Source organism: Micromonospora sp. NPDC048830 (genome assembly GCF_043198215.1).
Taxonomy (GTDB): domain Bacteria; phylum Actinomycetota; class Actinomycetes; order Mycobacteriales; family Micromonosporaceae; genus Micromonospora.
The window spans coordinates 72,010-114,698 of the sequence record NZ_JBICUP010000022.1; the positions used below are offsets into that span (position 1 = coordinate 72,010).

Below are 42,689 nucleotides of genomic sequence, written 5' to 3' on the forward strand. Positions count from 1 at the left end.
CCCCGACTGGGGGGCGCCACCCGCCCGGGGGCGGGGCCGTTCCCCACCACGACCCCCCCGGGCGCCCCGGGCGGGGCCCGCGGGGGGGGGGGGGGGGGGCCCCCCCGCGGCGCCCCCCACCGCCGTGGGTCAGTTCCCGGCGAGCGTACGGGCGTCCGCGGCGATCGTCCGGGCCGCCTCGGCCGGCACCAGGCGCCCCGCCTGCTGGTCGGCGTACCGGGCCAGCTCGGCGTACCGGCCCTGCACCAGGTGGGTGGCGAGCACGGTGAGCGCCTGCTCCTCGGCGCCGGAGGTGAGCACGAGGTGGCCCAGCCCGGCCGGGGTCACCGTGACGGTGAACGTGGCCTCCGCGGTCGCCGTGCCCTTGGGGCCGGTCGCCACCGCCTTGAGCCGGTGCGCGCCGGCGGCCAGCCCGGTCAGGTCGAGGGGCTGCCCCGCGGGGACCGGCGCCCCGTCGAGGGTGACCTCGACGGTGTCGGCGTCGGCGGCCGGCACGGCGAGCACGGGGCGCTGCGCCCGGTCGAGCTCGGCGCCGTCGGCGGGAGCGGCGATCGAGACGGTGGGGGCGGCGGCGCCGAGCTGGCCGGCCGCGTTCCAGCCGGCCAGCTCCGCCGGACGGTTGGTGATGATCCCGTCGGTGCCGATCCGCTCCAGCTGCTGCCACTGGGCCGGCGAGTCGACGGTCCAGGCGAACACGGCGACGCCGGCGGCGTGCAGGTCCGCCACGACGGCCGGCCGGGCGAGCAGCGCCGTCCCGGTCGGGTTGTACGCGGTCAGGCCCAGGTCGCGGGCGACGGCCACGGGGTCGGCGTCCAGGCCGCTGCGGAGCAGCCCGAGGGGCAGCTCGGGGGCGAGCTCCCGGGTGTACCGCAGGGCGTCGACCTCGAAGCTCTGCACGAAGACGCGGTTCGTCATCCGCTCGGCGCGGATCACCTCGACGATCCGGGCCACCTCGTCCCGGCTGTGCCGGCCCTTGATCTCCAGCAGCAGGTTGCCGCCCCGGGCGCGCAGGTCGGCGAGCTGCTCGGCCAGCGTCGGCAGCCGTACGCCCGCGTAGTGCGGGGCGAACCAGGAGCCGGCGTCGAGCGCCCCGAGCTGGGCGGCGGTCAGGTCCCGTACGGCGCCCGTGCCGTCGGTGGTCCGGTTCACGGTGGCGTCGTGCAGCACGAACGGCACCCCGTCCCGGCTCGGCTGGACGTCGTTCTCGACGAAGTCGGCCCCGGCCCGGCGGGCGATCTCCTGCGCGACGAGCGTGTTCTCCGGGGCGGCGGCGGACGCGCCACGGTGCGCGACCACGGTCATCGGGGCGCCCTCCGGCCGCAGGTAGCCGTTCGGCGCCAGCTCGGTGACCCGGACGTCGTCGAACGAGACGCTGGCGCCGTTGACCACCAGCGCCTGCCCGCCGTCGGTGGACCGGGCGAGGCTGCTGGTGCGCAGCAGCTGGCGGCCGTCGAGGAACCACCGGGCCTGGTTGCCGTGCACCTCCACGGCGACCTTCATGTCCCGGCCGGTGCCCGCCGCGTACGGCGCGGCGGCCGTGTTGGTGACGTTCCAGGCGTTGGCGGTGGTGAGCTGGGCGAACTCCAGCCCGTTGGCGGCCGTGGTGCCGCTGCGCATGGTGGCGATCCACCACGGGGTACGCGCGTCGGCGGGCACGTCCAGGCCGAGCGCCGTCCAGCGGGTCGGCTCGTTGACGGACTCGAACCGCACCGTCGCCTCGAACCGGAAGTCGGTCAGGTGCCGGCCGAAGGTGATCTTCCTGGTGCCGCTGGTGGCCGTGCCGTACAGCCGGCCGTCGCGCACCGTCCACGCGCCGTCGATCGCCCGCCAGCCGGCGGGCAGCGTACCGGTGGAGAAGTCCTCGGCGACGACGACGGCCCCCGGCTCGGCGGCGGCGGGGGTGGGGGTCGGAACGATGGCGAACGCGCCCAGGGTGGTGGCCGTCGCCGCGAGCGCGGCGACGGCCCGGCCGGGGCGCCCGACAAGATGGGTGAGGGTCGACATGGTCACCCACGCTAGGGGCTTTGGTGTGCCGGGTGGCGACGATCAGCCCACGCTCAGGTGTACAGGAAATGATCTTGCGACGGGTTCACACCCGCGCGGGTGGGCCGTCAGCAGGCCGTGACCGTGGCCGCCACCGACCCGGGCCCAGCGCGCCGAGGCCCGCCGGCACGATGACCCGCAGCAACCGCGCCCGGACCTGGGCCATCCGCGCCCGCATGGCCGCCACCGGCCAGCCCTACACGGCCCCGCGCTTGGGTAGCTGACCCAGCTCGCCACATTATTCTTGATCTTGCTTGGTCGGATGGGACACAGAACGGCCCGGGAGGGGTGTTCTGCTCCCGGGCCGTTCACGGTGTTCGGCTGGTGGGTTTCGTGCCCGTGCAGGTGCAGAACGTCGGGGCCTTCGTCCCAGTCGAGGCCGTTCGGGCCATCCGCGGTACTCGGCGATGTTGATGGCGCTCCCGGTTCGCCCGCTGCGACGCACGCCTTCAGCGGAGCCCTGGCGCCTCTTCGTGCGAAGGCACCAGGGCGCGGCTACTCAGCAGGCGTAGCTACTGCCATTGTTGACCAGCAGGGAGTCTTTGACCCAGCCCTGCACGCCGGTGGTGTTGTCCCGCAGGTGCGTCCAGGTGCCACCCGCACCCAAGCGCCAGCAGTGATAGGTGACGCTGTGGCTGCGATAGCCCAGCCCGACCGAGGTGCACTCGGTGGTCGGGCCGATACGGATGTTGGTGCCATCGGTGGTGAACCCGCCGGCCTGCGGATGAGACGTCCAGCTGGGCTGGGTGCAGGCCAGCGGGCCGACCTCGGGCGAGTTTTGGCCACCGGCTGGAGCGGCGCTGGCGGGCGCAGCCAAGGCCGCGGTGGACAACGCCACTGCGGTCAGGCCTATGACAGTGCGTCGCATCTGTACACAACCTCCATAGACAGGCAACATGTGGAACAAGAGTCAGATTGGCACCTAGACGTCATGAAGCCGCTCTATCTGTCGGACTTCGGTCAAAGCGCGTAGCGGCCGGAGGCTGCTGCTGGGAGCCGCGGCCTGGTGTCGCGCAGCCCGGCCCGGAGCGGCACGCCACCGGGCGGCGGCGGCCCATGTCGGCGACAGGGCGGGTTCAGGGCCCTCCGGATGCCGCCATGTCGGCGACACCGAGTCGATCAGCCGACGGCAACGCCGTCCGCGAATGCTCCCGCTGCGGTCGCCAGCAGCTGCACCGCCCGCTGGCCCGACGGGCGGGTCTGCGCACCTGCCAGGACCGGGCGCTACGCACCGCGGCGACCGGCGGCCACGGGACTACCCCGCGGAGCGGGTCGCGCGCACCGGCAGCCCGACGGCGGCCGACAGCGCCGCCGCCATCTCCCCCACCGGCGCGCGGACGCCGGTGAAGTGCGCGAACTGGCCGACCGCCTGGGCCAGCAGCAGGTCCAGGCCGGAGACCACCCGGCAGCCGGCCGCGAGCGCCGCCGTGGCGAGCGGCGTGGGCCACGGGTCGTAGACCACGTCGAAGAAGACCGTCCCCGGCCGCCAGTCGAAGTTCTCCGCGAGCGGGTCGGCCACGCCCTTGGGCACGGTGGAGATCACCACGTCGGCCCGGGCGTGCGCCGGGTTCCCGTCCCAGGGCGCGCCGGCGAGCGGCACGCCGGCCGCCTCGGCCACCGGGCGCAGGTCCTCGATCGCCTCGGGCCGGCGGGCCACCACGGTCACCTCGGCCGCGCCGAGCCGGGCCGCCGCGGCGACCGCCGCCCGGGCGGTGCCGCCCGCGCCGAGCACGGTCACCGTTACGCCGGCCGCGCACCCGGCCGCGGTGAGCACGTCGACCATCCCGGTGACGTCGGTGTTGTCCGCGTACCAGGTGCCGTCGGGCCGGCGTACCAGCGTGTTGGCGGCGCCGACGGCGGCGGCGACCGGCGAGACCGCGTCGGCCACCGCGAGCGCCGCCTCCTTGCCCGGCATGGTCACCGACAGCCCGGCCCACTCGGGGCCGAGGCCGCCCACCAGGGCCGGCAGCTCGGCCTCCGCGCACTCGATCCTCGTGTACGACCAGCCGGCCAGGCCCGCGGCGGCGTAGCCGGCGTTGTGGATCACCGGGGAGAGGGAGTGGCTGATCGGCTTGCCGACCACCGCCGCCCGGTTTGCTTGCGTCATGTCGCTACCAATCCACGCTTCGTCCGAAGCCGAACCCTAACAAGCCACGACTTCGACGGAGCGGCGAAAAGAAGATCCCTCAGCCTCGCGCTGGGGAGCCTTCTCCGCGTTGCTGGTCAGTGCTGCCGGGCGAAGCCGACGAACGCCGTCCAGGAGGCGGGGTCGAAGGTGAGCACCGGCCCCTCCGTGTCCTTGCTGTCACGGACGCCGACGACGCCCGGCAGGTTGTCGGCAACCTCCACGCAGTTGCCACCGTTGCCGCTGCTCCGGGTGCTCTTGTGCCAGATCGCGCCGGTCAGGTCCATGACTCCGCTGCCTCCGAGATCAACGTGAGGGTGGCCCCGTGGGGTATCGCCTCGGCTCGCACAGACTCCCAGGTCTGCCGAAGCGAGTGTACGTCCGCCGTCCGCTCGACGATCGTGCCGTGCAACTGGTTGTCGAGGTACGCGATGTCGTCACCCTCCGGCGGGGTGGCGATCACGAAGGCACCATTCAGTCCGGGGTACGCGCCAGTCCCCTTCGGCACCACGTGCAGGTGGACCCTCGGCCGGCGGCCCACCTCCACCAGGTGCCGCAACTGCTCCTGCATGACCTTCGGGCCGCCGACCGGGCGTTCCAGCACGGTGTAGTCGAACACCGCCACGAGCTGCGGCGGCGTGGGCCGGGCGAGCACCGCCTGCCGGGCGAGTCGCGCGGCGACCTGCTGTTCCAACTCGTCGCCGACGAACTGGCTCGCGCCCTCGTTCAATGCCCGCGCGTACGCCTCGGTCTGGAGCAGGCCGGGCAGGACGAGCGGCTCGAAGTTGCGCAGCGCGGTGGCCTCCTGCTCGATCGTCACCCACTCGCGGAACCACGGCATCAGGGACTCCCTGATCAGGGCGTCCCGTATCCGGCCGAGCAGCCCGTCCGACTGGAGGACGTCGTCGCACCGCTCGGTGAACTCCTCGCGCGGCGGCCGTCGACACTGCTCGACCGCAGCCACCAGCGACGCCGAGTAGTTGATCCGCTCGCCCAACGCCTCCTGCGAGAGGCCGGCGCGCACGCGCAGGCGGCGCAGCTCTCCGGCGAACAGCTCCAGCATGGGCAGTCGATCCATCTCTGCACACCTCTGCACATCGGGGGTTGGGCGGCTGCACTCCTGCGCCGAGCAGCGCGAGTTCCTTCCGACAGTAGTGGTGTCCTCACCAGACTGTCACGCATGCGGACCTGCTCCACGCCGGATGGCTGGGGCGGACTCCGTCCCGGGCCGCCCCGCCTCCCCCCGTGCGGGGCGGCCCTTCCAGCTTCCGAGGAGGTCGATGTGCGTATCCGTTGGTTCAGGTGCCGGACCAGGGCCCTGCCGTCTCTGCCGAAGCGGGAGCGGGGGAAGCACCTGCCGGGGTGGATGACGCAGCCGACCGCCGTCTTCCCGACCAACGACCCGGGCCGCGCCGGCAGGCTGACGAGGGCTCAGGAGTGGCGGGCGAACAGGGGGCGTCAGTGAGGCCCCACCGGGTGCCGCGCCCGACGCCGTCGCGCTCCACCGGGCCGCGCCCTGCCCCGACGCCGCCGCGCGCCACCGGGCCGCGCCCCGCCCCGACGCCGTCGCACTCCACCGGGCCGCGCCCCGCCCCGACGCCGTCGCACTCCACCGGGCCGCGCCCCGCCCCGACGCCGTCGCGCCAGGTCCCCAGGCTCACCCTCGAAGACCACTGCGCGGCGGGCCCTGACTGGGTCTGCGAGGCGTGCGGCAAGCCCTGGCCCTGCCTCGCGTGGACGAGCCTGCCGGTCGACTCCAGCCTGCGCCGGACCCTCCTGCCCAGCTTCGTCGGCCTGACCAGGCAGGCGATCCGAGACCTGCGCGGCAGGCCCGAGGGCCCGGAGCCGCCCGAGATCGTGACGCGCTTCCTGTGGTTCCTGCCGCTGAACGACGACGAGGCGCGAGCGACCGCGCTGAGGCTGCGCTGATGCCCCGCGTCATCCCGCACGTCGCCATGCGCCCGCTCTGGCGGTGCCGGAACTGCGGCGCGGAGTGGCCCTGCCAGCCGGCCCGGCTGTCCCTGCTCAGCGAGTACCGGGGCAACCGCACCGCGCTCCTCATCTACCTGGCCACCCTCATGGCCGAGGCGCGCGACCAGTTCGCCCAGCTCCACGACCAGGCGGTGCCGCCGGACCTGACCGACAGGTTCATCACGTGGGCGCGAGCCCGATGAACGACCAGGCCGCATTTTCAGTGAAACTGTGGCCTCGACCCGCCCATGAGGCCACAACTTCCCTGAAGTTGCGTGGCCCCGCGCACGGCGTGCCCTGCGGGCCGTCCTGAGATCGGCGTTGCTCTCACCCGAACGAGAAGGGCCCCGGTATCGCTGGCGGCAACCAGCAGCACCGGGCCCTTCTCACCTGTGCGCCCGATATCAGATGATCCCGGCCTCCTTGGCCTTGGCCTCGTTGCGCAGGTGCTGCTCGTACGTGTCCGCGAACGCGGAGTGCCCCTTGTCGTCGATCGCCACGAAGAACAGCCACTTGCCGGGGGGCGGGTCCATCGCGCCCTCCAGCGCCTGCTTGCCCGGGTTGTCGATCGGGGTGGGCGGCAGGCCCGGCAGCTTCCGGTTGTACGGGTTCTTCGGGTTGTCCAGCTCGGCCTGAGTCATCTCCTTCGACGACTTGGTCTTCTGGCCAGTCAACTCCAGGTAGTAGTTGACCGTGACGTCCATCTCCAGACAGCCGCAGTCGAAGTTGCCGTACACCCGGTTGTAGGCCACCCGGGCGACCTTGCCGAGGTCGTCGGGGTTGCCCGCCTCGGCCTGCGCCAGCGACGCGACGATCAGCGCCTCGTAGGGCGCGATCTTGCGCTCGTTCTGCACCCGGTCGACGAACTTCATCTCGCTCGTGACGGCGAGGAAGTTCTCCACCATCATCGACAGGATGCCCTCGGCGGTGGCCTTCGGCGGAATCTCGTACGTGTCCGGGTAGAGGAAGCCCTCGACCGACTTCTTCACCGGCTTCTTGTCGGTGCGGTTGAACCAGAAGTCCGGCACCCCGAGCGCCTCCGGGTCCTTCGCGGCGGCCTCGAACTCCTTGACCGGGATCTTCGTCTTCTCCGACAGCAGCTTGTAGATGTTCTTGGCCGTACGGCCCTCGGGGATGGTGATCCGGTTGGTGACCTTGTTCTTCAGGTCCAGCAGCATGCCCAGCGCGTGCTCCGCGCTCATCTGCTTGCGCACCTTGTACGTGCCGGGCTGGATGTTCTTGCTGCGCGAGTTCTCCGCGGCGGCCTCGACGAACGCCTTGGCGCTCTTGACCACCCCGGCGTCGTACAGGGCGGTGGCCATGTCGGCGATCAGCGCGCCCTGCTTGATCTCGACCAGCACCTCGCCGGAGCCGGCGCCGTCGTAGTCGGGGGTGACGAAGTAGCTCTGGATCCGGTCGAAGCCGTAGAACGCCCCGCCGCCGATGCCGCCGAGCAGGACGAGGGCCATGAGCAGGGCGAAGACGGTCTTCCCCGCGCCGCCGGAGGACTTGCCCTGGCGTTTGCGCACCGCGCTGCGCCGGTGCCGGCCCTTGTCACCCCGATCCTGCTCGTCGAACCCGAGGTCCAGATCGTCGATCATTGCGTCCGCCTCCGCTGCGCGTCCAGCCAGCTCTGCAGAATCTCGACCGCGGCAGCCTGGTCGACCACCGCGCGTTGGCGCTTCCCCCGGACGCCACGCTCGGCCAGCCTACGAGACGCGACCACGGTCGACATCCTCTCGTCGGTGAGCGTCACCGGAACGGGGGCTATTACATCAGCCAGTCGGTCAGCGTACGCCTTCACATTCCGGGCCGCAGGGCCGTGCTGGCCAGCGAGGTTGACCGGAAGGCCCACGACCACCTCGACCGCCTCGTGCTCGGCGACCAGCCCGGCCAGCCCCGCCATGTCCGCCGGCACCGCGTCGGGCTCGGCGGTCAGGTCCCGGGCGAGGGTGACCAGCGGGGTGGCGAGCACCCCGTGCGGGTCCGAGCGGGCCACCCCGACCCGGACCTGCCCGACGTCCACGCCCAGCCGCACACCAGGAAACGATCCGGTCATCCGCGCCTCACCCCACCGTGCAAGAAGCCGCCATGCAAAGAGCCGCCATGCAAAGAGCCGCCATGCAAAGAGTCAGGGCGAACCGACCCGGTCCGCCCTGACTCGACGTACTGTGCGATCACGCCTCGGCGATCGCCTTCTCGACGGTGGCCAGCAGCTTCGGCGCCTCGGCCGCCGGCAGGCCGCCGCCCTGGGCGAGGTCGTCGCTGCCGCCGCCCCGGCCGGACAGCGCCGCCTTCACCAGGTCCTTCGCCGACACGCCCCGGCCGCGGGCCGCCGTGTTCACGGCCACCACCAGGGACGCCTTCCCGCCGGACCGGGCCGCCACGGCCACCACCGCCGGCCGGGCCGGATCGATCTTGCCGCGGATCTCCTGGGCCAGGGTCCGCACGTCGTTGCCGGCCGCGCCCTCGGGCGCCTCCGTGCCGACGTACGCGACGCCGCGCACGTCCTTCGCCTGCGCGGCGAGGGCCGCCGCGCCGCCGAGCACGAGCTGGGCGCGCAGCTTCTCCAGCTCCTTCTCCGCGTCGCGGAGCTGGGTCACGGTCTGCTCCACCCGGTCGGCGACCTGGTCGCCGGGGACCCGGAACAGCTCGGCGAGCCGGGAGACGAGCAGGTGCTCGCGCGCCAGGAAGCCGAAGGCGTCCATGCCCACGAGGGCCTCGATCCGGCGTACGCCCGAGCCCACCGACGACTCCGACAGGATCTTGACCAGGCCGAGCTGCGCGGAGCGGGCGACGTGCGTGCCGCCGCACAGCTCGCGGGCGTAGTCGCCGACCTCGACGACCCGGACCCGCTCGCCGTACTTCTCGCCGAACAGGGCCATCGCGCCGATCCGGCGGGCCTCCTCCTGGCTGGTGATGAAGGCGTGCACCTCCAGGTCGGCCAGCAGCACCTCGTTGACCTGCTGCTCCACGTCGTGCAGCACGCTCGGCGCCACCCCGGTCGGGGTGTTGAAGTCGAACCGCAGCCGGCCCGGGGCGTTCAGCGAACCGGCCTGGGTGGCCGACTCGCCGAGGAAGTTGCGCATGGTCTGGTGCACCAGGTGCGTCGCGGTGTGCGAGCGGGAGATCGCCCGCCGCCGCGTCACGTCGATCTCGGCGTACCCGGTCTCGCCCGCGCGCACCTCGCCGCGGATCACCCGGGCCCGGTGCACGACCAGGCCCGGCACCGGCTGCTGCACGTCGAAGACCTCGACCTGGCCGCCGCCGACGGTGATCATGCCCTGGTCCGGCTGCTGGCCGCCGCCCTCGGCGTAGAACGGGGTGGTGTCGAGCACCAGCTCGATCGTGTCGCCCTCGACCGCCGCGCCGACCTCGTCACCGCCGGAGAGCACCGCGCGGACCCGCGACTCGCGGTTCAGCTCGGTGTACCCGGTGAACTCCACCGGCCCGCCCGCGTCGAGCACCGACCGGTACGCCGACAGGTCGACGTGCCCGGTCTTGCGCGCCTGCGCGTCGGCCTTGGCCCGGGCCCGCTGGTCGGCCATCAGCCGGCGGAAGCCGGCGGCGTCGACCTGCAGCCCCTGCTCGGCCGCGATCTCCAGGGTCAGGTCGATCGGGAAGCCGTACGTGTCGTGCAGCTGGAACGCCTTGTCGCCCGACAGCGCCGGCTTCCCGGCCGCCTTCGTCTCGGCGATCGCCGTGTCCAGGATCGTCGTCCCGGCGCGCAGCGTCGCCAGGAAGGCGTCCTCCTCGGCGTACGCGTACTGCGCGATCCGGTCGAACTCGTCCGCGATCTCCGGGTACGACGGGGCCATGCAGTCCCGCGCCACCGGCAGCAGCTCGGGCAGCGCCCGGTCCTGCCAGCCCAGCAGCCGGACGGCCCGGATGGCGCGGCGCATGATCCGGCGCAGCACGTACCCGCGGCCCTCGTTGCTCGGGGTGACCCCGTCGCCGATCAGCATCAGTGCGGTCCGCACGTGGTCCGCGATCACCCGCAGCCGCACGTCGTCCGGGTGCGACTCGCTGGCCACGTGGCCGGAGTGCGCGCCGTACCGCTTGCCGGTCAGCTCGGCGGCCCGGGCCAGGATCGGCCGGACCTCGTCGATCTCGTAGAGGTTGTCGACGCCCTGGAGGAGGGAGGCCATCCGCTCCAGGCCCATGCCCGTGTCGATGTTCTTCTTGGGCAGGTCGCCGACGATGCGGAAGTGCTCCTTGCTGGTCACGTCCGCGATCTCGTACTGCATGAAGACGAGGTTCCAGTACTCCAGGTAGCGGTCCTCGTCGACCTCCGGGCCGCCCTCGCGCCCGTAGGCGGGGCCCCGGTCGTAGTACAGCTCCGAGCAGGGGCCGGCCGGGCCGGGAATGCCCATCGACCAGAAGTTGTCCTTCTTGCCCCGCCGCACGATCCGCTCGGCCGGCACGCCGGTCTCCCGCCAGATCTGGTACGCCTCGTCGTCGTCGAGGTAGACCGTCGCCCAGATCCGCTCCGGGTCCAGCCCGAAGCCGCCCTCGGCGACCGGCTTGGTGGACAGCTCCCAGGCCAGCGGGATCGCCCCGGCCTTGAAGTAGTCGCCGAAGGAGAAGTTGCCGTTCATCTGGAAGAACGTGCCGTGCCGGCTGGTCTTGCCGACCTCGTCGATGTCGGGGGTGCGGATGCACTTCTGCACGCTGACCGCCCGCGGGAAGGGCGGGGTCTGCTGCCCCAGGAAGTAGGGGACGAACTGCACCATGCCGGCGTTGACGAACAGCAGGTTCGGGTCGCTGATGGCGGGCAGCGGAGCGGACGGCACCACGGCATGGCCGTTCGCCTCGAAGTGGGCGAGGTACCGCCGCTTGATCTCCGCTGTCTTCATCGCTGGTGCTCCTCCGGAAAGATCTCTCGGTCGCCGATGCGCGGGTCCTCCCGCAGCTCCGCGAACTGGTCGTCGAACGCCTCGCCCCGGGCGAACGCCTCGTGGATCTCCTGCTCCCGCTCGGCCATCCCGACCCGGACGTCCTCCACGAAGCTACGCAGCGACTCCACGAGACCGCCAGCGGATTGTGCCAGGCCGCTCGCGATGCCGGCCGGGGTGTACGCCTGCGCGGTGCGGGTCGCCTTGCGGACCACCACCACGCCGACGGCCAGCCCGATACCGAGCCAGAACAGACGCCTCATGCTTTCATCCTCCCGTCCTGCGGCCGGCTCAGCGGTCGCCGCGCCTGGCGGCCCGGCGCTGCTGCTTGATGGCGTCGCGCACCTCGCGCTCGGTCTCGGCGTGCCGGCGGGCGGCGGCGGCGCGGCGCACCCCGTAGCCGAACGCGGCCACCTTCACCAGCGGGTTCGCCGCCGCGGCGGAGACGACGGTGGCCAGGTTCGCCACGTTCGCGGTGACGTTCTGGGCGTGGCTGGTCATCGTGTCGACCTTGGCCAGCTGCAGGTTCACCCCGTCCAGCGAGGTCTGCACCTGCTCCAGCGCGGTGTTGACGTTCCGCACGGTGGTGTTGACGTCGGCGAGCAGCGGGGTGGTGCGGTCGTTGAGCTCGTTGATCATCCGGGTCGTGGCGTCCACGGTGTGCCGCAGCCGCAGGATCGGCACCGCCAGCACGAGCACCAGCATCAGGAACGCGCCGGCCGCGATCAGCGCAGCGATCTGTCCACCATCCACGCATGTCCTCCTCAAGCAGAGTCCCGGGGCTCGCCGCCCCGGAACGCGCGACCGTCTTTGCCCACACCGGCGCTCGACGACCCACCACGGGTCAGCGGGAGCAGGCGGGCGTACCAGCCCCAGACCCTACCGTCAGTGACGAAAACCGGCTCACGACGGTGAGGGTGTCAACTCACCGAGCGGATCCTCGCTCAGGGTCGGGAACGGGTCCTCGCCGGTGAGCGAGGGGTCGATGCTCGGCTGCGGCCGGGTCCGCTCGTCGTCGATCGCGTTGCGGACCTTCACCGACACCAACGAGCCGGTGCACTCCTGCGCTGCGGGCGAGGCCAGGGGCGTCGGCGCCGGGGCGCCGTCGACAGGCGGCGGGACGCAGGCCGGCTCGCGTACCCAGAGGTCGAGGGTGAGTTCGTCGCGGCGCCAGCAGGTGTAGCTGCCCTTCGCCGGCTGCGCCGGGCAGAGGCTCACCTTCCACCGCTGCCAGCCGGCCGCGCCCAGGGCGCGCTCGTACGCCTGCGCGGTCTCCTCGACGGGCCGTCCCGACTCCAGCGTGCGTTCCCGCAGCCGGCACTCCTGCAGGCACCAGCGGTTGCCGCTGACGTTGTCCACGGTATTCGTCGCCGCCCAGCCCGGCACGTCCAACCCGTCGAGGGAGTCGAAGACCGGGTCACGGCTCAGCGTCCGGATGCCGAAGTAGAGCGGGACCGCGCCCAGCAGCACCAGGCTGACCAGCACGAGCACGCCCAGCCGCAGCCGCCGCCGCTGGCGCATCTGCCGGCGCAGTTCCGAACGCAGGCCACCGGGGCGGGTCGGGGCGTCCTCGTCGCCGTCCTGCCCGGCGGCGCGCCGCAGCGGCGGCTCACCGGCGACCCCGTCGGCCGGGACGTCGATGGGGGGCACCACGGCGGCGGCGCGGGCCACCGCGGGCGGATGCCCGGGGCGCTCCGGCGGCGCGACCTGCGCCGCCCCGGCGGGTCCGGGCCGACCGGCGCCGCGCTGGGGCGGCGCCCCGCGCTGCTCCGGCCCGTCGTCGGGGCGGCCGACCGGGGCCGCCGCCCGCGCCACGGCGGGCTGGCCCGGGCCGGGGGCGACGCCGGGCGGCACGGCCCGACCGGGTCGGGGGCCGGGCGGCGTCGCCCGGCCGGCGGGGGCGGCGACGGGGCCGCCCGGGTGAGCGGGACCCTCCCCGGCCTCCCCCGTCGGCCCGGGGCCGGGCCCGGTGGTCGGGGCCGCGACCGCAGCGCCGCCGCGGGCGGACCGGGGGCCGGGAGCCACGCCCGGCCGCGGCTCGGGCCCGGTCGGGGGCGCCGGCGCCCGCCGGTCCTCGGCCGCCGGCGGGCGGCCCTGGCCGTCGGCCGGGCCGGCGGCACGGGCGGCGCCGCGCGCCGGGCCGGGCTGGCGGAGCTCACCGGTGCCGGGTTCCCACGGCTGACGGATCTCGCCGGTGCCCCGCTCGTGCGGCGGCCGGACCTGGGGATCCACCGGGCGCGGGGCGGCCGCGGCGGCGCGGGCGGTCGGCACCGCGCCCGTCTCGGACTCCGGCCGAGCCCGGCGCCGGCCGCCGATCTCGCCCGTCCCGGGCTCCGGCAGGGCTCGGCGCCGCCCGCCCTCGGCGGCCGGCTCGGCCCGGTCGAGGGCGGCGTCGCCCGTCCCGGGGACGGCCGCCGCCCCGGCGGCGGACGGCCCGACGGGCACCGGCGGGGCGTTGCCGCTGGCCGGCACGATCGGGGGTTCCTCGGCCACGCGCCGCCGCCCACCGGGGCGGGCGGCGGGCGGCCCGTCCTGCCCGACCGGCCACCCGCCGGTCGGCGGCTGGCCGCCCCGCACGGGCGGGGCCGCGGCGGTGTGCGCGCCGCGCGGCCGGACCGGCTGGTCGGGGGCGCCGGGTGCGGGCGTGCCCGGCCCCTGCGGCCGGGGTTCCTCCCCCGGCGGCCCACTCACCGGCCCGGCGGGCCGGGGCTGCTCGGCCGCCGGGTGCGCCCGCCGGGGCGTCACCTCCGGCGGGTACGGCGGACGGGCCGGCTCGGTCCCCGCCGGCTGGGCCGGCGGGTACGGCGGACGGGCCGGCTCGGTCCCCGGCGGCTGCGGCGCGGCGGCCGGCTGCGACGCCGGGCGGCCGGGCGGCTGCGCCGCGGGACGGGGCGCCTGGGACTGCTCGGGCGTACCGGGGCGGCCGGGCTCGGGCGAGCCGGGCCACGGCCCGTCGACGGGGCGGGAACGCGGGGCGGGCGGCTCACCGCCGCGCACGGGCGGCGCCGCCTGCGGCCCGCCGGGGCCACGCCCCGGCTCCGGACCGGCCCCCGCCGGCCCGCCGGCTCCCGGACCCAGCTCGCCGCCCTGCTGCTTGGCCGAGCGCAGGTCGTCGATCCAGCCGAACTCCTCGCCGCTGACCTGCTCTTCCGGCTCGCTGTCGGGTCGGCCCCGGCCCCACCGGCGCCCCCTGGCGCGCGGTTCGGGCCGCTCCTCGGGCCCGTCCTCCGGTCGCTCCGAACCACGGGATCTCACTGCTGACCCTCCCCGACGGCGTCTGCGCCGTCCTCGTCCGACCCGCTGGCGTGCCCGTTGCCCGACGGGTGGCGGCCGTTCCCGGCGGGCCCCGGCACGTCCGGACGCGCCGGGGCGGGCAGCCCACGGACGATCCGGCGCAGCAGCGGCAACCGGGCGGCCACGGACCGCTCGGCACCGTGCCCGCTGGGACGGTAGTAGTCGGCCCCGACAAGATCGTCGGGAGCGTACTGCTGGGTGACCACGCCGCGCGGATCGTCGTGCGGGTACCGGTACCCGGTGCCGTGGCCGAGCCCCCGGGCGCCGGAGTAGTGCGCGTCGCGCAGGGCGCGCGGCACCGGCCCGCCCCGACCGGCCCGGACGTCGGCCATGGCCGCCCCGATCGCGGTGGTCGCCGAGTTGGACTTCGGCGCCGTGGCGAGGTGGATCACCGCCTGGGCGAGGTTGAGCTGGGCCTCGGGCAGCCCGACGTACTCCACGGCGTGCGCGGCGGCGGTCGCGACGCCCAGCGCGGCGGGGTCGGCCATGCCGACGTCCTCGCTGGCGAAGATGACCAGCCGACGGGCGATGAACCGGGCGTCCTCGCCGGCCACCAGCATCCGGGCCAGCCAGTGCAGCGCCGCGTCCACGTCCGAGCCGCGCATGCTCTTGATGAAGGCGCTGGTCACGTCGTAGTGCGCGTCCCCGGCCCGGTCGTAGCGCACCGCCGCGACGTCGACCGCCTGCTCGGCGGTCGCCAGGTCGATCCGGCCGGTGCCCAGCGCCGTGGCCGACGACGCCGCCGCCTCCAGCGCGGTCAGCGCCTTGCGGACGTCGCCGCCGGCGAGGCGTACGAGGTGGTCCTCGGCCTCGGTCTCGAGGGTGAGCGCCCCGGCGAGGCCGCGCTCGTCGGCGACCGCGCGGCGCAGCAGGCCACGCACCGCCGCGTCGTCCAGCGGCTGGAGGGTGAGCAACACGCACCGGGACAGCAGCGGCGAGATGACCGAGAAGTACGGGTTCTCCGTCGTTGCCGCCAGCAGCGTGACCGTCCGGTCCTCCACCGCGGCGAGCAGCGAATCCTGCTGGGTCTTGCTGAACCGGTGCACCTCGTCGATGAACAGGACGGTCTGCGGGCCGCCGGAGCGGCGCTGCCGGCGGGCGGTGTCGATCACCGCGCGGACGTCCTTCACCCCGGCGGAGAGCGCGGACATCGCCACGAAGCGGCGGTCGGTGGCCCGCGCCACCAGGTGGGCGATCGTGGTCTTGCCGCTGCCCGGCGGGCCCCACAGGATCACCGACATCGGGGCGGCGCCGCCGACCAACTGGCGCAGCGGGGCGCCCGGGGCGAGCAGGTGGTCCTGCCCGACGAGCTCGTCGATGGTGGCCGGACGCATCCGGACGGGCAGGGGCGAGTCGGGCGAGACGCTCGTGAAGCCGTCGACGCCGGTGGCACCCGCGGGGGCGCTGGGCGCGCCGGCGGGTTCACCGAGGGAGAAGAGGGCGTCGGACTCCATCACGAAGACATTACCGGGCCGGATCGGCGGCGCCCGAACTGCGCCGCGGACCCGGCCCGCCGTGATCGTTTGCGGTCAGCCCCGGCCGGAGCGCCGGCCCCGGTACCAGCGGCCGCCGCCCGACCCACGGCCGACCCCGGCCAGGTAGAGGGAGAGCAGCAGCAGGCCGAGCATCAGCAGGGTGTGCAGGTTGAACAGGTCCGGTGCGCCGAGGTTCGTCTCGAACAGGTCGAGCAGCAGGGCGAAGCCGAAGACGATGGCCGCGAGAATGGCGAGCATGTCGGTCCTCCGGAGGGGTTTCCAGTCGGTCGACCGTGATGTACCCGATCGGTCCACTCGCCAATCTCCACCCTGGACCGGCCGGCGCGGGGTCAGCGGTCCGTCGCCAGGGCGGCGTACCGCACCGAGTCCCACCACCGTCCCCGGACCAGCAGGTGGTCGCGGCTGAGCCCCTCCCGGCGCATGCCGGCCTTCTCCAGCACCCGCCACGAGGCGACGTGGTCGGGGCGGGTCGTCGCCTCGACCCGGTGCAGCCCCACCCGCTCGAACGCCAGGCGCAGCAGCAGCCCGGCGAGTTCCGTGCCGATGCCCGCGCCCCAGTGGTCGCACGGGGTGGCAGGATCGGATCTGTTCCACTTCGGCTCCTTCCGGGCCGACGCCGCCGGCCCCGTTGGCGTTCCGGTCAGGCCGTCGGGCGGTGGGCGCCCGGCGGCGGGTAAGGAAGGGCCCCTTCCTAACGCCTGCGCCAAAGAAGGGGTTCCCCTCTCACAGCGCCCCACCGGAAGCGCCGGCCGCAGCAGGAGCGCCGTCGGCGGAGGCGGGGGCGGGAGCAGCGGTGGCGGGGGTGGCGGCCGGGTCCGCCGGAGGCGCCGGCGTGGCGCGGGCGGCCCGCCAGGCCGGCAGGTACAGCGGCGCGGCCAGGGCCAGCACCACCCCGCCGACCAGCATCGCGGTGCTGACGCCGCTGCGGTCGGCCAGCGCGGTCAGCACCACCGCGCCGAGCGCGGAGGCCGGGGCGGCCATCATCGAGTTCAGCGAGAGCACGCTGGTCCGGTACGGGCCGTCGACCTGCCGGTGCAGCAGCCCCATGTGCAGCGGATTCGACGCGCCGTGGACGGTGTAGCAGGCCAGGTACGCGACCAGCACCCCGACCGGGCCGGCGAGCAGCCCCATCCCGACCACGGTCGCGCCCTGGAGCACCCGCATGAGCGCGGCGGCGGGGGCCGCTCCGAGCCGGCGCAGCAGCAGCGGGGTGAGCGCGGCGCCGGCGGCGTTGGCCAGCCAGGCCGCCGAGCCGGCCGGGCCCAGCAGCGCGGCGGCCCGGTCGGCGTCGCCGATCACGTCGGCGAGCCGGACGGCCACCAGCGACTCGAAGGTGACCATGCCGAAGCCCCAGAACAGCTCGACCGCGACCAGGGCGAGCAGCACCCGGGAGCGGCGCAGCAGCCCGACCGCCTGCCCGACCATCCGCGGCGCCTCGACCATCGAGGCGCGCAGCGCCCCGGCGCCCTGGGCCGGCCGGACCTCCACCATCAGGACCAGCAGCGCGACGAGGGCGGCCGCCTGCAGCGCGATGGCCACGAGAACGGGCAGGGTGAGCGCGCTGACCGGCCCGACCGGGCCGAGCGCGACCAGCCCGCCGCCGAGCAGCGCGCCGGCGCCGATGGCGAGGCCGATGACGGTGCCGGCCCAGCCGAGGCCGCGCTCGTACTCGGCGTCCGGGTCGGCCGCCAGGGTGGCGTCGACGTACCAGGACTCCAGGGGGCCGCTGTCGAGCGCCCGGTAGACGCCCTGCAACGCCCAGACCAGGAAGAACAGCCAGAACGAGTCGGCCACCGCGAAGACGGCCAGCGAGACCAGGCAGAGCGCCCAGGCGGCGACGAGCACCGGCTTGCGGCCGAGGGCGTCGGCGAGACCGCCGGTGGGCAGCTCCAGCACCAGCACCACCAGCCCCTGGGCGGTGAACGCCAGGCCCATCTGCGACAGCGACAGGCCGCGCTCCTGCATCAGCAGGATCATCACCGGGATCAGCAGGCCGGTGGGCAGCCAGCGCAGGCCGTACAGGGTGAGGTAGCGGAACCGGACCTGGCGTACGGACAGCGCGGTCATCGCATCTCCCCCAGCATCGGGTACGCGGCGAGGAAGATCGACACCCGCTCTGCGCCGGGCGCGGCCGGGTCGGCCTCGCTCCGGTAGCGTTCGAGAACCTGCCACAGCTCGGCATGGAGCGCCTTGAGCCGGTCGGGCGGGACGGTCATGAAGGTGTCGCCCATGCCGAGGGCGTCGCGCCAGGCCGGGGACCACTCGTGTTGGGCCGCGAACCACCGCTCGGCGTGCTCGACCAGGTGGCGCACCTGGTCGCCCTGGATCCACTCGATGGCGGCGCGGGCGTCCGGGTCGTCGTCGTAGTCGCTGGGCTCCCAGTTGGTGACGTCGTGCCCGGCCCGCCACCAGCGCTGCCGGCCGGTGCCCAGGTCCGGATCCTCGACAACGAGGCCGACATCGGCGAGCTGACGCAGGTGGTAACTGGTCGCCCCGGTGTTGGTGTTCAGCAGCGCGGCGAGGGTGGTCGCCGTCGCCGGCCCCTTCACGCGCAGCGCGCCGAGCAGGCGGATCCGCAGCGGGTGCGCCAGCACCCGCACCTGGCGGTGGTCGAGGCGCACGCTGCGCGGCGCCGGCTCCCCGTCGTTCCCCATGACCGCACAGTATCTGTGCACACTTCCTATGCACAAGAGTTGTGCATAGGAAGTGTGCACTACCCGACAGAGTCGAGAAGAAGGGACTCAGCCGCTCGACAAACCGATCCCGGCAGGGGCTCAGGGGGCGAGGAGCTCGCCGATTCCGCGCAGGCGGGTGCGCAGCAGCGCGGCGGCACGGGAGCTGTCGAGGCGTACCTCGGCCGGACGCACGAGGCCCGCCGCGGCGCTCGTGGTGGTCTTCATCCCGGCCGCGTCGAGGCCGTACCGGCGGGCCACCAGCAGCCCCATCTCGGCCCGGCTGACGGTCTCGGGGCCGGCCACGTTGAGCGGGCCGGCGTAGTCGGTGGCGGCCAACTCCAGGACGGCGGCGGCCAGGTCGGCCACGTCGACCGGGCAACGGATCTCGTCGGTGAACAGGCTCATCCGGCCCGCGAGCGCGTCCAGGCAGAGCTGGACCTGCTTGCTCCGCTCGTCGCCGACGATCAACGAGGTACGCACCAGCGCGGCACCCGGGTCGATCGCCCGCACGGCGGTCTCCGCCGCCGCCTTCGCCGCCCCGTACGGGAAGACGGGGCTGGGCGGGTCGTCGTCGGCGTACGGCTCGGGGCGCCCGGCGTGCAGCGCGTCGCTGGACAGGTGGACCAGCCGGGCGCCCGCCTCGGCGGCGGCGTACGCCACGTGGGCCGCCCCGTCGGCGGTGACCGTCCAGTCGGCGTACCGGTAGGGGGTGCTCACCACGACGGCGGGCCGCACCGCCGCGACCAGCGCGCGCACGGCGGCGCGGTCGGTCACGTCGAGCCGGCGCGCCGCGACGCCGGGCAGGTCCACCGGGTTGGCGTGGTACGTCCCGACGACCCGCTCCCCCGCCGCCACGGCCTGCCGGCACACCTCGCCGCCCAGATACCCGCTAGCCCCCACCACGAGCACCGTCACGCCGCCGCCTCCCGCCCCACCGACCGTCGATCATGAGGTTAGCGGGACGACACGCCGGGCGTGCCCCCGCCAACCTCATGATCGACGAGATCGGGGCCGGTCAGGTCAGGTCAGGTCGGGTCGGCGACCGGGGCGGCCGGGCCGGCGGTGCCGGTGTGTGCCGCGGCGGGCGCCTTCGGCTTGGCGTCGATGCCAGCCTCGGCGCGCTGCTGCGGCGTGATCGGCGTCGGCGCGCCCGTCAGCGGATCGAAGCCGCCCCGGGTCTTCGGGAACGCGATGACCTCGCGGATCGAGTCCGCCCCGGCCAGCAGCATGCACACCCGGTCCCAGCCGAACGCGATGCCGCCGTGCGGCGGGGCGCCGTACTTGAACGCCTCCAGCAGGAAGCCGAACTTGTCCTGCGCCTCCTCGGCGGTGATGCCGAGCAGGTCGAAGACGCGCTGCTGCACGTCGCCGCGGTGGATACGGATGGAGCCGCCGCCGATCTCGTTGCCGTTGCAGACGATGTCGTACGCGTAGGCGAGGGCCCGGTCGGGCGCCTCCTCGAACCGGTCGACCCACTCGGCGTTCGGCGAGGTGAACGGGTGGTGCACGGCCGTCCAGCCACCCGCCCGGCCGTTCTCCTGGTCGGAGGTCGGCTCGAACATCGGCGCGTCGACCACCCAGCAGAACGCCCAGGCGCTCTCGTCGACCAGCTTGGCCCGCTTGGCGATCTCGATCCGGGCCGCGCCGAGCAGCTCCTGCGCCTCACGAGTGTTGGTGCTCGCGGCGAAGAAGATCGCGTCGCCCGGCTTCGCGCCGACGGCGTCGGCCAGCCCGGCCAGGTGCGCCTCGGAGAGGTTCTTGGCCACCGGGCCGCGCGCCTCGCCGGTCTCGGCGTCGAGCACCACGTACGCCAGGCCGCGCGCGCCGCGCGCCTTCGCCCAGTCCTGCCAGCCGTCCAGCTCCTTGCGGGTCTGGCTCGCGCCGCCGGGCATGACCACCGCGCCGACGTACCCGCCCGCGTCGATCGCCGAGGCGAAGACCCGGAACTCGGTGCCGCGCAGGTACCCGGTCAGCTCGGTCAGCTCGACGCCGTAGCGCAGGTCCGGCTTGTCCGAGCCGTACCGGGCCATCGCGTCGTGCCAGGTGATGCGCGGGATCGGCCGGGGGATCTCGTAGCCGGCCAGGTCGGACCAGAGCGCCGAGACGATCGCCTCGCCGAGGTCGATCACGTCGTCCTCGGTGACGAAGGACATCTCGATGTCGAGCTGGGTGAACTCCGGCTGCCGGTCGGCGCGGAAGTCCTCGTCGCGGTAGCAGCGGGCGATCTGGTAGTACCGCTCCATGCCGCCCACCATCAGCAGCTGCTTGAACAGCTGCGGCGACTGCGGCAGGGCGTACCAGCTGCCCGGCTGGAGGCGGACCGGGACCAGGAAGTCGCGGGCACCCTCCGGGGTGGACCGGGTCAGGGTCGGGGTCTCGATCTCCAGGAAGTCCCGCTCGTGCAGCACCGTGCGGGCCAGCTGGTTGGCCCGCGAGCGCAGCCGCATCGCCTTCGCCGGGCCGCCGCGGCGCAGGTCCAGGTAGCGGTACTTGAGCCGGATGTCGTCGCCGGCCTCGACCTGGTCGTCGACCGGCAGCGGCAGCGGCGCCGCCTCGGAGAGCACCTCCAGCGCCGTCGCGGTCACCTCGATCTCGCCGGTGGGCAGCTCCGGGTTCTCGTTGCCCTCGGGGCGGCGGGTCACCTCGCCGGTCACCTTGACGCAGAACTCGTTGCGCAGCGCGTGGGCGTCCTCCTCGCGGAAGACCACCTGGACGATGCCGGAGCCGTCGCGCAGGTCGACGAAGATGACACCGCCGTGGTCGCGCCGGCGGGCCACCCACCCGGCGAGCGTCACCGTGGTGCCGGCGTCCGTCGCGCGCAGGCTGCCGGCGTCATGGGTACGGATCACGACTTGCGTCTCCCTCATCTGCGATCGGTCTGCCCCCGCATTCTGTCAGGGCGCCCGATCCCCCGCCGGCACCGGGCGCGGTTGCGGGCCTTTCCGGGTACGCGCAGAGCGGGCCGCCGGAGGCCGGCGACCCGCTCTGCGGTGTGGGTCAGGATCAGATGATGCTGACGCCGTAGACGCTCAGCGCCTCGGTGACCGGCTGGAAGTAGGTCGTGCCGCCGAAGGTGCAGTTGCCGCTGCCGCCGGAGGTGAGGCCGAGGGCGGTGCTGCCGCTGAACAGCGAGCCGCCGCTGTCGCCGGGCTCGGCGCAGACGTTGGTGCGGATCAGGCCGTAGACGCTGCCCTGGGCGTAGTTGACCGTGGCGTTGAGAGCGGTCACCGAGCCGCCGCGCAGGCCGGTGGTGCTGCCGGAGCGCTGCACGCTCTGGCCGACGAACGCGTTGGCGGCGCCGGTGACGTCCTGGTAGCTGCCGTTGTACAGGTAGACGTTGCCGGCCGCGTTGGCGGGGGAGGCCACCATGACCCCACTCCGCCGCACCCTCGCCGCCCTCTCCGCCGCCACCGCCCTCGTCGCGGTCGCCGCCGCCCCCGCCCACGCCGACCCCGGCCCGCCACCCGCCTCGATGGCCAGCATCGGCGACTCGATCACCCGCGGCTTCAACGCCTGCGGCTGGTACACCGACTGCACGTCCCGCTCGTTCAGCACCGGCGACGACTCCACGGTGAACAGTCACTACCTGCGCATCCGCGCGGTCAACCCGGCCATCGGCGGGAACAACCACAACGACGCGCGCAGCGGCGCGAAGTCCGCCGACATGTACGGCCAGGCCGGCACCGCGGTCAGCCAGGGCGTCGGGTACGTGACGATGCTGATCGGCGCCAACGACGCGTGCACCAGCTCGGAGTCGACGATGACGCCGGTGAGCACCTACCGGGCCAACGTCGACGCCGCCCTCAACCGGCTCAAGGCGGGCCTGCCCGACGCCCGGGTGCTCGTGATCAGCGTCCCGGACATCCAGCGGCTCTGGTCGGTCGGCAAGGACAGCTCCAGCGCCCGCACCGCCTGGTCGCTGTTCGGCATCTGCCAGTCCATGCTCGCCAACCCGACCTCCACGGCGCAGGTCGACGTGGACCGGCGGGCCCGGGTCCGCCAGCGGGTGGTCGACTACAACACCCAGCTCGCCCAGGCCTGCGCCGCGTACGGCCCGAACTGCGACTTCGACGACAACGCCGTGTTCGGCTACCCGTTCACCCTCGGCCAGCTCTCCACCTGGGACTACTTCCACCCGAACACCGCCGGCCAGCAGGTGCTGGCCAGCGTCTCGTACGCCGCCGGCTTCGGCTGGTGATCCCGGCGCCGGGGCCGCCCGCCGCGCCCACGCCAGGCGGGCGGTCCCGGAGGCGGTGCCAGCGGGTGCGGGTGCTGCGGCGCGCGTCAGTCGCCGCCCCCGTGCTCCGGCGTCGCCTCCCGACGGCGGGCGCCCGGACCGGGCCGGGGCACCACGTCCGCGCCGCGACGGTCGACAGCGGCACCCTGCGCTGCGAGGGCACGGTCCTGCAGCGCGGCCGCCGCACCGCCCTCGCCGAGGCCAGGCTGCTCGACGGGGCCGGCCGCCTCATGGCCCACGCCACCTCGACCTGCCTCCTCTTCGCCCTGCTTCCCCCGGGCACCCCCACAACCCCCTGACGGCCCGCCCCCACGCGGACAGAGCGGGCCCGGCCACGATCGTTGACGGCTGAGCGACTCGACACGCCGACGGAGATGCCGCTCAGCTGCCAACCTCGGCCTCCCCGGCCCGCATGGGCCCGGGCGAGGCGAAGGGTCAGCTCACCAGGGGCTTGAGGTCGGCCCGGGGCGGGGTCCACTCGCCCGGGGAGGCGGCCATTTGTTCGCCCGAGCGGATGTCCTTCACCTCGTCCGCCGCGCCCTCGGCGCCCGGGAACCAGACGTACGGGATGCCGCGCCGCTCGGCGTACCGGATCTGCTTGCCGAACTTGGCGGCGCTCGGCGACACCTCCGTCGGGACGCCCCGGGAGCGCAGCGCGTCGGCGATCCGGTTGCTCGCCGGCCGCTGCTCCTCGCTGGTGACGGCGACCAGCACGCAGGTCGGCACGCTGCGGGAGACCGACAGGGCGCCGGCGCCGAAGAGCAGGCCGAGCAGGCGGGTCACCCCGATCGAGATGCCCACCCCCGGGAAGCGGGTGGCGCCGGAGCTGGCGAGGTTGTCGTACCGGCCGCCGGAGCAGACCGAGCCGAACCGCTCGTACCCGGCCAGCTGGGTCTCGTAGACGGTGCCGGTGTAGTAGTCCAGGCCGCGGGCGATGCGCAGGTCGGCCCGGCACAGGCCCGGGGAGTGCGCGGCGGCGGTCTCCACCACCGCGACCAGCTCCTCGATCCCCTCCTCCAGCAGCGGCTCGCGCACCCCGAGGGCGCGCACCGCGTCGGCGAAGGACGCGTCCGGGGCGGAGATCTCGGCCAGCGCCAGGCACGCCTTGGCCTGCGCCTCGCTCGCCCCGGCCGTCTCGGCGAGCAGGTCGGCCACCTTCTCCGGGCCGATCTTGTCGAGCTTGTCGACGGCGCGCAGGGCGGCCTCCGGGTCGGTCAGCCCGACGCCCCGGTAGAAGCCCTCGCAGATCTTGCGGTTGTTGACCTGGATCGTCACCGGCGGGATCGGCAGCGACCGCAGCGCGTCGCCGATGACCAGCGGCATCTCCGCCTCGTAGTGCGCCGGCAGGGTGTCCCGGTCGACGATGTCGATGTCGGCCTGGAGGAACTCCCGGTACCGGCCCTCCTGCGGGCGCTCACCGCGCCACACCTTCTGGATCTGGTAGCGGCGGAACGGGAACTGCAGCTTGCCGGCGTTCTCCAGCACGTACCGGGCGAACGGCACGGTCAGGTCGAAGTGCAGGCCGAGCGCGTCGTCGCCGGCCGGGCCGTCGGCGTCGGCCTGCAGCCGGCGCAGCACGTAGACCTCCTTGGAGGTCTCCCCCTTGCGCAGCAGCTGGTCCAGCGGCTCCACCGCGCGGGTCTCCAGGGGGGCGAAGCCGTACAGCTCGAACGTGGCGCGGATCCGGTCGAGGACGAACTGCTCGATCATCCGCTGCGGCGGCGTCCACTCCGGGAAGCCGGAGATGGGCGTGGGCTTGCTCATCGCGTACTCCTTGGATCCCGCGCGGGCCGCGCGGGGAGGTCTCGGTCGCGGCGGCTACAGGCCGCGGGTGGGCGCGGCCGGGCGCGCGGTGGCCGCCCCCGCCACCTCGACGAGGTACGGGTTGGTCGCGCGCTCGCGGCCGATGGTGGTCGCGGGGCCGTGGCCGGGCAGCACCACGGTGTCGTCGGCCAGCGGGAGGACCTTGTCCCGCAGGCTGGCGAGCATCCGGGGCATGCTGCCGCCCGGCAGGTCGGTGCGGCCGATCGAGCCGGCGAAGAGGACGTCGCCCGAGAGGCAGATCTGCTCGGCCTCCCAGGGCGAGCCGGCGCCGGGCATCCGGAACAGCACCGACCCGCCGGTATGGCCGGGGGCGTGGTCGACGGTGATCTCCAGGCCGGCCAGGGTGAGGGTGGCCCCGTCGGTGAGCTCGGCCACGTCCTCCGGCTCCGCGTACGGCAGCCGGCCGCCGAAGAGCTGGGTGAGGTCCATCGAGAGCGCCTTGGCCGGGTCGGCCAGCAGCTCGCGGTCGTCGGGGTGCACGTACGCGGTGATGCCCCGGGCGCCGCAGACCGGCGCGACGGAGAAGGTGTGGTCCAGGTGACCGTGGGTGAGCAGTACGGCGGCCGGGTGCAGGCGGTGTTCGGCGAGCACGGCGTCGAGCCGGTCGATCACCCCGATACCGGGGTCGACCACCACGCACTGCTCCCCCGGCGCGGTCGCCACCACGTAGCAGTTGGTGCCGAAGGCGTCCGCGGGAAAGCCGGCCACGAGCACGTCCGCTCCCCTTCCGTCGAGCTCCGTCGTCCCTTCCTGGCAGCCTAGTCGCACGGGCGAGCCGGTTTCGCCGGCCCACCCGTCCCGTCCGTCGCGCCGGGCGCAGTGAACAACTCCGATACGACCCGGGCCGGACCTCGTACACCACTTTCCCAGTCGGTGGCCGTACACTCTGGCGGGCGTGTGGCGTGGCGCACGAGCCGCCCGACGGGGCGAGAGACCTGGCGCCGGTGACCATCAGGGTAGAGGAAGGGGAGCACGGGTGGCTTCCAGCAGGGACCGGCAGCGCAAACTGGCGCGCGCCAAGCTCGACCGGCAGCTGGCCCGACGGGCCGCCCGGGCCAGGCGGCGTCGGCGGATCCAGGCCGGCGTCGGCGCGGCCGTGGTGCTCGCGCTGGTCGTGGTCGGCTCGGCGTGGGCGCTGGGCGCGTTCGACGAGGACCCGAAGGAGAACACAGCCGCCGAGGACGTCTGCCTCTGGACCCCGCAGGACGCCACCGCGAACACCAGCCTCAAGGACGTCGGCACGCCCGCCACCAAGGGCCTGCCGACCGCCGGCACCCGGCCGATGACCATCACCACCAACCAGGGCGGCCCGGTCACGGTCGAGCTCGACCTCGCCTCGGCCCCCTGCGCCGGCGCGAGCATGGCCCACCTGGCCAGCCGCTCGTTCTTCGACAACACCAAGTGCCACGAGATCACCGCCGAGGGCGCGCTGCGCTGCGGCGACCCCGGCGGCACCGGCCTGGGCGGGCCGACCTACTCGTTCTACGACGAGAACGTCCCCGTGCAGCCCGAGGCGAGCCCCTCGGCCAGCCCCGCCCCCGACCAGCCCCCGGCGTACCCGAAGGGCACGGTCGCGATGATGGCGAACCCGCCGGGCGCCAACGGCAGCCAGTTCCTCGTCTTCTTCAAGGACTACAGCCCCGCCAAGCCGGCCTACCCGGTGATCGGCAAGGTCACCGGCGGGCTCGACGTGATCACGAAGATCGGCGCCCTGCCGACCGTGGACAATGGGAGTGGAGCCAAGGTCAAGCCGAAGACCGACGTGGTGATCCAGAGCCTCACCGTCGGTGAGCCGACGACGGCCGCGGCGACCACGCCGGCGTCCGGCCCGCCGTCGGCCAGCCCCAGCGCGGGCTGACCGGCTCCACCCGAGATCCACACCTGCGGCATCCGGCCGCGCCCGAGACAGTCCAGGAGGATTGACCGTGACGTCGACGAGAGAGCGGCAGCGCGCGGCGGCGCGCGCCCGGCTCGAGCGGGAGATGGCCGAGCGGGCGGCCAGCGCCCGCAGGCGCCGGCAGACGCAGGCCATCGTCGGGGCCGCGGCGGCCCTGCTGCTCGTGGTCGCCGGCACCGTGTGGCTGGCCACCAGCATCGGCGGCGACGACAAGAAGCAGGACACCGCCGCGGCCGGCTTCGTCCAGTGCGCCTGGACCGAGATCCCGAAGGACCAGCGCACCAAGGAGATCAAGGACGTCGGGCTGCCGCAGGCGCAGCAGGCGAACAGCGGGATCCAGACCCTGACGTTGGAGACCAACCTGGGTGCCATCACCGCCAAGGTCGACCGGTCCCTCGTGCCGTGCACCGCGGGCAGCTTCACCCACCTGGCCAGCAAGAACTTCTTCGACAGCAGCAAGTGCCACCGCCTGGTGACCGAGGGCATCAAGGTGCTCCAGTGCGGTGACCCGAGCGCGACGGGCAAGGGCTGGCGGGAGACCGACGGCACCGGCGGGCCCAGCTACAAGATGGCCGAGGAGAACCTGCCCACCGACAAGCGCCCCCCGTACCCGGAGGGGGTCATCGCGATGGCCAAATCGCAGCAGCCGGGCAGCACGGGCAGCCAGTTCTTCATCGTCTTCGGCGACTCGCCGCTGGACCCGGACTACACCGTCCTGGGGACGATCACCAGCGGGATGGACATCGTCAAGGACGTCGCCAACGCCGGCGACGACAAGGCGTACGCCCAGCAGGCCGGCGGCGGTCACCCGAAGAAGGAGATCGTCATCAACAAGCTGACGATGAGCGAGCCGCAGGGCTGACGCCCGCCCCGCGCGAAGGCGCCCGCCGGCCTGGGGCCGGCGGGCGCCTTCGCGTCCGGGCAGGTTCGGCCCCCTCCGCCGACATGGCGGTATCCGGCGGGCAGGACACCGCCATGTCGGCGATGTTGCGGTATCCGGCGTGGCGGGACACCGCCGTGTCGGCGATCTGGCGGCCGTCAGGCCCCCGACGTGACCCGGTACGCGTCGAAGACGCCGTCGACCTTACGCACCGCGGCCAGCAGGTGGCCCAGGTGCTTCGGGTCGGCCATCTCGAAGCTGAACCGGCTCACCGCCACCCGGTCCCGGGTGGTGGTGACGGTCGCGGAGAGGATGTTGACGCGCTCGTCGGAGAGCACCCGGGTCACGTCGGCCAGCAGCTTGTGCCGGTCGAGGGCCTCGACCTGGATCGCCACCAGGAACGTGGAGGCGGAGGTGAGCTTCCAACTCACCTCGACCACCCGCTCGGCCTGCGCCTTGAGGTCCTCGGCGTTGGCGCAGTCGTCGCGGTGCACGCTCACCCCGCCGGAGCGGGTGACGAAGCCGAACACGGCGTCGGGCGGGACCGGGGTGCAGCAGCGGGCCAGCTTGATCCAGACGTCGCTGACCCCGCGCACCACCACACCCGGGTCGTGGCTGCTGGCGCGGCTGCGCGGCGGCCGGGTGGCGACGGCGGTCTCGGCGATGTCCTCCGCCGCGCCCTCCTCGCCGCCGTACGAGGCCATCAGCTTCTGCACCACCGACTGGGCCGAGACCTGGCTGTCGCCGACCGCCGCGTACAGCGACGCCACGTCGGCCAGGTGCAGGTCCCGGGCGATCGCCATCAGCGCGTCCGGGGTGAGCATCCGCTGCAACGGCATGCCCTGCTTGCGCATCGCCTTGACGATCGCGTCCTTGCCGGCCTCGATCGCCTCCTCGCGCCGCTCCTTGTTGAAGTACTGACGGATCTTCGTGCGCGCCCGCGGGCTCTTGACGAAGCCCAGCCAGTCCTGCGTCGGCCCCGCCGTGTCGGACTTCGACGTGAAGATCTCGATCACGTCGCCGTTGGACAGCGTCGACTCCAGGGGCACCAGCTTGCCGTTGACCCGCGCCCCGATGCACTTGTGCCCGACCTCGGTGTGCACCGCGTACGCGAAGTCCACCGGCGTCGACCCGGTCGGCAGCGGGATGACGTCGCCCTTGGGCGTGAAGACGTACACCTCCTGGCTGGACAGGTCGAAGCGCAGCGCGTCGAGGAACTCGCTCGGGTCCGCCGCCTCCCGCTGCCAGTCCAGCAGCTGCCGCAGCCAGGTCATCTCGTCGATGTGCGCCGGCGGGCCGACGATCTGGGTGCCCTTGTGCTCCTTGTACTTCCAGTGCGCGGCGATGCCGAACTCGGCGGTGCGGTGCATCGCGTACGTGCGGATCTGCATCTCCACCGGCTTGCCGGTGGGCCCGATGACCGTCGTGTGCAACGACTGGTACATGTTGAACTTGGGCATCGCGATGTAGTCCTTGAACCGGCCCGGCACCGGCTGCCAGTTCGCGTGGATCACGCCCAGCGCCGCGTAGCAGTCCCGCACCGTGTCGACCAGGATCCGCACCCCGACCAGGTCGTAGATGTCGTTGAAGTCCCGGCCCCGCACGATCATCTTCTGGTAGATCGAGTACAGGTGCTTCGGCCGGCCGGTGACCTCCGCCTTGATCTTCGCGGCCCTGAGGTCCGTCCCCACCTTCTGGGTGACCTGACGCAGCAGCGCCTCCCGCTGCGGCTGGTGCTCCCCGATCAGGCGGTTGATCTCCTCGTACCGCTTCGGGAACAGCGTCCCGAAGGCCAGGTCCTCCAGCTCCCACTTGATCGTGTTCATGCCCAGCCGGTGCGCCAGCGGGGCGAGGATCTCCAGCGTCTCCTTCGCCTTCTGCTCCTGCTTCGGGCGGGGCAGGAAGGTCAGCGTACGCATGTTGTGCAGCCGGTCGGCCAGCTTGATCACCAGGACGCGCGGGTCCTTGGCCATCGCCACGACCATCTTGCGGATCGTCTCCGCCTTGGCCGCGTCGCCGAGCTTGACCTTGTCGAGCTTGGTCACCCCGTCGACGAGCAGCGCCACCTCGCCGCCGAAGTCCGCCCGCATCTGGTCGAGGGTGTACTCGGTGTCCTCGATCGTGTCGTGCAGCAGCGCGGCGACCAGGGTGGTCGTGTCCATCCCCAGGTTGGCCAGGATGGTGGCCACCGCGAGCGGGTGCGTGATGTACGGGTCGCCGGACTTGCGGTACTGGCCGGAGTGCCAGCGGGCCGCGGTGTCGAACGCCCGCTGGACCAGCCGCGCGTCCGCCTTGGGGTGGTTCTCCCGGTGGCTGGAGATCAGCGGCTCCAGCACCTCGCTGACCTGGGAGGTCTGCCAGGGCGCGTTGAACCGGGCCAGGCGGGCGCGCACCCGCCGCCCCGTCGGCGCGCTGGAGAGGGCGAAGCCCGCGCTCGGCATCGGCTCGTTCGCTGCGGCCTCGGACGGGAACGGCGCCACGACACCGACGCCCGGCGTGCCGCCGTCGGCGTGGGCGGGCCCCGCGCCGTTCCCCGGGGCCGCGCCCCGGGCGTCAGCGTCCCGGTCGGTCACCGAACCGTCAGCGTCGCCTGTCGGGTGCACCGTGCCCTCCACCGGAGGGACGACATCGTGGGACACCGGCCTCCTCACCGCTCGCCGGGTACGCCGGCCGTCTCGGCCGGCCTGGTCTTCCGCCACCCGGACGGTCACCCGCCCGGGTCAGCAAAGGGCAATGCTACCCGCACGCACGGTGCCCCGCCGCTCCGCCGGACGGACCGGTCGGGGTCCTTCCGACGGCCGTCCCCAGCCAATCGGTCACCAGGGCATGGACCAGACACAACCCCGCTAGGGACGCTCGCAGGATTCGTGCAACCGGACGCGTACCCCGGATTTGCCCGACGCGCGACCCCGCACATCCGGTCAGCGCCGGCGCACGACGAGGGTGGGGCCCGCCGTGACCGGCGCAGGGATGAAGCCTCCCGCCCGGAGCCGGTCACGGCGGGCCCCACCCCGACCGCGACAAGCAAGCCGGTCACGGCGGGCCCCACCCCGACCGCGACAAGCAAGCCGGTCACGGCGGGCCCCACCCCGACCGCGACAAGCAAGCCCGCCGGCGCAGCGGCCCCCAACCGACGTCCGAAGGGCGGGTGTCAGACGCTGAGCAGGGCGTGCACCGGCCGCGGGGCCAACCGCTCCCGCCCCTTGAGGAAGCCCAGTTCCAGCAGCACGGTGAAGCCGGCGACCGTGCCGCCGGCCCGCTCCACCAGGTCGAGCGTCGCCTCGGCGGTACCGCCGGTGGCCAGCACGTCGTCGACCACCAGCACGCGGTGACCGGCGGTGAAGGCGTCCTGGTGCACCTCCAGCGTCGCCTCGCCGTACTCCAGGGCGTAGGAGGCGGAGTACGCGGGGCGGGGCAGCTTGCCGGCCTTGCGCACGGGGACCACGCCGACCCCGACGGCGTACGCGACGGCCGCCGCGATCACGAAGCCCCGGGCCTCGATCCCGACGACCGCGTCGAACGAGTCCCGCCCGTGGTACGCCACGATCCCGTCGATCACCTCACGGAACACGTCACCGTCGGCGAAGAGGGGCATGAGGTCCTTGAACATGACGCCGGGCTTGGGGAAGTCCGGCACGTCCAGCACCCGGCTGGCGACCAGTTCGGCGACCTGCGGGCCGCTGTCTCCCCGTACTGCGGTGCTGTGCGTCTCCGTCACGGCGGTCCCGTCTCCCTTCCAACGACGACGGCGTCCTCCACGCCGCTCGCACAGCATGAAGGACGCCGTCGCACCGTTTGCTACCGGGTGCCCGCTCCGGTCAGCGCCGCTTGGCGCCGCCCGGACGGTTGCCGCCGCCACCGGCGGGGCGACCGCCCCGCGCGCCGCCCTGGCGCTTGCCGGCCGGCCGGGCGCCCACCTTCGGCGCGGCCCCGGCCAGGGCCGCCGCCTCCGGGTCGATCGGCGCGTCGGCGGCCTCGGCCCGCGAGCCGGCCTTCCCGGCGGCCTCGCCCGAGGCCAGGGCGGCCTTGCGGGCCAGCACCCGCCTGTTGTGCGCCTGGATCCGCGGCTCGTAGTTCTTCAGGAGCACCAGCAGCGGGGTGGCCAACAGGATGGACGTCAGGAACGCGACGGCCATACCGACGAAGAGCACCAGGCCGAGGTCCTTCAGGGTGCCGGCGCCCAGCAGGCCGGCGCCGATGAAGAGCAGGCCGCCCACCGGGAGCAGTGCGACCACCGACGTGTTCAGCGACCGCATCAGGCTCTGGTTGATCGCCAGGTTGGCCGCGTCGCCGTACGTCTGGTTGTTGTTCGCGGTGATGCCCCGGGTGTTCTCCTGGACCTTGTCGAAGACGACCACCACGTCGTAGAGCGCGAAGCCCAGGATCGTGAGGAAGCCGATGATCGTCGACGGGGTGACCTCGAAACCGACCAGCGAGTAGATGCCGGCGGTCAGGACCAGGTTCATGAACAGCGAGGAGACCGCGGCCACGGCCATCCGCCACTCGAACCGCAGGACCAGGTAGACCATCACCAGCGCGATGAAGATCACCAGACCGAGCAGCGCCCGGGAGGTGACCTGGCTGCCCCACGCCTCGCTCACCTGGTTGCCGCTGATCTGAGCCTGGTCGATCCCGAACTCGCGGGCGATCTCGGCCTTCACCGCGTTGGCCTGCTCGGCGCTGAGCTGCGAGGTGCGCAGCTCGTACGAGTCGCCACCCGGGCCGCCGACCCGCTGCGCGGTGACCACCTTGGCGCCGCCGCCGGCCTTGGCCAGCGCGTCGCCGACCTTCAGCTCGGTCTGCTCCATCGTGCCGACGCTGGCCGGCACCTGGAACGAGTTGCCGCCGGCGAACTCGATGCCCAGGCTGAACCCGCGCAGGGCGAAGCTGAGCACGGCGATCAGGATCAGCGCGCCGGCGACGCTGAACCACAGCTTGCGCCGGCCCACGACGTCGAGGCCCGCCTCGCCCCGGTAGAGGCGGCTCGCCAGCCCACTCTTAGCAGCAGCCATCTCAGGCCTCCTTGACGCGCGAGGTGCGGGTGGCCTGCTCGGTCCGCGTGGGCGGGAGGATCCGGCCGAGACCGCTGACCCGCGGAGACAGGAACGCCCGGGTCCGGGCGAACATCGTCATGATCGGGTGACGGAAGAGGAAGACCACGACCAGGTCGAGAATCGTGGCGAGGCCGAGGGCGAAGGCGAAGCCCTTCACCGCGCCGACCGAGACGACGTAGAGCACCACCGCCGACATGATCGTGATCGCGTTCGCCGAGATGATCGTGCGGCGGGCCCGGACCCAGGCGCGCGGCACCGCGCTACGCGGACTGCGGCCCTCGCGGATCTCGTCCTTGAGCCGCTCGAAGTAGATGACGAACGAGTCCGCCGCCACACCGAGTGAGACGATCATGCCGGCGATGCCGGCGAGGGTGAGGGTGAAGCCGATCTGCCGGCCGAGCACCACGAGCGCGCCGAAGACCAGCAGCGCCGACAGCACCAGGCTCAGGAAGATCACCGAGCCGAGCAGCCGGTAGTAGAAGAACGAGTAGATGATGACCAGCAGCATGCCGATGCCGGCGGCGAGCAGGCCGGCCCGCAGGTGGCTCGCCCCGAGGGTGGCGGTGACGTTCTGCTGCTCCTGCGGCTCGAACGTGACCGGCAGCGCGCCGTAGCGCAGCTGGCCCGCCAGGGTGTTGGCCGTCTTGTTGTCGAAGTTGCCGGTGATCTGCGAGTCGCCGGTCAGCACGCCCTGGATCTCCGGCGAGGAGACCACCTTGTTGTCGAGCACGACGGCGACCCGGCACTTGCCGTCCTGGCCCAGCGCGGTCTGGTCGCAGGCCTGGCCGGTGTTGTTGAACGCCTCGCGGGTCAGCTCGGTCCACTTCTTCTGGCCGTCGCCCGTGAAGTTCAGGCTGACCACCCAGGAGCTGGTCTGGTCGATCACCGCGTTGGCGTCGTCCACGTCGGTGCCGAGCACCTTGGCCACGTCGAGCAGGTACTTGCTGGCGCCGTCCTCGCAGGCGACCGCCTTCTGGTTCTCGTCCTTGATCGACGCCGCCGGCCGGTTGTCGAGCTGCTCGCAGCCGATGGTGGGGACGTTGAACTGCATCTCCGGCGACAGCACCGCGACCTCGCGCGGGGTGAGCACGCCGAACGGCTTGAGCCTCTCCGCCAGCGACGGGTCGGTGGTCAGGTCGGCCGGGCCCTGCAGCGCGCTGGCCGCCTGCCACGCGGCCGCGCCGACCTTCTGCTCGACGGCCTTGCGCTGCTCCTCGACGCCCTGCGGCACCGGCTCGGCGCTGGCACTCGGCGACGCCGCGGCGGCGCTCGGCGAGGCCGGGGCGGACGCCGGCGGGGTCGCGCTCGGGGCGGGAGCCATGCCGCCCTGGCCGCCGGCGCTCGGCGACGCGGTCGCCTTCGCCGAGGGCGCGGCGCTGCCCGACGGCTTCGGGGTGGCGCTGCCCGACGGGGCGGGGGACGCGCTGCCGGACGGGGCCGGCGTGGGCGTGGCGGCCGGGGCGGTCACCTGTCCGCTGCCGTCGGCGGCCTTGAGCACCTTGCGGAAGCGCAGCTCGGCCGCGCTGCCGACGTCCTGGATGTCCCGGTTCTCGCCCGGCAGGGAGATGACGATGTTGCGGTTGCCCTCGGTGACCACCTCGGCCTCGGCCACGCCGAAGGCGTTGACCCGGTTCTCGATGATCCGGCGGGCCTCCTCCAGGTTCTCCCTCGTCGGGGGCCGGCCGTCGATGCTGTTCGTCGCCTCCAGCGTCAGCCGGGTGCCGCCGATCAGGTCCAGGCCGAGCCGCGGCTCGAGCCGGTCCTTCCAGCCACCCTTGGCGCCGCCCGCGAAGAAGACCAAAAGATAGAGGACGACGAAGATGAGCCCGAGCACGGCGAGCTGCCGCCCGGGCCGCATCTGTCCCTGAGGTGGTGCCACGGCTGTCCTGTCTCCCTGTACGGTCGCGCCGCGGGCGCGGCGGCGACGGTTGTCGGGCCGGGGATCCCGGCCACGTGTGTGTACCGGCCGACAGCTCGATGCCGACAGGGCTGCCCCGACTGGCGCGGTGGCGCCGGCCGGGGGTCGTCGTGCGCCGGCGTCGAGTGTCGACCCAACTATCCAGTTTTAGCGGCGCCTCCGCTGCCCCGTCGGGCAACGGAGGTCACTCCTTGACGGTCTCGGCCTCTTCCGCAGCCGGCTCGGTCGACTCGACCCGCTCGGCCTGGCTGACCACCCGGGCGATGGCCGGGCGGGCGTACCGGGTCTGCACGCCGGGAGCGACCTCGAGCAGGACCGTTTCGTCGTCGACGGCGGTGACCGTGCCGTAGAGGCCGCCGATGGTGACCACCTCGTCGCCGGGGGCGAGGGCGGACTGCATCTGCGCCGCCTCGCGGCGGCGCCGCTGCTGGGGGCGAATCATCATGAAGTACATGACGCCGAAGAGCAGGGCGATCATGAGGAGCGGCATGAGGCTGCCGCCTCCCCCGCCGCCCGCTGCTGCGTAGAGCACGGTTGCTGACCTTCCCACTGGCCTTCGGTCCGGCACGAGTCGCGCCGGAGCGGAGGCGGATTCTCACGTCCTGTACAGACCGCGGCGAGTCTAGTCCCTGCACCTGGGAACGCCGAATGCGGCACAGATCACGTTCGGGTCACGGCTGATCTGCGGCAGCCTCGGGCGCGGTGGAGAACAGGTCGGGCACAGGAGGGGCGCCCGCGCCAAATGTACCATTCGGTGGCGTACGCCCAAGATGGTGCCAGGCGGCCTCGGTGGCCACCCGCCCCCGGGGCGTACGCGCGAGCAGCCCGGCCCGCACCAGGAACGGCTCGCACACCTCCTCGACCGTGTCCGGCTGCTCCCCCACCGCCACCGCCAGGGTGGACAGGCCCACCGGTCCGCCCCGGAACGAGTCCACCAGGGCCGTGAGCACCGCCCGGTCGAGCCGGTCCAGACCGAGCGCGTCCACGTCGTACACGGTCAGGGCCGCCCGGGCGGTCTCCACGGTGACCACGCCGTCGGCCCGGACCTCGGCGAAGTCGCGGACCCGGCGCAGCAGCCGGTTGGCGATCCGGGGGGTGCCCCGGGAGCGGCCGGCGATCTCCGCGGCGCCGTCGTCGGTGATCGGCACCCCGAGGATGCGCGCCGAGCGGCGCAGCAGCGTCTCCAGGTCGGCCGGGGAGTAGAAGTCCAGGTGCGCGACGAAGCCGAAGCGGTCGCGCATCGGCCCGGTCAGCAGCCCGGACCGGGTGGTCGCGCCGACCAGGGTGAACGGCTCGACGTCCAGCGGGATCGCGGTGGCGCCCGGACCCTTGCCGACGATCACGTCGACCCGGAAGTCCTCCATCGCGCTGTACAGCAGCTCCTCCGCCGGCTTGGCGATGCGGTGGATCTCGTCGATGAACAGCACGTCACCCTCGGCGAGGCTGGTCAGGATGGCGGCCAGGTCGCCGGAGCGCTCGATCGCCGGGCCGCTGGTCACCCGGATGCCCGCGCCCAGCTCGGCGGCCACGATGTTGGCCAACGTCGTCTTCCCGAGGCCGGGTGGCCCGGACAGGAGGATGTGGTCCGGCGGGGAGCCGCGCCGCATCGCGCCCTGGAGCAGCAGGTCGAGCTGGTCGCGGACCCGGTGCTGGGCGATGAACTCCTCCAGCCGCTTCGGCCGGACGCTGGCCTCCGCGTCCAGCTCGGCGTCGTTGACGTACGCCGAGACGAGATTGCCGTCCTCCCCCGTCATCGGGCCCGGCCGAGGAGGCGGATGGCCTGCTTGAGCAGGACCGGCACGGGCGGGGGCGGGCCCTCGACCGTCTCGGCGACGGCGGCCACGGCCTGGTCGGCCTGGCCGGCCGTCCAGCCGAGCCCGACGAGGGCCTGGCGGACCTGGTCGGGCCAGGCACCCGCGGTGACCCCGGCCGCGCCGTCCGGCCCGACCGGCACCGGTCCGATCCGGTCACGCAGCTCCAGGACGAGGCGCTCGGCACCCTTCTTGCCGATGCCCGGCACCCGGGTCAGCGCGGCGGTGTCGGCGTTGGCGATCGCCTTGCGCACCGCGTCCGGGGTGTGCACGGCGAGCACGGCCTGGGCCAGCCGGGGGCCCACCCCGCTGGCTGTCTGGAGCAGCTCGAACAGCTGCTTGGCGTCGTCGTCGGCGAAGCCGTACAGGGTGAGCGAGTCCTCCCGGACCACGAGGCTGGTCGCGAGCCGGGCCGGCTGGCCGACCCGCAGCTCGGCGAGGGTGGCGGGCGCGCACTGCACGGCCAGGCCGATCCCGCCGACCTCCACCACCGCGTGATCGGGACCGGTCGCGGTGACCGTGCCGCGCACACTGGCGATCATCGAATTCCTCCTCGTCGGGCCCGGTCGGCCGCCGCCGCCAGCTTCGAGCGCGTCCCGCCGCGCCAGATGTGGCAGATGGCCAGGGCGAGGGCGTCGGCGGCGTCGGCCGGCCGCGGCGGCTCGGGCAGCCGCAGCAGGCGGGTGACCATGGCCGTCATCTGCGCCTTGTCCGCCTGACCGGAGCCGGTGACGGCGGCCTTGACCTCGCTCGGGGTGTACGTCTGCACGGGCAGCCCGGCCCGGGCGCCGGCCAGCACGGCGACGCCGCTGGCCTGGGCGGTGCCCATGACGGTACGCACGTTGTGCTGGCTGAAGACCCGCTCGACGGCGACGCTGTCGGGGCGGTGCTCGGCCACCAGCCGGGTGAGCGAGGTGTCCAGGTGCAGCAGGCGCGTGGGCAGCTCGTCCTCCGGATCGGTGTGGACGACGTAGTAGGCGACCAGGGTGCAGGGCCGGCCCGGCACGCCCTCGACGACGCCGACCCCGCACCGGGTCAGCCCCGGGTCGACGCCGAGCACGCGCACGCCGCCTCCTCCCCGACCGCCAGCAGTACGTGTGTTCGACACCCTACTGGTCCCCCCGGACACCCGGCGCCGGGGACACACCGGAGGGACGCCGGTTCCTTGCCGCGCATCGACCCGGATCGCGCTCACCGCGGGATCGCCGTTCCGGGCCGGGACGCAGCCGCCACATAAGGTGGCCGTCGAGTATGTGTCGCCGACCCATGTGCGGTGGGCCACACAACTCGTAACTTCTTGCGCCATGACGGCAGAACCAGTGGCGGTCCCCCACGTCGTACAGGTCGACCTGGCCGGTCGCACCGCCCTCGTCACCGGCGGTGGCAGCGGCATCGGCCGGGCCTGCGCCCTGCGGCTGGCCGCGGCCGGCGCGTCCGTGCTGGTGGTCGACCGCAACGTCGAGGCGGCCAAGGAGGTCGCGGCCGAGGCCGGCGGGCGGGCCGAGGGGGTCGACCTGGCCGACGCGGCGGCGATCGACCGGCTCGACGCCGCCGTGGACATCGTGGTCAACAACGCCGGACTGCAACACGTCGCGCCGGTGCAGGACTTCCCGGCCGACCGCTTCGCCTACATCCACCGGGTGATGGTGGAGGCCCCGTTCCTGCTCGTCCGGCGTGCCCTGCCGCACATGTACGCCCGGGGCTGGGGCCGCATCGTCAACATCTCCTCGGTGCACGGGCTGCGTGCCTCCGCGTACAAGTCGGCGTACGTCTCGGCGAAGCACGCGCTGGAGGGGCTGTCGAAGGTGGTGGCGCTGGAGGGCGCGGCGCACGGGGTGACGGCCAACTGCATCAACCCGGCGTACGTGCGCACGGCGCTGGTGGAGAGCCAGATCGCCGACCAGGCGGCCACCCACGGCATCCCGGAGTCCGAGGTGGTGGAGAAGATCATGCTGGCCCGGGCCGCGATCAAGCGGCTGATCGAGCCCGAGGAGGTCGCGGAGTTGGTCGCCTACCTGTGCTCCCCGCCGGCCTCCTTCATCACCGGCGCCTCGATCGCCCTCGACGGGGGCTGGACGGCGAACTAGTGGCACCCCGCACAATGTCGGTCATGTCGTCGCCGGTGGAGTTCCTGGAACTGCTCGCCCGGGAGGCGGCCGCGGTCGAGTTCGAGGGGCCGCTGGTCGCCGCCCGGGCCGCCGGCCTGCCCGCCGACCGACTGGCCGAGCTGGAGCAGGCCAAGGTGGTGGCGCTGCGGGTCCGCGCGCTGCTGGAGCGCCGGCGCCGCCGGGAGATCGAGCTGTCCGGCCTGTACGACACGGCGAGCGACCTGGCCGGCCTGCGCGACCTGGACGACGTGCTGCGGGCGATCGTGCACCGGGCCCGCCACCTGCTCGGCACCGACGTGGCGTACATGACGCTGAACGACGAGGAGCACGGCGACACGTACATGCGGGTCACCGACGGGTCGATCTCGGCCCGGTTCCAGCGGCTGCGGCTGCCGATGGGCGCCGGCCTGGGCGGCCTCGTGGCGCAGTCCGGCACCCCGTACGTCACCGCGAACTATCCCGAGGACGACCGCTTCCACCACACCGGGGAGATCGACGCGGGGGTGGGCGAGGAGGGCCTCGTGGCGATCCTCGGGGTGCCGCTGCGGCTCGGCTCCACGTCGATCGGGGTGCTGTACGCGGCCAACCGCTCGGCCCGGCCGTTCGCCCGCGAGGAGGTGGCGCTGCTGGTCTCCCTGGCGGCACACGCGGCGGTGGCCATCGACACGGCCCGGCTGCTGGCCGAGACCCGGGCGGCGCTGGAGGAGCTGTCGGCGGCGAACAGCACGATCCGCGCGCACAGCAGCTCGGTGGAGCGGGCGGCGGCGGCGCACGACCGGATGACCGCGCTGGTGCTGCGCGGCGGCGGGGTGGAGGACGTGGCGGCGGCGGTCACCGAGGTGCTCGGCGGGGCGCTGCTGGCGCTCGACGCGGAGGGCCGGCGGCTGGCCCGGGTGGGCGACATCGAGGAGCCCGACCGGGCGGACCTGGTCGAGGCGGTGGCGGCGTCGCGCACCGAGGGCCGCAGCGTCCGCCGCGGCCCGCTCTGGTACGCGGCGGTCGTGGCCGGCGCGGAGAACCTGGGCGCGCTGGTGCTGCGCCCCGACGGCGAACTGGTCGACGCCGACCAGCGGATCCTGGAACGGGCGGCCCTGGTCACCGCGCTGCTGCTGCTGTTCCGCCGGACGGTCGCCGAGGCCGAGGGGCGGGTCCGGGGTGAGCTGCTCGACGACCTGATCGCCCGGCCGCTGCGGGACACCGACGCGCTGCGCAGCCGGGCCCGCCGGCTCGGGGTGGACCTGGACGCCCCGCACGCACTGGTGGCGGTCGACGACGACGCGATCGCCGCGACCGGGTCGGCCCGGCAGCGGGTGCTGTCCTGGGCCACCACGTACGCCTCGACCCGCGGCGGCCTGGCGGCGGCGCGCGACGGCCGGGTGGTGCTGATGCTGCCCGGCCGGGACGCGGGCGCCGCGGCCCGCGCGGTGTCGCGGGACCTGTCCCGGATCACGGGGCGGCCGGTGACCGCCGGGGCGAGCGGCCCGTCGACCGGCCCGGCGTCGCTGGCGGGCGTCTTCCAGGAGGCGGACCGCTGCCTGTCCGCGCTGGGTGCGCTGGGCCGGGCCGGGCAGGGGGCGAGCACGGCCGAGCTGGGCTTCGTCGGGCTGCTGCTCGGGGCGGTGGGCGACGACCGGGGCGACCGGGACGTGGCCCGGTTCCTGGCCGCCACGGTCGGGCCGGTGGTGGACTACGACGCCCGGCGGGGCACCGCCCTGGTCCGGACGCTGGAGGCGTACTTCGGGGTGGGCGGGAGCCTGGCCCGGGCGGCCGAGCTGCTGCACGTGCACGTCAACACGGTGACGCAGCGGCTGGAGCGGGTCGGCCAGCTCCTCGGCGCGGACTGGCAGAAGCCGGAACGGGCGCTGGAGGTGCAGCTGGCGCTGCGCCTGCACCGCCTGCGTACGCCCTCCGGCTGAGCCGGCCGGGCTCCGGCGCTCAGCGGGCGCGGATGCCCTCCAGCACGCCGTCGACGATCCGCTCGGGAAGCAGGACCTCGTCCAGGTCGGGCTGCCAGCGCAGCAACCGCTGGATCAGCATCGGGCCGGTGAGCATGGCCATCGCCACCTCGACGTCGAGGTCGGCGCGCAGCTCGCCGCTGCGCACCCCCCGGCGGAGCACCTCGCGCATCAGCGTCCGGCGGGGCTCGATGATGTTCTGGTACAGCTGGTAGTGGTCCGGGCTGCGGTTCGCCTCGGGCACGAGGCACGGCATGATCTTCGCGGCCCGGGGATCGATGTGGTGACCGACCGCACCGACCAGCAGCACGAGGTCGTCCCGGACGGAGTGGCCGGCCGGCTGCGGCACGATGCCCTTGAGCCGGCGCAGCGCGTCGATCAGCAGCGCGTCCTTGCCGGGCCAGCGGCGGTAGATGGTGTTCTTGCCCACCCCGGCCCGGGCCGCGATCGCCTCGATCGTCAGCGTCTCGATCGTGTTGCCGTCGGCGAGCAGGTCGAGGGTGGCCTCCACGATGGCCTCGTCCGCGCGGACGCTCCGCGGTCGCCCGGGCGACCGCGGAGCGTCGGCGGCAGATGTCATGCCCGACATTGTCACCGAACCTACGGGGTTCCAGCCAACTCCGGCTCGCCGGCCACCGGCGACGCCGACGGCCGGCGCTCGGCGCGGCCGGGCAGCCAGCGCAGCGCCACCACGACACCGAGCGCGGCGACCGCCGCGGACAGCGCCGCGGCCCAGTGCATGGCCGAGACGAAGGCGTGGTCGGCCGCCGCGACGAGGTGCGGCGCCGCCGGCCCGAGCTGGCCCGCCACCGCGTACGCCCCGGAGATCGACTCGCCGGCGGCCTCGTGGGCCTGGGCGGGCAGGCCGCGCAGGGCCGGCGCGACGTCGTCCCGGTACACCGCCGACAGGACCGAGCCGAGGACCGCGACGCCCAGCGCCCCGGCGACCTGCCGGACCGTGTTGCTGACGGCCGAGCCGACACCCGCCTTCTCCCGGGGCAGCGCCGACATGACCGACTCGGTGGCCGGCGGCATGACGTTGGCCATCCCGGCGCCCTGGAGCAGGTAGAGCACCAGGATCACCCAGATCGGGGTGCCTGCGTCGACGAACGCGAACGCCCCGAGGGTCACGGCGGTCAGGGTCAGCCCGACGACCGCGACAGCCCTGCCCCCGTACCGGCGGACCATTGCCGCGCTGCGCGGGGCGAAGACCAGTTGGGCGGCGGCGAACGGTAGGAAGAGCAGACCAGTCTCCAGCGGGCTGTAGCCGCGCACGAGTTGCAGGTAGAACGAGCTGAAGAACATCACGCCCATCGCGGCGAAGAAGACCAGCCCGACCATCGCCACGGGCGCGGCGAAGCGGGGCACCCGGAACAGCCGGACGTCCAGCGACGGGTGGTCGCTGCGCAGCTCGTGCGCGACGAACCAGGCCAGCACCGCCAGGCCGCCGAGGGTCGACGCCCAGACCAGGGGCCGGCCGAAGCCGTGCTCGCCGCCGTCGATGATGCCGTACGTGAGCGCCACCAGCCCGACCACGGACAGCAGCACGCCGGGCAGGTCGATCCGGCCGGGTTCGGGATCGCGGGACTCGGGCACCAGGAGGGCGACCAGGACCACGCCCAGCACGACCACGGGTACGTTGATCAGGAAGACCGAGCCCCACCAGTAGTGCTCGAGCAGCACGCCGCCGAGGATCGGGCCGATCGCCACGGCCAGGCCGACGGCCCCGGCCCAGATGCCGATCGCCCGGCCACGTTCGCGGGGGTCGAAGACGTTGGAGATGATCGACAGGGTCACCGGCATGATCGCCGCTCCGCCCGCGCCCATCAGCGCGCGGGCCGCGATCAGTTGGCCGGGGTTCTGGGCGTACGCCGACAGCAGCGACGACAGCCCGAAGAGCACCAGGCCGATCAGCAGGAAGCGCCGGCGGCCGGCGCGATCGCCGAGGACGCCGAAGGTGAAGAGCAGGCCGGCGAAGACCAGGGTGTACGAGTTGATGGACCACTCCAGTTCGCCCTGGCTGGCGCCGAGACCGTGCACGGGGTCGGCGAGGGTACGCAGGGCGACGTTGAGGATGGTGTTGTCGAGGACGACGACGAGGAGGCTGATCACCAGCACCCCCAGGATCGCCCACCTCCTCGGATGTCCGGTGTTCTCGTGCGGTTGCATGTGCGGCTCCCCCCGGCTCGCCCCGCCGCGGTAGATTCGATACGGGGCAGACTCGTAATGCCGGTGAGCCTATGTGAAGGCGTTTCGATACGGAACCGATCCGTATCGTTTGTGCGTCAGGTCACCCGGCGCCGCGGTCGGGCCGCAGCCTTGCCTGCCGGCTCGCCCGCGTTCGGCCTTCTGGCTACGCGGTGGATGGGGTTGCGGTGAGGGTGGGTTGCGGTGAGGGTGGGTTGCGGTGAGGGTGGGGCCGGCGTCGGGGTGGATTCGTGGCCGGGGCGGGGTCGTGGCCGGGGCGGGGTCGTGGCCGGGGCGGGGGTGGATGCCGGTTCGTGAT

General features: G+C 73.7%; 37 protein-coding genes and 2 pseudogenes. 8 read left to right on the forward strand and 31 right to left on the reverse strand.

Translation table 11 applies throughout. From position 1 onward, the window contains the following. Positions 1 to 129 precede the first annotated feature (129 nt). The 5 genes from ACGFIZ_RS19760 to ACGFIZ_RS19780 form a co-directional block, all read right to left on the reverse strand. Entirely contained in the window at positions 130 to 2,004 is a 1,875-nt protein-coding gene (locus ACGFIZ_RS19760) for a glycerophosphodiester phosphodiesterase (RefSeq protein ID WP_393421155.1), read from the reverse strand. Between the two features lie 538 nt (positions 2,005 to 2,542). Further along, on the reverse strand, positions 2,543 to 2,911 hold the full coding sequence (locus tag ACGFIZ_RS19765; RefSeq protein ID WP_393421157.1) for a hypothetical protein: 369 nt from the start codon (positions 2,909 to 2,911) through the stop codon (positions 2,543 to 2,545). Between the two features lie 387 nt (positions 2,912 to 3,298). Beyond that, positions 3,299 to 4,150, reverse strand: a complete 852-nt coding sequence (locus ACGFIZ_RS19770) for a shikimate dehydrogenase (RefSeq protein WP_393421159.1) — start codon at positions 4,148 to 4,150, stop codon at positions 3,299 to 3,301. 116 nt (positions 4,151 to 4,266) lie between these two features. After that, the gene (locus tag ACGFIZ_RS19775) at positions 4,267 to 4,455 is read right to left on the reverse strand and encodes a DUF397 domain-containing protein (protein ID WP_393421161.1); all 189 of its coding nucleotides are present in this window, start codon (positions 4,453 to 4,455) and stop codon (positions 4,267 to 4,269) included. Continuing rightward, positions 4,446 to 5,246 (reverse strand): helix-turn-helix domain-containing protein, encoded by an 801-nt coding sequence (locus ACGFIZ_RS19780; protein WP_393421163.1) that lies wholly within the window; start codon positions 5,244 to 5,246, stop codon positions 4,446 to 4,448. Before ACGFIZ_RS19780 ends, ACGFIZ_RS19775 begins: the two co-directional genes overlap by 10 nt. 383 nt (positions 5,247 to 5,629) lie before the next feature. Here ACGFIZ_RS19780 and ACGFIZ_RS19785 point away from each other — a divergent pair, with 383 nt between their 5' ends. Beyond that, a complete protein-coding gene (locus ACGFIZ_RS19785; protein ID WP_393421165.1) occupies positions 5,630 to 6,097 on the forward strand; it encodes a hypothetical protein in 468 nt (155 codons plus the stop codon). Further along, complete coding sequence (locus ACGFIZ_RS19790; RefSeq protein WP_393421167.1) at positions 6,097 to 6,342, forward strand: flavin reductase; 246 nt, start codon at positions 6,097 to 6,099, stop codon at positions 6,340 to 6,342. The genes ACGFIZ_RS19785 and ACGFIZ_RS19790 overlap by 1 nt, the downstream gene beginning before the upstream one ends. 201 nt (positions 6,343 to 6,543) lie before the next feature. Here ACGFIZ_RS19790 and mltG read toward each other — a convergent pair whose 3' ends face one another. The 14 genes and pseudogenes from mltG to ACGFIZ_RS19860 all read right to left on the reverse strand — a co-directional run. Then, complete coding sequence (gene mltG / locus ACGFIZ_RS19795; RefSeq protein ID WP_393421169.1) at positions 6,544 to 7,740, reverse strand: endolytic transglycosylase MltG; 1,197 nt, start codon at positions 7,738 to 7,740, stop codon at positions 6,544 to 6,546. Beyond that, a complete protein-coding gene (ruvX, locus tag ACGFIZ_RS19800) occupies positions 7,737 to 8,198 on the reverse strand; it encodes a Holliday junction resolvase RuvX (protein ID WP_393421171.1) in 462 nt (153 codons plus the stop codon). The genes mltG and ruvX overlap by 4 nt, the downstream gene beginning before the upstream one ends. A 118-nt stretch (positions 8,199 to 8,316) precedes the next feature. Continuing rightward, positions 8,317 to 10,995 (reverse strand): alanine--tRNA ligase, encoded by a 2,679-nt coding sequence (gene alaS / locus ACGFIZ_RS19805; protein WP_393421173.1) that lies wholly within the window; start codon positions 10,993 to 10,995, stop codon positions 8,317 to 8,319. After that, complete coding sequence (locus tag ACGFIZ_RS19810; RefSeq protein WP_145776012.1) at positions 10,992 to 11,297, reverse strand: hypothetical protein; 306 nt, start codon at positions 11,295 to 11,297, stop codon at positions 10,992 to 10,994. The genes alaS and ACGFIZ_RS19810 overlap by 4 nt, the downstream gene beginning before the upstream one ends. 28 nt (positions 11,298 to 11,325) lie before the next feature. Continuing rightward, the gene (locus tag ACGFIZ_RS19815; protein WP_393421176.1) at positions 11,326 to 11,787 is read right to left on the reverse strand and encodes a DUF948 domain-containing protein; all 462 of its coding nucleotides are present in this window, start codon (positions 11,785 to 11,787) and stop codon (positions 11,326 to 11,328) included. Positions 11,788 to 11,937: 150 nt separating this feature from the next. Continuing rightward, positions 11,938 to 12,555, reverse strand: a complete 618-nt coding sequence (locus ACGFIZ_RS19820) for a hypothetical protein (RefSeq protein WP_393421234.1) — start codon at positions 12,553 to 12,555, stop codon at positions 11,938 to 11,940. Between the two features lie 1,730 nt (positions 12,556 to 14,285). Then, complete coding sequence (locus ACGFIZ_RS19825; protein ID WP_393421178.1) at positions 14,286 to 15,782, reverse strand: replication-associated recombination protein A; 1,497 nt, start codon at positions 15,780 to 15,782, stop codon at positions 14,286 to 14,288. A gap of 75 nt (positions 15,783 to 15,857) precedes the next feature. Further along, complete coding sequence (locus ACGFIZ_RS19830) at positions 15,858 to 16,061, reverse strand: hypothetical protein (RefSeq protein ID WP_393421180.1); 204 nt, start codon at positions 16,059 to 16,061, stop codon at positions 15,858 to 15,860. A 92-nt stretch (positions 16,062 to 16,153) separates the two neighbouring features. Beyond that, positions 16,154 to 16,531, reverse strand: coding sequence for a GNAT family N-acetyltransferase (locus tag ACGFIZ_RS19835; protein WP_393421182.1), 378 nt, complete (start codon positions 16,529 to 16,531; stop codon positions 16,154 to 16,156). Positions 16,532 to 16,547: 16 nt separating this feature from the next. Continuing rightward, entirely contained in the window at positions 16,548 to 17,891 is a 1,344-nt protein-coding gene (locus ACGFIZ_RS19840; RefSeq protein ID WP_393421184.1) for an MFS transporter, read from the reverse strand. Continuing rightward, positions 17,888 to 18,478 carry a helix-turn-helix domain-containing protein gene (locus ACGFIZ_RS19845; protein ID WP_393421186.1) on the reverse strand — a complete coding sequence of 197 codons (591 nt, stop codon included), beginning with the start codon at positions 18,476 to 18,478 and terminating at the stop codon, positions 17,888 to 17,890. The genes ACGFIZ_RS19840 and ACGFIZ_RS19845 overlap by 4 nt, the downstream gene beginning before the upstream one ends. A gap of 120 nt (positions 18,479 to 18,598) precedes the next feature. Further along, a complete protein-coding gene (locus ACGFIZ_RS19850) occupies positions 18,599 to 19,414 on the reverse strand; it encodes a sugar nucleotide-binding protein (RefSeq protein ID WP_393421188.1) in 816 nt (271 codons plus the stop codon). A 110-nt stretch (positions 19,415 to 19,524) separates the two neighbouring features. Further along, positions 19,525 to 21,348, reverse strand: coding sequence for an aspartate--tRNA ligase (gene aspS / locus ACGFIZ_RS19855; RefSeq protein WP_393421190.1), 1,824 nt, complete (start codon positions 21,346 to 21,348; stop codon positions 19,525 to 19,527). Between the two features lie 154 nt (positions 21,349 to 21,502). Continuing rightward, positions 21,503 to 21,841 (reverse strand): annotated as a pseudogene (locus tag ACGFIZ_RS19860) (S1 family peptidase); the annotation flags it as partial. 25 nt (positions 21,842 to 21,866) lie between these two features. Here ACGFIZ_RS19860 and ACGFIZ_RS19865 point away from each other — a divergent pair. Continuing rightward, a complete protein-coding gene (locus tag ACGFIZ_RS19865) occupies positions 21,867 to 22,697 on the forward strand; it encodes a GDSL-type esterase/lipase family protein (RefSeq protein WP_393421192.1) in 831 nt (276 codons plus the stop codon). Positions 22,698 to 22,852: 155 nt separating this feature from the next. Beyond that, positions 22,853 to 23,035, forward strand: a pseudogene (locus ACGFIZ_RS19870) (PaaI family thioesterase); the annotation flags it as partial. Positions 23,036 to 23,171: 136 nt separating this feature from the next. On the opposite strand, the gene hisS reads toward ACGFIZ_RS19870, so the two are convergent. Continuing rightward, on the reverse strand, positions 23,172 to 24,500 hold the full coding sequence (gene hisS / locus ACGFIZ_RS19875; protein WP_393421194.1) for a histidine--tRNA ligase: 1,329 nt from the start codon (positions 24,498 to 24,500) through the stop codon (positions 23,172 to 23,174). A 54-nt stretch (positions 24,501 to 24,554) separates the two neighbouring features. Next, complete coding sequence (locus ACGFIZ_RS19880; RefSeq protein ID WP_393421196.1) at positions 24,555 to 25,274, reverse strand: MBL fold metallo-hydrolase; 720 nt, start codon at positions 25,272 to 25,274, stop codon at positions 24,555 to 24,557. 262 nt (positions 25,275 to 25,536) lie between these two features. Here ACGFIZ_RS19880 and ACGFIZ_RS19885 point away from each other — a divergent pair, with 262 nt between their 5' ends. Continuing rightward, a complete protein-coding gene (locus tag ACGFIZ_RS19885) occupies positions 25,537 to 26,418 on the forward strand; it encodes a peptidylprolyl isomerase (RefSeq protein WP_393421198.1) in 882 nt (293 codons plus the stop codon). Between the two features lie 67 nt (positions 26,419 to 26,485). Continuing rightward, entirely contained in the window at positions 26,486 to 27,319 is an 834-nt protein-coding gene (locus ACGFIZ_RS19890; RefSeq protein ID WP_393421200.1) for a peptidylprolyl isomerase, read from the forward strand. Between the two features lie 176 nt (positions 27,320 to 27,495). Here the strand turns inward: ACGFIZ_RS19890 and ACGFIZ_RS19895 are convergent, their stop codons facing one another. The 8 genes from ACGFIZ_RS19895 to ruvC form a co-directional block, all read right to left on the reverse strand. Beyond that, positions 27,496 to 29,976: a RelA/SpoT family protein gene (locus tag ACGFIZ_RS19895; protein WP_393421202.1), complete on the reverse strand. Its 2,481-nt coding sequence runs from the start codon at positions 29,974 to 29,976 to the stop codon at positions 27,496 to 27,498. Between the two features lie 512 nt (positions 29,977 to 30,488). Continuing rightward, positions 30,489 to 31,055, reverse strand: coding sequence for an adenine phosphoribosyltransferase (locus ACGFIZ_RS19900; protein ID WP_347667534.1), 567 nt, complete (start codon positions 31,053 to 31,055; stop codon positions 30,489 to 30,491). A 100-nt stretch (positions 31,056 to 31,155) separates the two neighbouring features. Further along, the gene (gene secF / locus ACGFIZ_RS19905; protein WP_393421203.1) at positions 31,156 to 32,349 is read right to left on the reverse strand and encodes a protein translocase subunit SecF; all 1,194 of its coding nucleotides are present in this window, start codon (positions 32,347 to 32,349) and stop codon (positions 31,156 to 31,158) included. Between the two features lies 1 nt (position 32,350). Then, the gene (secD, locus tag ACGFIZ_RS19910; RefSeq protein WP_393421205.1) at positions 32,351 to 34,270 is read right to left on the reverse strand and encodes a protein translocase subunit SecD; all 1,920 of its coding nucleotides are present in this window, start codon (positions 34,268 to 34,270) and stop codon (positions 32,351 to 32,353) included. Positions 34,271 to 34,493: 223 nt separating this feature from the next. Further along, positions 34,494 to 34,841, reverse strand: a complete 348-nt coding sequence (yajC, locus tag ACGFIZ_RS19915; RefSeq protein ID WP_393421207.1) for a preprotein translocase subunit YajC — start codon at positions 34,839 to 34,841, stop codon at positions 34,494 to 34,496. A 139-nt stretch (positions 34,842 to 34,980) separates the two neighbouring features. Continuing rightward, positions 34,981 to 36,063 carry a Holliday junction branch migration DNA helicase RuvB gene (ruvB, locus tag ACGFIZ_RS19920; protein ID WP_393421209.1) on the reverse strand — a complete coding sequence of 361 codons (1,083 nt, stop codon included), beginning with the start codon at positions 36,061 to 36,063 and terminating at the stop codon, positions 34,981 to 34,983. Next, positions 36,060 to 36,662 (reverse strand): Holliday junction branch migration protein RuvA, encoded by a 603-nt coding sequence (gene ruvA, locus ACGFIZ_RS19925; RefSeq protein WP_393421211.1) that lies wholly within the window; start codon positions 36,660 to 36,662, stop codon positions 36,060 to 36,062. The genes ruvB and ruvA overlap by 4 nt, the downstream gene beginning before the upstream one ends. After that, positions 36,659 to 37,186 carry a crossover junction endodeoxyribonuclease RuvC gene (ruvC, locus tag ACGFIZ_RS19930; protein WP_393421213.1) on the reverse strand — a complete coding sequence of 176 codons (528 nt, stop codon included), beginning with the start codon at positions 37,184 to 37,186 and terminating at the stop codon, positions 36,659 to 36,661. Before ruvC ends, ruvA begins: the two co-directional genes overlap by 4 nt. A 238-nt stretch (positions 37,187 to 37,424) precedes the next feature. On the opposite strand from ruvC, the gene ACGFIZ_RS19935 reads away from it, so the two are divergent. Together ACGFIZ_RS19935 and ACGFIZ_RS19940 are read left to right on the forward strand one after the other, a co-directional pair. After that, a complete protein-coding gene (locus ACGFIZ_RS19935; RefSeq protein WP_347667540.1) occupies positions 37,425 to 38,207 on the forward strand; it encodes a 3-hydroxybutyrate dehydrogenase in 783 nt (260 codons plus the stop codon). A 14-nt stretch (positions 38,208 to 38,221) separates the two neighbouring features. Beyond that, positions 38,222 to 40,144 (forward strand): helix-turn-helix domain-containing protein, encoded by a 1,923-nt coding sequence (locus tag ACGFIZ_RS19940; RefSeq protein WP_393421215.1) that lies wholly within the window; start codon positions 38,222 to 38,224, stop codon positions 40,142 to 40,144. Between the two features lie 19 nt (positions 40,145 to 40,163). Here ACGFIZ_RS19940 and ACGFIZ_RS19945 read toward each other — a convergent pair whose 3' ends face one another. Further along, positions 40,164 to 40,772: a TetR/AcrR family transcriptional regulator gene (locus ACGFIZ_RS19945; RefSeq protein WP_393421217.1), complete on the reverse strand. Its 609-nt coding sequence runs from the start codon at positions 40,770 to 40,772 to the stop codon at positions 40,164 to 40,166. 11 nt (positions 40,773 to 40,783) lie between these two features. Further along, positions 40,784 to 42,352, reverse strand: a complete 1,569-nt coding sequence (locus ACGFIZ_RS19950; RefSeq protein WP_393421219.1) for an MFS transporter — start codon at positions 42,350 to 42,352, stop codon at positions 40,784 to 40,786. Positions 42,353 to 42,689: the final 337 nt, after the last annotated feature.

Coding starts and splice junctions, on each gene's coding strand:
- ACGFIZ_RS19760 (WP_393421155.1), bottom strand. CDS start 2,004: ATGTCGACCCTCACCCATCTTGTCGGGCGCCCCGGCCGGGCCGTCGCC.
- ACGFIZ_RS19765 (WP_393421157.1), bottom strand. CDS start 2,911: ATGCGACGCACTGTCATAGGCCTGACCGCAGTGGCGTTGTCCACCGCG.
- ACGFIZ_RS19770 (WP_393421159.1), bottom strand. CDS start 4,150: ATGACGCAAGCAAACCGGGCGGCGGTGGTCGGCAAGCCGATCAGCCAC.
- ACGFIZ_RS19775 (WP_393421161.1), bottom strand. CDS start 4,455: ATGGACCTGACCGGCGCGATCTGGCACAAGAGCACCCGGAGCAGCGGC.
- ACGFIZ_RS19780 (WP_393421163.1), bottom strand. CDS start 5,246: ATGGATCGACTGCCCATGCTGGAGCTGTTCGCCGGAGAGCTGCGCCGC.
- ACGFIZ_RS19790 (WP_393421167.1), top strand. CDS start 6,097: ATGCCCCGCGTCATCCCGCACGTCGCCATGCGCCCGCTCTGGCGGTGC.
- mltG (WP_393421169.1), bottom strand. CDS start 7,740: ATGATCGACGATCTGGACCTCGGGTTCGACGAGCAGGATCGGGGTGAC.
- ruvX (WP_393421171.1), bottom strand. CDS start 8,198: ATGACCGGATCGTTTCCTGGTGTGCGGCTGGGCGTGGACGTCGGGCAG.
- alaS (WP_393421173.1), bottom strand. CDS start 10,995: ATGAAGACAGCGGAGATCAAGCGGCGGTACCTCGCCCACTTCGAGGCG.
- ACGFIZ_RS19810 (WP_145776012.1), bottom strand. CDS start 11,297: ATGAGGCGTCTGTTCTGGCTCGGTATCGGGCTGGCCGTCGGCGTGGTG.
- ACGFIZ_RS19820 (WP_393421234.1), bottom strand. CDS start 12,555: ATGCGCCAGCGGCGGCGGCTGCGGCTGGGCGTGCTCGTGCTGGTCAGC.
- ACGFIZ_RS19825 (WP_393421178.1), bottom strand. CDS start 15,782: ATGGAGTCCGACGCCCTCTTCTCCCTCGGTGAACCCGCCGGCGCGCCC.
- ACGFIZ_RS19830 (WP_393421180.1), bottom strand. CDS start 16,061: ATGCTCGCCATTCTCGCGGCCATCGTCTTCGGCTTCGCCCTGCTGCTC.
- ACGFIZ_RS19840 (WP_393421184.1), bottom strand. CDS start 17,891: ATGACCGCGCTGTCCGTACGCCAGGTCCGGTTCCGCTACCTCACCCTG.
- ACGFIZ_RS19845 (WP_393421186.1), bottom strand. CDS start 18,478: ATGGGGAACGACGGGGAGCCGGCGCCGCGCAGCGTGCGCCTCGACCAC.
- ACGFIZ_RS19865 (WP_393421192.1), top strand. CDS start 21,867: ATGACCCCACTCCGCCGCACCCTCGCCGCCCTCTCCGCCGCCACCGCC.
- hisS (WP_393421194.1), bottom strand. CDS start 24,500: ATGAGCAAGCCCACGCCCATCTCCGGCTTCCCGGAGTGGACGCCGCCG.
- secF (WP_393421203.1), bottom strand. CDS start 32,349: ATGGCTGCTGCTAAGAGTGGGCTGGCGAGCCGCCTCTACCGGGGCGAG.
- ruvB (WP_393421209.1), bottom strand. CDS start 36,063: ATGACGGGGGAGGACGGCAATCTCGTCTCGGCGTACGTCAACGACGCC.
- ruvA (WP_393421211.1), bottom strand. CDS start 36,662: ATGATCGCCAGTGTGCGCGGCACGGTCACCGCGACCGGTCCCGATCAC.
- ACGFIZ_RS19935 (WP_347667540.1), top strand. CDS start 37,425: ATGACGGCAGAACCAGTGGCGGTCCCCCACGTCGTACAGGTCGACCTG.
- ACGFIZ_RS19940 (WP_393421215.1), top strand. CDS start 38,222: ATGTCGGTCATGTCGTCGCCGGTGGAGTTCCTGGAACTGCTCGCCCGG.
- ACGFIZ_RS19945 (WP_393421217.1), bottom strand. CDS start 40,772: ATGTCGGGCATGACATCTGCCGCCGACGCTCCGCGGTCGCCCGGGCGA.
- ACGFIZ_RS19950 (WP_393421219.1), bottom strand. CDS start 42,352: ATGCAACCGCACGAGAACACCGGACATCCGAGGAGGTGGGCGATCCTG.